We start from the raw sequence: 55,200 nt of genomic DNA, 5'->3' as shown, positions 1-55,200 counted from the left end.
ATCGCGACAGGCGAAGCGCGATCGTTTCGGGCGCGAACCCTATCTCCGTGTCTGCCGGAGACCGCAGCGGCGCGGGCAATGGGCCCTGCGCCGCGGGCCGGCACGTTCGCGCGTGCACGGCCAGCAATGGTTCGGACGGCGGCACGCCGATCGGCGCTCCAAGTTTGACGAGTGCGTGGCCGCAATGCGCCACCGCCGTCCGATTCCGAAATCGAGAACGAAAAAACCCGCGGCGGATTGCTCCGCGCGGGTGAACCAAACTCGTTTCGATGATGGCATTCTGCCAGTGTTTTGCCCGACGTGTCAAACGAACTTACGGGCCCGACGAGAGTTGGCCGATCAGGAGGATCGGCCAATGACACTTAAGACGACGTCACGAGAGACATCGCGAAACCTGCGCGGAGCCAAGCTGCGCATCGACGAGCCGCGCATCGACAAGGCGCGCAACGCGCAAAAGCCGATCGTTGAAGACGCGAGACAAAGGAGAGATCGCGCAGGCTCGTGCGCGGCGATGGCGGCACCATCAACCTTCCCACGAAACCCGGCGATTTTTTTGAAGGACGATTAGGCGCGGGCCGGCGGGCGGCTCGCATCTCGATGATGCCAACATACCGGTGTTTTGCCCGACGTGTCAACGCGACGAGCGTGGAAGAAGGATTCCTTCTCCCAGCTCTATATGTGGTTCGCAAGGGACTTGCTTCAAGTCCCCGCCCTTGCCGTAGAACCCCGACCCAAGGAACATCCAAAGCAACCAGCCGAGGGTCACAACATGCCTGTCCTGCTTCCGAAGTTGCGATCGCGCGTGCGCTTCCAGAGCGCCGCCGCGCCCCGCAGGCGCGACCATGCCGTCGTGATCGCCGGCGGCGGTCCAACCGGTTTGATGCTGGCCGCAGAGCTCGCGCTCGTGCAGGTCGACGTTGCCGTCGTCGAACGACGCCCGAACCAGGCGCTGGTCGAGACGCGCGCCGGCGGATTGCATGCGCGCAGCATCGAGATCCTCGATCAGCGCGGCGTTGCGGACCGCTTCCTGCGCGAAGGACAAATCACCCAGCTTGCAGGCTTTGCATGGACGCGGCTCGACATCAGCGACCTTCCCACCCGACACGCATACGGGCTCGCGTTACGACAGAACCACATCGAGCGCATCCTGGCCGACTGGGTCGCGGAGCTCGCGGTCCCGATCTATCGCAATAGCGCAGTGACGAGTTTCGCACAGGACGAGACCGGCGTCGACGTCATCCTGTCCGACGGTGGCACGCTGCGCGCAAGATATCTCGTCGGCTGCGATGGCGGTCGCAGCCTGGTGCGCAAGACCGCCGGCATCGAATTCGCCGGCTCCGATCCGACGCTCAGCAATCTCATGGCCGAAGTCGAGATGCGCGAGGAGCCCGCATGGGGCCTCCGTCACGATGCGCTGGGCTTTCACGGCCTCAGCAAGACGGAGAGCGGGCGCGTGCTGGTCGTCCTGACGGAAGCGACGCTCGAGCGCACCGGCGCGCCCACCTTGCGCGATCTCGGCGACGCGCTGATCGCCGTCTACGGTACCGACTTCGGACTCCAAAATCCCACCTGGATATCCCGCTTCACCGATGCGGCACGGCAGGCCGTGTCCTATCGCAACGGCCGCGTGCTGCTCGCCGGCGACGCCGCGCATATCCATCACTCCGTCGGCGGGCAAGGCCTCAACACCGGCCTGCAGGACGCCGTCAATCTCGGCTGGAAGCTGGCGCAGGTCGTCAAGGACCTTTCGCCCGACAGCCTGCTCGACAGCTATCACGCCGAGCGCCATCCCGTCGCCGCGCGCGTCCTGCGCAACACCATGGCGCAGATCGCCTTGCTCCGCCGCGGCGACGATGGCCTCAAGGCCGCGCGCGACGTCGTGTCCCAGCTTCTCGACATGGACGAGCCGCGCAAGCGTTTTGGCGCGATGATGAGCGGGCTCGATATCCGCTATGATCTCGGAGGTGGACACGCGCTGCTCGGGCGGCGCATGCCTGATCTCTATCTGACCGTCGAAGGACAGGAGCTGAGACTGTTCACGCTTCTGCACAGCGCGCGCGGCGTGCTGCTCAATTTTGGCAAGCGAGGCGGCATCGACATCACGCCATGGGCAGATCACATCGAGATGGTCGATGCCGAGTGCGACAGCGCATGGGAACTTCCGGCCATCGGACCGGTCGCCGCACCAAGCGCGGTGCTGGTGCGGCCCGATGGCCATGTGGCCTGGGTGGGAGACGAGAGCCGATATGGACTGGAGGGCACATTGACGAAGTGGTTCGGAGCAGCCGCTACATAGCGCACGAACGTCGCAGCTCTTCCAAATAAGAAACCCCCCGCATCCCGCGGGCTTGATCCAAACTCCTTGGATGATGCCATTCTGCCAGTGTTTTGCCCGACGTGTCAAACGATCGATCTCGAGCAATGAACCTGACCGCAAGTACCGACCGGAAGTCGCTCGTCGACATCAGTGTTTGAACTCATCAATACAGCAAAACACCGGCATCCCTCCAAAAACATCAGAATTCCTGTAGCGAACCGCAATCCGCTCGCTCGCACTTGCCCCGATCGTGTCGCCGTCCTTCACCACGTTTCCGTGCTCGATCAGATACACGGAAAGTCCTGCCACCTTGTCAAACAACGCCGGAAGCGCGAGCTTACCGGTCACGAACTCGATCTCTCGGCCGACGAAGGTGGACAGTCCCATCGTGATCGCACCGATCTTCGCACCTGACCGGAACGGAAGAATGTCGACCCATAGCCTGAAGGGGTAGTCGGGATATGGAGCGAACGACCAGGACGACCTACCGTCTACGTCGCCAACTCCGGATGTCGGACGTGAAGGACCTTGGCGACTGCTGACATGTCCGGCGTCACCGGCTTATTCAATAGGACCAAAGCGACAGGCGATTTACTCATCAACTACCCGCAGAAGATTCCAGCGTGAGGCTCCGGCTCTTCGCTCACTCCGGCTCTTCGCTTAAAGGTCGGTACATAGGCACTCATTAGAGAGAACATGGTCAACCGTTGCGTCTCGCGCTAGCGAGCGCACGATGGCTCTAGGTCTCGGACTGCTGCAGCAATCGAAGCGAAGACGCGTGTGCTGAGCACCAAGTGTGGGGGTGGAGGTCGAGCAGGACGCCGTACCGCGAGCGCGTTCGACAATAGCGGGCATTCGCCATGACGGGCCGAACGCCTTCAATCAATTCCCGGCTTCAATCCGGCCCCAATGTTCAAAAGTGTACTCAGGAATTGCGACGCAGCAACGTGAGTAAGTGGCTCAAACGGCTGGACTTGCGCCTGAAAATTTAATCCGCGCAACATATCAAATGATGTGACTCGCCGCCGCCAGAGGCATAAGGTCGACCGATCATCGCAAGGCCCGTGGCATTCATCGGTGATGAGAACGCCAGTTGCGCTCCCGCCCACCTCCAACGAGGAGCAACGCCATGCTGAAGCGGCGTCGTTTCAAACAGACCACGACACTGAACGAAAGACTCGCGGGCGAGGCCGCTCGCTGCCGCGAGGAGGCGCGCACGTTGGCGCCGGGGCATCGCCGCGAGATGTTGCTGCGCCAGGCGCGGCAGGACGAGACGGCCATGCAGATCGAGGCCTGGCTGCGTTCGCCCGGCCTGAGGGCGCCGACATGACGCAGCAATATCGCGCTTATCTCGTCGGCGAGAACGATGTCTTCCGCTCCGCCGAAGCGTTCGAAGCCCCGTCCGATTCCTCCGCCTTGACCTACGCGCGGCAGTTCACGCGTCACGGCAAGGTCGAGCTTTGGCAGCTCGGCCGAAAGATCGCCGTGCTGGAGTCCGAGCAGTCCCGGCCGCCACCGCCCGAGCGATCCCGACCGACACTGACGCGTCAATGATCGCGTGATCGCGATCGCGACGTGAGATCTTCGATCTCGACGTCGAACGTCACCTGCATGACGGGACCGCCGGCGTCGCGAACGTTGATCACCATCTCCTGCCGGTCACCGGTGAGCGGCGCGGAGAGCACCGCATCGCGTGCCATTTCGGCGACCGACCTGGCGGCCTCGGCCTGAACCGCGCGGGCCCGGACGATTCCAGTCCTTCCTCGTCCAGCGCAATTCCGTTGTCATCGCGAAGGTCGGAGTCATATCGGGGCATTGCGGCATCCTTTGTTGCAACAGCTCAGGGAGCGAACAAAGGTTTCCAGCCGGACGGAGGAATTCCGTCGATATAAACGGGGCCCGGGAACGCTGCACGGAGCCGCGATCCGGACGGTGTGCGCGAGCTTAGTCCTCCGCGAGCTTGCGCTCGATATAGGCGTCCACCGTCTCGGCGAACGAGCGCTGCACGCCGACCGCGACATCGTGCTGGTCGAGTGCGTCGCGCTGGAGCACGCGCAGGCCGCGGCCACGGGCGCTGAGCGGCGACGTGTTCAAAAACTGATCGATGGCGCCCTTGGCAAGCGGAATGGCCTTGGGATCGCCCCTGGCGATCAGGAGCCGCAACAGGCTCTGGCATTCGGCCAAACCGGGCATGGCCTCTCTCACCTTTGCTGCGATTTCGGCTTCGGCCGCTTGACCGGCTCGGCGTGGGTGCCGAACAGCGCCAGCAAGAACGCGACTTCTTCCTTCGAACCGATCTGGATCATGATTGTCTCTCCTGTTCGCTTCATTGGTCGAGGCCCGGAGCCGCGCAGTTCAGGGCAATCGGGTTTCAGCACTGTTTCAGGGTTTCAGGCGTGTTTCGCCAGGTCATCCGCACGGGCCCGCCTGCTTCCATCGCGGCCTTGCGTGGCCGACCGGTCGCAGCCCGAGAATACAGCGGCTCGCCTCTTCGGAATCAAAGCCCGCGACGGATTGCTCCGCGCGGGCCTTCATCGATCGATCGCCTGCGCCGAGCCCGTGACGGAAGGCGACGGAGCCCGTGGCACGCTCCACAGCGCCTTCCTTTCTCAGTGCATGTGACCGGTCAGGTGGACGCCGCTGCCGAGAACGATCACATCCCGGAGCGGCCCAAGGCAAAGAAAAGGTCTCGTTCTCTTAGTGCGAGGTGCAGACCTTGACGGTCTTTATGCCGGCCTCGGCTTCCGCCCTGGTCTTGTACACGGTATCACCACTCACCACCGTCGTTTCCGTGGTGGTGGGCTTCGACTCCGTGATGGTGCACTTCTTGGTCTTGACGTCCTGCACCACGTAGAACGATTGCGCGAACGCGGGAGCCGCAACTGACGTCAGCACGGCAGCGGCAACAATTGCTTTGATATTCATCGTGTCCTCCTCCAGGAGCCTGGTCATCCAGGCCCTCTACAAACATCACAGATTGCCGCTTGTTCCCGGTCATGCAGCCGAACCAACTCCCACGGGCTGCGTTGGTGGGCAACGCAAACAGGAGGCTTCGATGATGGACGTGCGGCTTGCGACGACTTCTCTGGCGATGCTGGTTGCACTGGTGGCCGTTGCACAGGCCGAGCCAGTCAAGGATCAAGCTGCGCCTGCCGTTCAAAGCTCCGCGGAAGCTCGCCCCATTCGCGTGATACTTCCAGCGCCTTGGGAGCCCACCAGGAGTCAGGGGGAAGCTGTGCAGCCTTCGAAGTAGCAGACGCCGGGACGAATGCCCTGCGGCCGAAGAGCGACGTGCGCAGCTCGCCCAACGCTGCCGCGACAAAAGAGCCGCAGCAAACTCGTTCAAAACGAAAGCAACCAATTCGAATCTGACTTGTTGTCGCCGGCACATTCACTTGCTGGAGGACAAAGCATGTCACGTCTAACTCTGCTGGCCGCGACCTTGTTGCTGCTGGGCTCGGTGCCTGCAGGCGCCCAATCGCAGCCGGCGCAGAGCGGGCCGGGAAACAACGCCGTCAACAGCTCCGACCAGAACAACTCCAACGCACCGGTCGCCGGCCGCAACAGCTTCACCGAGGGCCAGGCGAAATCGCGGATCGAGGACGCGGGCTATTCCAACGTCTCCGGCCTGCAGAAGGACAACGAGGGCGTCTGGCGCGGCAAGGCCGACAAGGCCGGCACCAAGACCGACGTCAGCGTCGACTTCCAGGGCAACGTCAATCCCGCCAAGTAAGGAGATCCAGACATGACGACCACCATCTCTCGCCTGTACGACAACTATGCCGACGCCGAGCGTGCCGTGACGCGGCTGGAGAGCGCCGGCGTGCCGCACTCCGACATCAGCATCGTCGCCAACAATTCGGACGATTGGTACGGTGCCTCGCGCGGCAAGGCCGGCGGCAAGGTCGACCGTGACCGCGACGGCGTCGATGACCGCGCCGAAGCTGCCGGAACGGGCGCCGGCATCGGCGCGGGGCTTGGCGGCGCGGCAGGCCTGCTCGCCGGCCTCGGCCTGCTGGCCATCCCCGGTCTCGGCCCGGTGGTCGCGGCAGGATGGCTCGCCTCGACCGCCGTCGGCGCCGCAGCCGGCGCGGCCACCGGCGGAATCGTCGGCGCCCTGACGGAGGCAGGCGTCTCCAGGGAAGACGCCTCGCGTTATGCCGAGGGTGTCCGCCGCGGCGGCACGCTGGTGTCGGCGAAGGTGCCCGACCAGGACCGCGCACGCCTCGATGCGCTTTTGCACGAGAACTCCGTGAACCTTGGGGAGCGCAGCGCCGCCTGGCAGAAATCCGGCTGGAGCGACTTCGACGCCGCAAGCCCCCCGCTGTCTCCGGAGGATATCGGCCGCGAGCGCGAGCTGTACGGCGTCGGCACACGGCGATAGGTCGCCAGGCGCCGCGACGACAAGGGCACTCCACGACAAGTTTGCCCCACGACAAAGGCCCCGCGATGCGGGGCCTTTTTGATGTCGAACGCCGGTCATCATCGCGACGCCGGCACTCACCTATGGTGTCGTCCTGCCAGTGTTTTTCCTGATGGATCAAACTTTATCTCAAATGCAGCAAAGCGGATTCGGCGAAACGAAATCTCTTCGCACCATGCTGGGACATGTCGCCTGGACGGGGCAAGCCGGGAGATCGTCAATGTACTACGTCGCCGCTGCGTTGCTGGTGCTGTCGGGACTGTTCTATTCCGCGAGCCGTCATGAGCTCGGCCAATTCGGAGCAGACGTTTGCAGCTATGGCGGCACGTTCTGCGACAATCCGGTGGTCCTCTTCACCGGCGCCGCGCTGGCCGCCGCCTGGGGCATGTTCGTCAGCGTGAAGTAGGTCGCGCGCGCAACACCTTCATCCCGGCATCCACGATCCGCCTGGGGACGCGAAGCCTCGCGGACGACGCCGAGATCGGGAATTGCGGGATGATGGCAATCTACACCTGTTTTGCCCGACGGATCAAGCAGGATTAGCATTATCAGAAACGAGTTGCTGGCTTGGCGGCGGGAACTTATGTTTCCTCGTTTGCATTGCCAAGAAGCCGCCTGCACCTTGACCGAGATCCCCTTCATGAGCGACCGAGCCCTCACCCCGTCGAGATCCGCGCCGACGCTGTTGCAGAGATTGGGACCGGGCCTCGTCACCGGAGCTGCCGACGACGATCCCTCGGGCATCGCCACCTATTCGCAGGCCGGCGCGCAATTCGGCTATGGCCTGCTGTGGACCGTGTTTCTGACCACGCCGTTCATGATCGCGATCCAGCTCGTCAGCGCGCAGATCGGCCGTGTCACCGGCAAGGGGCTCGCCGCCAACGTCATGCAGGTCGCGCCGCGCTGGGCGGTTTTGACGCTGATCGCCATGCTCGTTGCCGCAAACACGTTCAACATCGCCGCCGACATCGCCGCGATGGCTCAGGCGCTCTCGCTCGTCATCGGCGGGCTCAACCACGAACACGCGCTGATCTTCGCGGCCGGCTCGACCCTGCTCCAGGTGTTCCTGCCCTACCGTCGCTATTCGCCGGTGCTGAAATTCCTCACGCTGGCGCTGTTCGCCTATGTCGCGACCGCCTTCACCGTCAATATCCCGTGGAGCACGGCGCTGCTCGCCGCGGTGTGGCCGAAGGCGAACGTCAGCGCCCAGTATTTCATGATGGTCGTCGCCGTGCTAGGCACCACCATCAGCCCTTATCTGTTCTTCTGGCAGGCCTCGCAGGAGGTCGAGGAAATGAACCAGGGCAAGCATGACAAGCCGCTTCGCGAGCTCAAGCGCGGCGGCAATCCGGAGCTCGCGCGCATCAGGGCCGACACCATCTCCGGCATGCTGCTGTCCAACGGCATCGCCTTCTTCATCATCCTCACCACGGCCTCAGTCCTTCATGCCAACGGCGTCACCAACATCAATTCGGCAACGGAAGCGGCCGAAGCGCTGCGGCCGCTCGCTGGGGATTTCACCTTCGCCCTGTTTGCGATCGGCATCATCGGCACGGGCCTGCTCGCCATCCCGGTGCTGGCGGGCTCGGCCGCTTACGGCGTTGCGGAGATCTTCGGCTGGCGTGCCACGCTGGAGGCGAAGCCCGACGAAGCGGTCGGCTTCTACACCATCATCGCGGCGGCGACACTCATCGGCTTCGGCCTCGGCTTCACCGGCATCGACTCGATCCACATGCTGGTGTGGAGCGCGGTGCTCAACGGCATCGTCGCCGTCCCCATCATGGCAACGATGATGCTGATCGTATCGAGCCGCGCGATCATGGGCCGCTTCAGGGCCCGCTCCTGGCTGATCGCGCTGGGTTGGCTCGGCACCGCGCTGATGGCGCTGGCCGTCCTCGCTCTGCTCGGCTCGTCGGTAATTGGCTGACGAGAGCCGCGCACCATCTCCGCGCGCTCATCCGCCGAAGACGAGCGGGGGTCTTCTTAATTGCCACCGCAGCAGCTGACGAGGCTATGGCGTCACGGGATTGACGATCGGGGACGTCTTGGGCCCCGGCCGCGCCGGCTCGATCGGGGACTTCGGTTTGGTCGGGAGCACCTCGGCGCCGGCGGCCCGTGCCGCTTCTCCCGTGGTCGCATACATCGCAACATGGGCCGGCTGGGACTTGGCACGGCTCCAGGGCCCGTGGTCGACGATCAGCATCGCCGCAATCGTCACACCCGCGACGATCAGCGCGATCACGCCGGGATGGCGGAGGGCAGTGGTGATGGAGTTTGCGAAACGACCATTTGTCATCGAAGGATCCGCTATTGTCCCTATCGCAGGTTAATTCAATTGCGCCCCAGCCGGTTCCCCGCTTCGACTAAGCAAGTTCCAGGCCAACCCGGATTACGTGCTGTTGCGGCCGAATTCTGCGCCGGGAACAGGCCTACGACCGCTGCGCCTTCAGCGCACGAATGCCGTCTGCCGAATTACTCACCCGGAGCGATTGCGTTGCTCGGCGTCGGCCGGTCTGCGATCTGCTGGCCGAATAGGCTGCCGATCAGCTCGACTGCAGTACGCGCCGTCCGACCACGTTCGTCCAGGAAGGGATTCAGCTCGACGATGTCGACCGACCCCACCACGCCTGAATCGTGCAACAGCTCCATGATCAGGTGCGCCTCGCGATAGGTGGCACCACCCGGCACCGTGGTGCCGACACCGGGTGCCAAGCAGGGGTCGAGGAAATCGACGTCGAAGCTGACATGCAGGACGCCATTGCTCGCCTTGACCCGATCGATCACACGCCGGATCAAGACGGCGACGCCGAACTCGTCGATCTGGCGCATGTCGACGATCCTGATCCGACGCAAGCGCATCAACTCCTTTTCGAGCTTGTCGATCGAACGCGCGCCAAACAGATCCAGCCTGTCCGGGTCGATCGAAGCGCGCGGATCGTCGCCGAGCAGGCCGTCGAGGCCGGGCTCGCCGCACAAGAAGGCGGCTGACATGCCGTGCATGTTCGCGGTGATCGTCGTCTCCGGCGTGTTGTAGTCGGCGTGGGCATCGAGCCAGAGCACGAAGAGTTCGCGTCCACGTTCCTGCCAATGACGCGCCATCGCATTGACCGACCCCATCGACAGCGTGTGATCACCGCCCAGGAAGATCGGCAGCGCACCGGTTTTCGCCATCTCATAGCCTTTGCGGCTCAGGACGCGTGTCCAGCGCTGGATCTCGCGATAGTGATTGGCTCTTTCCGGCGGCCTGTCGGTGAGATCCCGGACTTCGCTTGCCGACAGATCGCCATAGTCGACGACCTCGAAATCCAAACTCTCGAGCAGTGTCGTTAGGCCGGCAGTGCGCAGCGCCGCGGGACCCATCAAGGTACCGCGCTGCGAAGCTCCCATGTCGATGGGTGCGCCGAGCAAGGCGATGCGCCGGGCTCGATCCGTCATGGTCCGATCGGTCACGACTGCCTCCTGACGTCAACAAGGTTGTGCCAGCCTAACAGAGATTCGCATCCGTCGTTTGCCGGGGGCTCGTCTTAGCCGGAACAAAATCCCGCGCGCCGAATTGCCCATCCAAGGCCGGCACCCGCCGTTAACTACGGCGCCTGTCGCGGATAGCCAAAGGTCATCGGACCCGCTGTTCAAAACGAGCGCTCGCGCGGATAGCCAAAGGTGCCGGTCTTCATCATCAGGCCTGGAGGTCACGCGCTTGAGCACGGAGGTACCGCAATCCACGTCCCAACCCGGCGTCGCCGAACGCGCCATCGATGCGGCGACCGACGTGTCCCGAACGATCGGTGAAGTCGCTGGAGGCCTGCAGGCAGCCGTCGACCGTCTGACCTCAGCAGTCGAGGAATCTCGGAAACCTGGCGGGACTCTCGCGACCATCGCAGCGATCACGCGCGAAGCGCCGCTTGCCAGCCTGTTCGTCGCTTTTCTCTTTGGCGTGGCGGTCGCTCGCCGGCGGTAGCGGGGAAGCCCCCCTCTTCAGGCCGCGCTGACCGCGTTGAACTCAGCCGCCAGGAACTGCTTTTCGAATGCCTCGGCCGGCATCGGACGGCCGAAGAAGGATGTCTTCCGTGACTTCGATTTCGAGAAGCGATGGCGTCAGCCCCGTCGCTTCGAGCAATTCCGCAACCGAATGCGCGAGGTCGCTGGATTGAAGCTGCGAGGGTGAGAGGTTGATCGCGACGCGCACGTTGTTGCCGGACAATTCCCAGGCCCGCGCCTGACGGCAGGCGTCCTCCATCACCCAGTTCGCGATCCGCTCCGATAGGGCCGAGGTGTTAGCCACCGGCATGAACTCTCCGGGCGAGACGTAGCCGCGCACCGGATGTCGCCAGCGGACGAGTGCTTCGGTCCCGATCAGGCTGCCGTCGATCAGACGAACCTGCGGCTGGTAGAATAGTTCGAACTCGCCGCGGTCCGCGGCGAGCGCGAGCTCGCTTTCCAGCATAAGTCGGTTCTCGAGTTCCTGCCTGATCGCACTTTCGAAGATCACATGGCTGCCGCGCCGCGTCGCCTTGCGCGGCTCAGCGCGAGATGGCCGTTGCTCAGGAGACCGTCAGCCTTTTGCCCGCCTTCCGGATAGACGGCAACGCCGACGCTGATCCTGACGCGGTGTTGCCGCGTGTTTCGAATGGGCGGCCGATGATCTCGGCCGGCATGTAGCCGAAGATGGCGCTCGCGCCGGGATTCCAAACCGTGATCCGGTGATCCTCGTCTGTGCAGACGAGCCCGTCGCCGAGCGACATCGCCATGCGATGAAAGCGGCTCTCGGCGATGCGTCCGAGCAGACTAGGGAAATCGACTTCGTCCAGCGCAGTTGCCGTCAGGTATGCGATGATAGCGATGTGGAACAGCGATGTATCGATGGCGAGGGGCCACCTTGCCTGTACGAGGGCCGCGACCAGTTCGATGCCCGCTCCGACCGCAACGAGGATAGCGACGCGAGTTCCTGGCGCGAAGCGGCGCCACGAATACATCATCAGCAGGCTTTGGCGTCCTGCCCCGCCCGCACGGCGGCCATCGAAGGCATCAAGGCATCGCCGAGCTTCTCGCCGAACGGATCTCCAGGCCAATCTCGGTGTGGCTGTCCCCTTGAGCTATCGGGCGCCGGACAACGAGCGCCGCAGCGCACGCTTCCTTTTCACACTGTCGAGCACGCTACGGACCTGCCCCGAACATGACAAGGCCGGCTGTCTCTAGGCAAGCCGCCCGCTCCTTCGGGCGATCGACCCGACTCGCGGCCCCTTTTGCGGCCTTGCTCACAGGATTGCCTAAATTTAATCCCGTAACCTGCTCACGATCGCTCGATCAGGAATTCCCAATGACCATGTTCAGCTAAAGGTGATTTGAGACAGAACCATGAAGAAGGTGTTTGCAATCCTGGCGTTTCTCTGCGTCCTCGGCGTCGGGCAGTATTTCGTCGTCAGCCATTTCGCAATTCGCCATGAGACCTTGAACCTCTTCGACGCTTCGCGCCAGCGACCGATCTCGGTCGAGGTCGCCGTGCGGCGCGACTATGAGACGAAGGCCAATCTCGGCCTCTGGAAGCTCCCGCTCGCCATCATCAGCAACGGCAACACTGTCAAGGCTACCGAATATTCCTTCCTCGCCAACGTGTTGGCCGCGCGAGGCTATCTGGTTGCCAGCATCCAGCAGGACTTGCCGAGCGATCCGCCGCTGATGACCCATGTCGGTCAGCAATATGTCGGCCGGCGTGAAGTCTACATCCGCTGCGAAGCAAACATTCTCTTCGTGCTGGGCGAACTGAAGCGGCGGCAGGAGAACGTCGAATACGACCACATCACCCTCGTCGGCCACTCCAACGGCGGCGATGTCTCTATGTATGTCGCCCACCAGCACCCGGAGTTGGTCTCGAAGGTGATCACGCTCGACAATCTGCGGGTGCCTTTCGTGCTCAGCGACCGCTTGAAGATCCTGTCGTTCCGCTCGAAGGACCCGCATTTCGTGACAGATCCCGGCGTGCTGCCGACGCCGGAAGAGGCCAAGGCGCGCGGTATCGATATCATCCACACCGGCGCGCAGCACACGGAGATGAGCGATCGCGGTCCCAACTCGGTCAAGGAGAAGATCCAGGAGACGCTCGACCGCTTCCTGCGTGACAGCGCCAGTAGCGCGCTCGCGCCGGCAGATACGAAGAGCCCGATGATCATGAACCCAGGAGACTATTAGCCGGCAGCGCTTTGCGGCAGATCAAAGGCGGCTCCGAAGCGGCAGGATATGAAGAGCGATATGGCGTCGGAGAGACACGTGTCGCACTATACCGAGAGTCTTGCCACGAAAAGCCTTGATACCAAAAGTCTTGGCCTGCCCGCGGCAGGAATGCCGGGATTCGTCCGGCATTTCTATCGCTCGACCCGCAGGTTGTTACGGTCGATCATCGCCCGCATTGATCTCTCGCAGTTTCCAGGATCATGCTGCGGATGAGCGCGACGGCCGCAAGCGAATGCAGAAAGATTATCCTTATGCCCCGGGATGTGAGACGGATTTGCCTGCTGCTTGGTGCAATCTCCAGCCTCGGCACGTCGTCCGCTCTCGCCGCTGACGCCGATCACGGTGCCGACCTCGCCAGGCGTTGGTGCGCGAGCTGCCATGTCGTGGCGAACGGACAGACCCAGGCGAGCGCCGACGTCCCCTCCTTTGCATCCGTGGCGCGCAGGCCGGACTTCAGTCCGGAAAGACTCGCCTTCTTCCTGCTCGATCCGCATCCGAAGATGCCGAATTTTCCCTTGAGCAGGACGGAAGCCAGCGATATCGCGGCCTATATCGCATCGCTGCGTTAGCCGTCGCCGGACGATCACGACCTGCTGCAAATGCAAATCCCTGCCGGGGAACCGGCAGGGATCAGCAGAAAAGACAACGGACGGCGAATGGATTCATTCGGTGGCCCGTCATGGACCTGCCCGGTCATCGAACCGCGGATCTCCACGCCACACAAGATCAATTTGTGGGCACGCTGTAGATGCGCCGAAATCAGGACTTGCCCTTGCCTGGTTGCATGAGACTGCCGGTCATCTGGCGCATGTGGTCTCCGGCGCTGGTGAACTGACTGCGCAAGAAATCGGACTGGATTCGCATCGCTTCCTGGAGGTCGGTGGCATGCACCAGCTTGCGCGCATGCTCAAAGGCCGACTTCATGTTCTGCTCGGTGAAAGCCAACGCCTGCTTGGACACATCCGTCCCCGCGCCCGGAACGGACGACATCGATTTGGTGGCGGCTTCGAAAAACATCCCGAATGCCTTTTCCGCCTGGTCAATCGTCTTCTCGGCCAAGTCGCGCAGTTCGGCCGGAACTTCGAGCTTCGGTTCGATCATGGTCGCACTCCTCCCTTTTTCCCAACTGAATACCACCTTGCCGGACCGCCTTCCAGCGGCCAGCCTCGGGGAACGACGCCGGCCTGCCGGCTGTGGCAAGGAGACGGCACTGGGCCGGCGCGCGGCCGGATTTCAGGACAAGGGATGCTCGGGGAGAACTTCTTCGGCGGCGAGATCTTCGACCAGCTTGATCACTTCGAAACGCTGTCGAGGCGCGAGCTTCAGGAACGCGCGGAGCAGACGCAGACTTTCGACAGTGCTGCTTGCAGGAACACCGAGCTTGAGATGCAACTCAGCCGCGAAATTGAGGTTTTTCATCTCGCACCTATGACAAGCATCGGCCTTCGTGATCCAGTCGAGAATCGCGCACCACAACAGAAGCTATCGCGACGAACTCTCGGCCAGTGGTGGAACCGCCAGGGCGGCATGCCGAACTGCATCCCAGTAACGGCGCCCCAATCGCACGGTTGTAACTATGGCAAGGAACAACCCTTCCGGCAAGCCCAACCGTGGGTGTAGCGATGCTCGGCCTGCATCGCACCATGGCGATTCCGGATAACAGGAATATCGACCGCCGTCACCCACCTGCGTCAAGAAGCGTCATCAATCGCGCACACTGCCCTGATTGCTATCAATCCACGCAGCGTTTCGCTTGTTTCCGATGTGAATGCACATTGGCACTCACGAATTGGCGATCCTTCAGCATGTACACGTAATTGTTGAGTTCGATCTCGCCGGTTGTATCACCAGCATGAAAGCCGCTCTTGCTGCCAGTCCTGATCCTGGCGGGCTGTTCGCAGCAGGATCATCGGTCTGATTCTGTCGTGAACCGTTGTCCGCGAGCGAGCGACCAAGCCGTTGCGGCACGGCCACGCAGATACGGGCGCCATGGCTGAAAACTCCTGGATCCGGGCGCGCGCCAGCACCAAAAGGACGACGGCATGCTTTCTCGCTGCGATCTCATCAAAGGCGCCGCGGTCGCGCTTCTCACGCTCTCGATACAAGGCTCCTGGGCGCAGGACACCAAGATGAACCTGTTCAAGATCGTCACCATCAAGGACGAAATCGTCGTCGGATTGTCGGCAGAGGAGCTTCAGGCGCTCGGCGGCAATGATGCGAGCGCCGTTGCACACGCGCTGGCGCAGAAGGGCGATCTCACTGTCTGGCAATACAACGTGCATCGTGGCCCCAACGGCGAACTACAGCAGGCGCCGACCGCCAAAATCGGTCTTCTGGCGAACGCCTCCCTTCGCGTCGAGCCCTACGCCACACCCTACCAGATTGTCCCTCATCCGTAAGCAACAGGTCGGCACGCCGGCGGCCAGAACCGCCGGCGTGCCGCAATCATCCGCGTCGGTCCGCACGCTGTGTCCCGGCCTCCGTTGCAAAGCCATAGACCAGTGCCAGCCGATCCAGGCATTCGCGAAAACGCCGTGCAAAATAATCGTTCCAGCGCTGCGTACGGACGGCACGACGCTGCCCGATCTGATCCATGGTCAGACCCAGCACCAGCACGTCGTGCACCAGCGCGGCGCCGTCTGTGCCTAGTTCGCGCTCGACGCTGTTCAGCCGCAGCACCGCCTGTCGTTGGCTCTCGGTGACCGGCTCGCGCGTGCCGGTACCATCGACATATTCGCGGGTCGTATCCACCGCCTGTGGGCCCCGCTCAGCCCGCTCCCAATCGCTCTGGAAGGCGCGCCCGCCGCGGTATTGCGCCTCGTCGATCTGGTGGTGCGCGTGCAGCCGGCCGAGCGCATCGCTGCGGATCGACCGGATAGCCAGAATCTTCTCGCCCGAATCGAGCGCGAGCGGATTGTCGACCTCCACCTCCGCCACCTCGGCATTGAACGGTACCTCCCTCGACCGTCGGTCGTAGACCTTCGCCAATCTGTAGGACTTGTTGCGTCGGGCACGTGCCACTCGGATACTCCTTGCGAGTCTGACAATTGAACGGACGGCTGCACCTTCAAGCGGCGCTGACTAGCCTCAGCGCGACGGGGCCGACGACACGGGCGGACGCCGCTCCAGAGCGACGCGTCAGGCGAGCGTGCGGCGCGCAATAGCTGGACCCCGGCTGACGCGGGTGACCGCAGAAGGCAATCTCCTCCCCGTCCTTGTCGCCGCCATAGGGATAGCGGCAGTCGGCCGGCTCGAGTTCGACGAGTTGGATCAAGCGCGGCTGGACGCCGACACAGCGCAACTTCACCCGCGCCGCAGGCTTCATTGCGGACTTCGGCGGCAGATTCAGGTTCGGCAAGGCCGCCCTCCGCGGCGAAAGCACGCTGGCCTCGCCCGGCAAGCACGGCACGATCGACGGGCTCGTCGTCCACTCCGGCACGACGAGTCCAAGCCGCTTGGCGCGGCCGACCACCGCATTGCGCGTGTAAGCCGTTCCGAATCTTGCGTTAATCTGTCTGCCGATCTCCGCGTAAGACATGCCTTTGAGAAAATAGTCGCGAAGCGCGTCGGAGTGCTCCGACGGCCAATGGCCCGGTTCCATGATGCTGCCCTGTGATGCGCCCCTCCGATCACGCGACCGGGAAGCGGGATACACATTCCGTTATTCCGAAGCTAGTGTCAAGCCCATAATTCTGATATTCATAATTGCATCAATTCCGAATTTCGGATTACAAGAGGCAAGACGGTGCGCAATCGAGGGAATCACCATGTTGGACGTTGCAATGATCGAGCGGGGCCTGGAAAAGACGGGCAAGAGCAAGGGCGGCCTGGCGGCGGCCATGGGCGTGCGGCCCGGCGCGGTCTCGGAGATCCTCGGCGGCGAGCGTCTGGTGAAGGCTTCGGAGATCATTCCGATCATGGAATATCTCGAGCTCAATCTCGCGCCGATCATGGGCCGCGTCGGCGCCGGTGCCGTGATCGAGCCGGACTACGAGCAGGTTCCGCCGGAGGGACTGGGCGACATCACGCTGCCCTTCCCGATCATGGAAGAGACCGTCGCCTTCGAGATCGTGGGTGATTCGATGCTGCCTAAATACGAAAGCGGCGACGTGATCGTGGTCTACAAGGACCAGCGCCACCCACTATCGAGCTTCTACGGCGAAGAGGCTGTGGTCCGGCTCAAGACCGGCGAGCGCTATCTGAAGACCATCGAGCGGGGAAAATCACCCTCCGTCGTCAATCTCACGAGCTTCAATGCCAAGCCGATCGTCGGCGTCAAGCTCGACTGGGTCGGGGAGATCTGCCTGTCGATGCCCAAGGGGCAGCTCGAGCGGCTGCGTGCGAAATCGGCGCGTCCCCGCAAGAAAGGCAAGTAGGAGATCGGCGAGCAATTTCCGATTTCTAGAAATATCGATTGACAACATTCCGTTTTTCGGAAATACTCTGCCGCGCTCCCGACACGAGGCGCGGCAGGATCGTTTTATGCAATACTTCGTCGTGATGATCGACTATGGGCGGCGGGGCCGCGAGGCGGTCGTCGATCCCGAAATCACGAGGCGCGAGGTCATCTCCCGCATCGCTTCGGGCGAGTACCGGAACATCTCGTTCATCCACGAAATCGTGGAGAGTGCGGTCGAGGACGTGACTGAGGCCATCCTGACCGAGGCCGCCCTGCCCCAGATCCCGCCGGAAGACGTCGACCTCCAGGCGATCGGCCTTGATCGCATCCGCGATCTGCGCAAGCACGAACGGACGTGACGCAGGCCAGCAGGTAGCTTGCGTCTCCATCCAGCCGAGCATTAGACCAGGAGAACCGTTGATCCCGTGGTCTTGCGCGCCGCAAGATCGGCATGCGCCTTGGCGGCGTCCTTCAGCGGATAGGTCTGGTGCACCTCGATCTTGACCGCGCCGGAATTTACGACGTCGAACAGTTCGTTCGCCATCGCGACCAGATTTTCGCGTTTGGCGGCATAGGTGAACAGCGTCGGACGGGTAACGTAGAGCGAGCCCTTCTGGGCCAGCAGGCCGAGATTGAGCGGCTCAACCGCGCCCGAAGACTGGCCGAACAGCGCGGCGACGCCGAGCGGCGCGAGGCAATCCAGCGATTTGAGGAACGTGTCCTTGCCGACGGAGTCGTAAACCACCGGCACCTTCCTGCCGCCGGTGATTTCGTCGACCCGCTTCACAAAATCTTCCCGTGTGTAGATGATCACATGGTCACAGCCATGCGCCTTGGCGAGCTTGGCTTTCTCGTCGTTGCTGACCGTGCCGATCACGGTTGCGCCGAGGTGTTTGGCCCACTGGCTCAGGATCAGACCGACGCCGCCGGCCGCGGCGTGGAGCAGGATGGTGTCGCCGGCCTTCACCCGATAGGTCTGACGGATCAGATATTGCGTGGTCAGACCCTTGAGCATCATCGCCGCCGCGGTCTTGTCATCGACGCCATCGGGCAACTTCAGCAGACGGTCCGCGGGGATCACCCGCGCCTCGGAATAGGCCCCGAGCGGCGAGGCGCCGTAGGCGACGCGATCGCCCGGCTTCAGATCGGCGACACCGGGCCCGACCTCCTCGACGACACCGGCCGCCTCGCTGCCGAGCCCGCTCGGCAGTTGCGCCGGATAGAGGCCCGAACGGTTATAGATGTCGACGAAGTTGAGGCCGACAGCAGTGTGGCGGATGCGCGCTTCGCCCGGTCCGGGCTTGCCGACACCGACCTCCTCCCAGACCAGAACTTCCGGGCCACCGGTCTTGTGAAAGCGAATAGCATGGGTCATGGGCGTTGCTCCCTGATCGTTGATGTGAAGTCCGAGTACCTGATCGGCCTGTGAAATAGGCATTTGGACGGCCCAGTACAGTACAGAGCCGTAGCAAGAATGTCACAGCGAACGACAAACACCCGCCGTTCCGCCTCTGTTCGAAAGAGTTGATGAGGGCTCCGGGGTAACCGGCAGTAGCCTTCGGGCGGGGTTTGGTGGTCGCCTGCGAAGGAGAGCCGAGATGCCAGCTTACGTTCAGCATCATCAGGACATCGAAATCGCGCCTGTGATTTGTCCCACCTGCTTGGGGTTCCTGCCAATGTATGTGCGCGAGGTCGAACCACATTGGAGCCTCGCCAAGATCGACTTCGTCTATGAATGCGCCGATTGCGGCGCCGAGGTCAGACAGACGATCCGCAAGCCGGAGCTGCTGCAGCACTGACCGCGCGAACGGTAGGCCTCCCAACTATTTGCGCTCAGCGGGAAAAAGGCCGTTCACGCGGATCTGATGTCTCCCAAACGAGGCTTGTTCTTTGCCCGGAACGCAGGCAGAACAAGCCTCAACCAGGACCTTTGGGAGCGCCCATTCGTGGCTGATCAGAAGGCCTCGACGTCGATCGAGGCAGTGGAGAGCGGCCTCGCCGCGCAAGGTTATATTGCGAGCCGGCAGATCGCGACCGCCGTCTATTTGTCGCAGCAGATTGAGAAGCCGATCCTGGTCGAGGGGCCCGCGGGCGTCGGCAAGACCGAGCTCGCCAAGGCGATCGCGGCCTGGCGCGGCATGAAGATGATCCGCTTGCAATGCTACGAGGGCCTCGACGAGGCCAAGGCGCTCTATGAGTGGAAATATGCCAAGCAGCTTCTTTATACGCAGATCCTGAAGGACAAACTCGGCGAGGTTCTCGGCGGCGCGCAGACATTGCATGCCGCGCTCAACCAGCTCCACGATTTCGGCGACGTGTTCTTCTCCAAGGAATTCGTCGAGCCGCGTCCCCTGCTCCAGGCGCTGGAGCAGCCGGGCGGCTGCGTGCTGCTGATCGACGAGATCGACAAATCGGATGCGGAGTTCGAATCGCTGCTGCTGGAAATCCTGTCCGACTTCCAGGTCACGATCCCCGAGCTTGGAACCGTCTCGGCCATCACGCCGCCGACCGTGATCCTCACCTCCAACAGCGAGCGCGACCTCGGCGACGCCCTGAAACGGCGCTGCCTGCACCTGCATATCGGCTTCCCCGAGCAGCGGCTCGAGGAGCGCATCGTCGAAAGCCGCGTCCCCGGCATCTCGCAGACACTGCGTCGGCAGATGGTCGGCTTCATCCACGAGATCCGCTCGCTGGATCTGAAGAAGCTGCCGTCGGTCAGCGAGACCATCGACTGGGCGCGCGTGCTGGTGCTGCTCCAGGCTTCCGAGCTCGACACCGAGATCGTCAAGGACACGCTCAATGTTCTCCTGAAATACGAAGCCGACATCGAGGCAGCAACGCCGCAAGTAACGACCTTCATTGCCAAGGCGGCGCGGTCCAACGTCTTCGGTTGACGCCGATGCGCGAGAATCTCCATCGTTTCTTTCGAGCGGCACGGGGCGTCGGCGTTCACGTCTCGCCGGCCGAGAGCATCGATGCGATGCGCGCAGTCGCGCAGGTCGGCATCTCCGACCGCGCCGTTCTGCGCGACGCGTTGCTCCTGACGCTTGCCAAGTCGAAGGACGAGAAGCTCGCGCTCGGCGACTGCTTTGACCTCTTCTTCAGTCAGCCGGAACCGCGGCAGGACCAGCCCGAGACCGACAACGACGACACTCCGCAGGACGCAGATCAGCCGCCCTCCTCCGGCGCTCCCAGCGATGGCGGCGAAAGTCAGTCTCCCGAAGGTTTAGGTGCGCTCGCGCAGATGCTGCTGTCGCAGGACCGCAATGCGATCGCAGCCGCCATCGCCAGGGCCTCCGGGGCGGCCTCCCTGTCCGACATCCGCTACTCCACTCAGCGCGGCATCTTCTCCAGCCGCATCCTCGACGCCATGGGCCTCCAGCGGCTGCGCGACGACCTCGACGAGCTGACCGCGACCAACCCGGCACTGGCCGAGCGTATGCGCGCCGCGCTCGACGCTTTACGCGAAGCCGTTCGCGATACGGTCTCGCAGGGGCTTGCACTCTATGCGCGGGAGGAGGCCGAGAATCTCCGCAACGAGATTCTGCGCAACGCGCCGCTTGCCCGTATCGAGCGGCGCCAGGTCGCCGAGATGCGCTCCCTCATCCGCCAGATCGCGCGCCGGCTGCGCGAGCGCTACTCGAAGCCGCGCAAGCGCCAGCGCCGCGGCCATCTCGACGTCCGTCGCACGCTCCGCCGCAATGCGGCCTGGGGCGGCGTGCCCTTCCTCACGGCATGGAAGCGCAAGCATCGCGACCGACCGAAGATCGTGGCGCTGTGCGACGTCTCGGGTTCCGTCGCGCAAGTGTCCGATTTCTTTCTGCTGCTGATCCACTCCCTGCACGAGGTGGTCGACGATGTCCGCTCCTTCGCCTTCTCCTCGCACCTGATCGAGGTCAGCGAGATCCTGGAATCGAACTCGCCGGAGGAGGCGATGTCCGAGATCATGTCCAAGGTCGGTTTCGGCTCGTCGGACTACGGCTCTTCGCTGGTCGATTTCGAGAAGGAGTTCATGGGTACGCTGACGCCGCAGACCACGGTGATCGTGCTCGGCGATGCCCGCAGCAACAATCTCGATCCGCGCGCCGACATTTTGCGCCGGATCTCCGACCGCTCCAAGCGACTTGTCTGGCTCAATCCCGAGGGGCGGCTCGCCTGGGGCTTCGGCGATTCCGAGATGCCGCGCTACGCGACCTTTTGCAGCGTCGTGCGCCAATGCGCCACCGCGCAGCAGCTCGAGCGCGCCGTTTCCGATATCGTGGCGACTTATCAGTAAGCAATATTAGCCACCTGCGTCAGGCGGCGTGCAGCTCGGACTGCGCGAGATTGCACTCTCGAAAGTGATACGCGATTTCGTCGAGCGCCCGCTGCTCCCATTCCTGGGCCTGCGCGAGCCAGAACACCCGACGTTCCGAATCGAGCGCTGCGCGCTCACGGCACAAAAATTCCTGATTACGAATTTCAACCAATCTCATCATGCACTCACACCCCTGTCGTGTGAAGCCAGTCCCCGTGAAATAGGCTTAGCAGAGTCCCGAACAACTCGTCTTACGATTTTCTGTGCATATCGCGACGCAAAATAGGACAGCGACGCTTCTCGTGCACCGCGGCAGTCGCACTGCAACATCAAGCGCAGATCATCAATTAGTGATCGGAGATCGGGACGATATTCGAGCGCGAACGATCTTAACTCTTGTGGCGCAACGAAGTGCGGCAATTTGTGAAGAGACGTTCTAAACATCTCACCGAATTCCGGACTCATTGTCGTCGCATGGTCTTCATGCAGCGCCGGTAACAGGGCGCGCGGATGTTACGATCGCCTGAGGCAACATGACCGACGATTTCGACTTGGATCTTTCACCGGATCAATGGGCAGCCCTGCGCACACTTCGCAACCCGCTGTCGAACGGCCGTCTCAAGGCTCATCTCGTCGAGAGCCTCGTCACATTGGCCTTGTCGTCATTGACGATGGTGTGCCGGCCATCACAACGACCGGACGAAAGGTGCTCGTGCGCGGATCGTGCCGGCTGCTGGATCTCGTGGCGTGAGTGGTACGTTACCGAGTGGATTCGTCCATCCAGCGGAGGAGCGGCGTTCCATACGCCCTCCTCCAGACGGACATGAAGCGAGGAAACCAGGAGTGGGCCACGGCGCCCTTATAGGCCCAGGTGCGATACTTCAGCCCCTGTTCTGAGATCAGCTCCTGATAGCCGCCATGAACCTCGGTCGCCGCCCGAATATCCTTCAATATTCCTTGGGCGCAGGCCCGATAGGCATCGCTGCCAGTGAATTCATCATAGTCCAGCATGCGATCCGCGAACTCGACGTTGAACGTCGGCCAGCAGGAACGTCCCTGGTAGGCGGGAGCCGCAATCCTGTGAATCATCTTGTTCCGCGGATTGTCCGCAGACACCAGGAATTGGAAGGTGCTGGGGATGCGAAACCGCGGCTCCCCAATGATCAGATCCGTCGTGGCCGAGAACAGCGCCCGCTCGCTCGCATCGCTCATATTCCAGAATCCGCGATGCACGCTGACGAAATCCAGCGCGATCGATGATGCCGGCGAGCTCGCCGGACCCTCCAGGGAATGCCTGATATGACCGTCCTTGCCGAACAGGCAGAGCAAGTCCTTCTTGTATTGCAGGAGGTCACGCCCGAGCAGCCGCTTCAGCTCGTTCTCGCCGACGATCCCGAGCCTCACGCCCCACACGAAGGTCGTGTAGACGGAAGCATTGGTCACGAAGCGCCTGCGTTCGGCACGGGTGTCTGTTGCGGCGGAGCGAGGTGCGTGGACATCGCAAAGCAAATACCTGGTACCGTCATCATTGAACGGCTCGAGCTCGCCTGCGAGCCGGAGGATCGCCCGCTTCAGGTCACCGCCATATTCGGCCAGCAGCAGGCGGCCTGCATGCGCGCATTGTGACATCGCCAGATGGGACGACGTCCTCTCCTCGGCAGAGATCATCTGCTGGAGACCGGCGAGAATCCCGAGCAGCGTATCCGAGGGCCGCGAGAAATAATTCACTCCGAGATACCGGCCGCGTCCCGCGGGCACGATGGTCGTGGTGACGACGTCGGCGCGGACCGCCTCCAGCAGCAGGCGCACGCTCTTCTCGAGCAGGCGCACCCGCCGCACCGCGTCCTGAGCATCCATGATGGTTTCGGGGGCGAGAACGTCGGGATAGAACCACGCGAAGTCCCGGGGGTAATAGGCGGATGCGTGCGGCGCGCCCGTGACGAGGAAAGCCTCGGTCATCGAGAACGCGCTGTCCATCGAATGCCGATAGAGGTCCTCGATAGCCGACGACGGATGATGCGACTTTCTCAGGAGCCGATCACCGAGAAAATTGACCGCCTGAAGGGCGTTGGCGACAAAGGTCGCAGCCCTGCCCTGGTAGAACCGGTTTCCACGATGTGATGGCAGGGGAATGTCGCTGTTCATATGCACCTGGTGTCTCGCGATCCCGGCGATGGCCGGTCACCATTCCAAGCGTGACCGATTCGTGTCTCGCCCCGATGACGAACGGCCATCCGGTTGTTCAGCTCGCTGCGGCACGGCTCTCCCGCGTCTGAAAGTTCTCGATCACACGCAGCAGTACCCGCGCGCCGGCGTCGGCATCCGCGAGCTCGACATGCTCGTCCGGGTGATGGCTGACACCGCCGCGGCAGCGGACGAAGATCATGCCGACATCTGCGATGTCGATCATGGCCATGCCGTCGTGCCCAGCCCCGCTGGGTAACTCGAACACGGACAAGCCTTCCGCGGCGATCGCCTCCGCGATCTGCACCTTCAGCCAGGGCGCGCACGGCGCGGTGCGATTTTCGTGGGTGACGTCGAGCTGGAGTGCCAATTGCCTCCGCTTTGCGATCGCCTCGATCTGGCGGACGACGTCGGCCACCGCGCGCTTGCGGTGCATGTCGGTGGGCGCGCGCATATCGATGGTGAAGGACACGTCGCCCGGAATCACATTGGTCGCGCCGGGCCTCGCCTGGATGTAGCCGACAGTGCCGACCAGGCCGCCCTCGTCGGTGCGGCAAAACTGCTCGATGGCACCGATGCATTCGGCCGCGCCGGCAAGCGCGTCGCGCCGAAGCCCCATCGGCACGGTGCCGGCGTGTCCCGCCATGCCGGTCAGCCGTGCGGCCAGGCGCGTGGCGCCGGCGATCGCGGTGACGACACCTACGGGCAGGTTCTGCGCTTCCAGCACCGGCCCCTGCTCGATGTGCAATTCGAGGTAGGCAAGTAGCTCCCGCCGCGCCCGCGCGGCCGCACCGATATCGGCGGGATCGAGGCCGAACTGCACGAGCGCATCGCGCATCGATACGCCATCGCGGTCGCAAACATTCAAGACACTCTCGTCAAAGGTGCCGGCCACTGCACGGCTGCCGAGCAAGGTCGAAGCGAAGCGCACCCCCTCCTCATCGGCAAAACCGATAACCTCGATCGCAAACGGTAGGCGCCTGCCGCGGCGGTTGAGATCGGCGACGCAGGAGATCGCCGTGATCACACCCAGCGGTCCATCCCATTTGCCGGCATCGCGCACAGTGTCGTAGTGCGAGCCGAGCATCAGGCAGGGCGCACCCGGCCGGTCGCCTTCATAGCGGCCGCAGACGTTGCCGATCGCGTCGAGGCGCGCGCTCATGCCGGCTTCGCGCATCCAGCTCAGGATGAGGTCCGCTGCCTCGCGCAGCTCCTTGGTGAGATAGACGCGGGTGAGGTTGTCTCCTCCCTCCGAGATCGCGGCCAACTCGTTGATCCGACGCACGATCATTTCGCCGAGCGACGCATTTTGAACGGCGTTGACGGACCCCATCTCGACAAATTTCCTCTTCTCTGGACTGCGGGAGTTGCTGTCCCGGCGACAAACGCTACGAGTTCGGTGCCAGCAAGATCACGCACCGGCCGGCCCGACGGGCGCGTGATTAGCATGGATGCGAGTGCGCGCGAGACTGCCTCGCGCCGGTCAGGCACGCGGGCGGCCCACGCCTGTAATTCCTTATCAGGATCTGACGGGCCGCATAATCGATATTTTTCAATCGGTTATTCGGAAAATGCCATCGACGACGACCGTCCGGGCGGGCTGGTGATGTTCCACGGCAGATTGTGTATGAAGCATGGACGAGCGAAGCCGACCACCGTGGTCGCCGGCGCATGGCAGGCACTGACCGGGGAGCAGCGATGGACGGCGCGTCCGAACGTGACGAACACTTCCTGCGCCTGTCGTTCGCGGTCGCCCGCCGCTCACTCAGTCATGGCAATCATCCCTTCGGCTGCGTCGTTGTCGGGGCCGACGGCAAGGTCCTCATCGAGAGCGAGAACGGTTACATGCCGGATCATGACGGCACCGCGCATGCCGAACGTCTGGCGGCCACCCGCGCCTGCCGCACCCTCGGACGCGAGGTGCTGGCGAAGGCCACGCTCTATTCGTCAGCCGAACCCTGCGCGATGTGTGCGGGCGCGATCTACTGGGCCGGCATCGGCCGCGTCGTCTTTGGCCTCAGCGAGCATCGCCTGCGCAGCATCACCGGCAACCATCCGGAGAACCCGACCCTCGCCCTGCCCTGCCGCGAGGTCTTCGCCAGCGGCCAGCGGCCGACAGAGGTCATCGGCCCGCTGCTGGAAAAGGAGGCTGAAGCGCTGCACGTCGGCGTTTGGACCAAGTAGCAGGACATTCAAAAGGAGATGACGCCGTTTGTCTGATCGCGCGCTATGCGACGCCGCCGAAGCGTTGAGCAAGGATTGATGCTTTTTCACATCTTACGCCGCGGTTCAAACTGGCCCACTATTGAGACACTTCACGCATGCAAGCGCATCAGCGAATGTTAGATCCGACGTCCAATGGCCAGCATTCCGGCGATTCTCCGCTCCTGAGGACGATCGGCCTCACCAAGCGTTATGGCGGTTTCCTCGCCAACGATTCCATCGACATCGACATCTGGCCGAGGGAAATCCACGCCCTGCTTGGCGAGAACGGCGCCGGCAAGTCGACGCTGGTCAAGGCCATCTACGGGCTGATCCAGCCCAGCGCCGGCGAGATCCGCTGGCAGGGCCAACGAATCGCGCTGTCCGGTCCCTCGGAAGCACGCAGCCTTGGCATCGGTATGGTATTCCAGCATTTCTCGCTGTTCGACAATCTTACCGTTGCCGAGAACGTGGCGCTCGGCCTCGATGGCAAGGAATCCTTCAAGGACATGTCGGCGCGGCTAGAGCAGGTGTCGAAGACCTATGGACTGCCGCTCGATCCTCATCGCGAGGTCTGGCAACTATCCGTCGGCGAGCGCCAGCGCATCGAGATCGTCCGCGCCTTGATGCAGGATCCGAAATTCCTGATCCTGGACGAGCCCACCGCGGTGCTGACGCCGCAGGAGGCAGATCAGCTCTTCATCGTGCTGGAGCGGCTCAAGGCCGAAGACCGCGCCATCCTCTATATCAGCCACAAACTGGAGGAGGTGAAACGGCTTTGCGACACCGCGACGATCCTCCGCAGCGGCAGGAAGGTCGAGACCTGCAACCCTCGGCTCGAGACTGCGGCCTCGCTCGCGCGGATGATGGTCGGCGGAGAGATCAAGGAAGTGAAGGCCGCATCCCGCCGCAAGACCACTGTGCCGCGGCTCGTCGTCGATGATCTCTCGCTCGCCCCCGCAGAGGCGCATGGCGTACGGCTCGAGCACATCTCGTTCGAGCTGAAGGGCGGCGAGATATTCGGCATCGCCGGCGTCGCCGGCAATGGCCAGGACGAATTGTTCGCCGCGCTTTCCGGCGAGCGCCTCTCGAAGGATCCTGGTACGGTGCTGATCGAAGGCATCGCCGCCGGCCACCTCTCGATCACCCAGCGGCGCAAGCTGGGCGCCGCTTTCGTGCCCGAGGAGCGTCTCGGCCACGGCACCGCACCGCGCATGAAGCTGTCGGAGAACGTGCTGCTCACCGGCCACGCCGCCAGCGGCATGGTCCATCACGGCTTCATCGACACTGCGGCCACGCTGAGGGCGGTCGACCGTGCGACCGAGGCGTTCGATGTCCGCAAGGCCAAACGCGATCCGGAAGCCGCGAGCCTGTCCGGCGGGAATCTGCAGAAGTTCATCGTGGGACGCGAGATCCTGCGCGCTCCCGCGGTGCTGGTGGTGAGCCAGCCGACCTGGGGCGTCGACGCCGGCGCCGCCGCCGTCATCCGTCAGGCGCTGCTCGATCTCGCAACCGCCGGCGCCGCCGTCCTCGTGACCAGCCAGGATCTCGACGAGCTCGCGGAGATCGCCGACTGCATTGCCGTGATGTTCCATGGCAGGCTTTCCGCTCCGCTCGCAGTAAGCGAAGCGAGCCGCGAAAAGCTCGGCCTCCTGATGGGCGGCAGCAGCCTGGAACCGAAGGAGATCGCGCATGCAGCTGGTGCTTGAGAAGCGCGTCGAGCGCTCCGGCACGATCGCGCTGGTGTCCCCACTGATCGCGATCGGCCTCACGATCCTGACCATGGTCATCCTGTTTGCGATACTGGGCAAGAATCCGCTGCTCGCCCTGCACGCCTATTTCATCGCGCCCTTGACCGACGGCTATTCGCTCCAGGAGATCGCGGTGAAGGCAACGCCGCTGGTGATGATCGCCATCGGGCTGTCGCTCTGCTATCTCGCCAATGCCTGGAACATCGGCGCCGAAGGACAATTCCTGATCGGCGCCGTGGCCGGAAGCTGGATCGCGGTGAAGACACAAGGCACCGACGCCGGCGCCTGGGTGCTGCCGGCCATGCTCGTCCTCGCCGCCGTAGCGGGCGCGCTCTATGCGCTGATCCCGGCGATCTGCAAGGTCAAGTTCGGCGCCAGCGAGATCCTGACCAGCCTGATGCTGGTCTATGTCGCCGACCTCTTCCTCGACTATCTCGTGCGCGGGCCATGGCGTGACCCGCAGGGATTCAATTTCCCGACCACGGCGGAGTTTGATCCGGTGGCAACAGTCCCTCTCCTGATTGAAGGGGGCCGGCTGCATCTCGGCTCCGTCATCGCCCTCCTCGTCGTCGCAGCAGCGGCGATCCTGCTCGGGCGAACCATCAGGGGATTCGGGATCCGCGTGGTTGGAGCTGCGCCCCGTGCGGCGCGGTTCGGCGGCTTCAAGGCCAATCAGCTGATCATCCTGACCTTTGCGGTATCAGGCGCACTGGCGGGCCTCGCCGGAATCGTCGAGGTTGCAGGTCCGGTTGGGCATCTCCAGCCTGGCATCTCGCCTGGTTACGGATTTACCGCGATCATCGTGGCCTTCCTCGGCCGTCTGAACCCGCTTGGAATACTGGTTGCAGGCCTCTTCCTCGCATTGACCTTTATCGGCGGTGAACAGGCGCAGATCGCGATGAAGATCCCGCTGGACGTCACCAAGGTGTTTCAGGGCATTCTGCTGTTCTACGTGCTCGCCTGCGATTCCCTCATCCTCTACCGCTTCAAGCTGGTCTTCCCGAGCCGACAGGTGGCCCGTGGAGCTGGTTGAAGCCATCATCCTGGCGGTGCTCGCCGCATCCACGCCGCTGCTGATCGCTGCGACCGGCGAGCTCGTGACCGAGCGCTCCGGCGTGCTCAATCTCGGCGTCGAGGGCATGATGATCGTCGGCGCCGCCTGCGGTTTTGCCGGCGCCTGGCTGACCGGATCGATCGTCATCGGCGCACTGTTCGGCATCGTCGCGGGCACGCTGATGTCACTGATCTTTGCATTGATGGCTCTCGGGCTTGCGGTCAACCAGGTTGCAACTGGCCTCGCACTGACCATCCTCGGCATCGGGCTCTCCGGCCTGATCGGAGCCGGCTTCGTCGGCGAGCGCATCACGCCGGCCATGCACCTCCATGTTCCCGTTCTGACGGACGTTCCGCTGATCGGCCGTGTGCTGTTCGGCGAGGACGGCTTCGTCTATTTCACAGTCGCACTGATCGTCGGCGTCTGGTGGTTCCTGTACCGCACGCGCGCGGGGCTGATCCTGCGCGCCTGCGGCGACAATCACGTCTCCGCGCATGCGCTCGGCTATCCCGTGCTGCGTATCCGTACCTTCGCCGTGATGTTCGGCGGCGCCTGCGCCGGCCTTGCCGGCGCTTATTTGCCGCTCGCCTATACGCCGTTCTTCATTCCGGGCATGACCGCCGGCCGCGGCTGGATCGCGCTGGCGCTGGTGGTGTTCTCGTCCTGGCGGCCGGGCCGGCTCGTGGTCGGCGCGTATCTATTCGGCGCGGTGACGATCCTGCAACTGCACGCGCAAGGCTGGGGCGTCGGCATTCCCTCGCAATTCATGTCGGCATTGCCTTATCTCGCAACCGTCATCGTCCTGGTCCTGCTCTCCCGCGCACGCAGCGGCGGTTCGACTGCGCCAGCCGCGCTCGGCACGGTGTTCGTGCCTGACCGCTGAACCTCACTCCACGGCGGGCGCGATGGGGCGCGTGCGTTGCGGATCGTGGCTTTCCCCTGATGTTGGAGATCGATGATGAGGAAATCACTTCTTGCGCTGACCGCCGGGCTATTGCTTGCCGGGAACGTCAGTGCAGCCTCCGCCGCCGACAAGCTGAAGATCGGCTTCATCTATGTGGGTCCGATTGGCGACCTCGGCTGGACCTATCAGCACGACCTGGGTCGTCAGGCGCTGGTGAAGGAACTTGGCGACAAGATCGAGACCACTTACCTCGAGAACGTGCCCGAAGGCCCCGACGCCGAGCGCTCGATCGAGCAACTCGTCCGCGCCGGCAACAAGCTGATCTTCACGACGTCCTTCGGCTACATGGATCCGACGCTGAAGGTCGCCAAGAAATATCCGAACGTGCATTTCGAACACGCCACCGGTTACAAGCGCAACCCGAACATGTCGACCTACTCGGCGAAGTGGTATCAGGGCCGCTATATTCAGGGCCTGATCGCGGCCAAGATGTCGAAATCGGGCGTGCTCGGCTATATCGGCTCGTTCCCGATTCCGGAGGTCGTTTCCGGCATCAACGCGACGGTGCTGGCGGCGCAGACCATCAATCCGAACATCAAGGTCAAGATCATCTGGGCCAACACCTGGTTCGATCCGGGCAGGGAAGCCGACGCCGCCAAGGCTCTGATCGACCAGGGCGCCGACGTCATCATGCAGCACACGGATTCGCCCGCCGCCATGCAGATCGCCAGCGAGCGCGGCAAGCTCGCTTTCGGCCAGGATTCCGAGATGATCAAGTTCGGGCCCAAGACCCAGCTCACCTCGATCCTGGATACCTGGGGCCCCTACTACATCGAGCGCGTCAAGGCCGAGCTCGCCGGCACCTGGAAGTCCGAGAACACCTGGGGCGGCCTCGACAGCCACATGTTCGCGATGGCGCCCTACACCAACATGCCCGACGACGTGAAAAAGATGGCCGAGGATGCCCAGGACGCGATCACCGCGGGCAAGCTGCACCCGTTCAAGTGCCCGATCATTGGGCAGGACGGCAAGCAGGTCGAGTGCAAGGGCGGCGATCACCTCGACGACGGCCAGATCCTCAGCATGAATTTCTACGTGAAAGGCATCGATGACAAGCTGCCAGGCAAGTAGCACGCTTCTTGCTTTGCCCAAATCACCTGCTCCTCCCGGAGGAGGTTCGGAGGGGGTGGCCAGAAGCACCCGGCACTTGTGGTCGCCCCCTCTTTCTATCCGGTCCTGATCATCCCCCCTGCATGCCCCGCGCCGCGGAACTGTGGCGGCGGATGAGGTCTGCCACATCGAGGCCCGGGATCGCGCCGTCGATCACTGCCCATTGTCCAGCCACCATCACCCGGTCGGCCCGATGCGCGCCGCATAGTACCAAGGCGGCCAGGGGGTCGCCGTGACCGGAGAAGCGCAGCTCGTCGAGCCTGAACAGCGCGAGATCGGCGGCCTTGCCGACGGCGATCTCGCCGAGTTCCGGCCGGCCGATACAGGCCGCCGAGCCCTTGGTCGCCCAGCGCAGCGCATCCTTGTGGCTGACCTTGGCCACGCCATAGCGCGCGCGTTGCAGCAGGAAGGCGGCACGGACCTCCTGCATCAGGTTCGAGCCGTCGTTCGAGGCCGAGCCGTCGACCCCAATGCCGATTCCGACGCCAGCCTCCTCCATCTCGCAGACCGGACAACAACCGGACGCCAGCAGCTGGTTGCTGCAGGCGCAATGACTGATGGTCGTTTTGGCGTTGCCAAGCCGCTTCATTTCGTCGGCGTTGAAAAATATGCCGTGAGCGAGCCAGGTGCGCGCATTGAGCCAGCCGCATTGCTCGAGATAGTCGAGCGGGCGGCAGCCATACATCTGCTCACAAAACTCGTTCTCGTCCTCGGTCTCGGCGAGATGGGTGTGCAGACGCACGTCGAGCTTGTCAGCGAGATCGGCGGTCGCGCGCATCAGCGACGTCGTCACCGAGAAGGGCGAGCACGGCGCCAGCGCGATCTGCACCATCGCATCCGGACCGCGCTGGTGATGCTTTGCGACAACGCGCGCGCTGTCGTCGAGAATCGTGTCCTCGTCCTGCAACACGCTGTCGGGCGGCAGGCCGCCGTCGCGCTGCGACAGGTTCATCGAGCCGCGCGTGAGCAGCACCCGCACGCCGAGACGCTTCGCCACCGCCACCTCGATATCGAGGGCGTCTTCGAGACCCGCCGGAAACACGTAATGGTGATCGGTCGTGGTGGTGCAGCCGGAGAGCAGCAACTCGGACATCGCCACGGTGACGCCGAGCTCGAGCGCGTCAGGCGTCAGCCTCGCCCACACCGGATAGAGCGCCTGAAGCCAGGGGAACAGCTCGCGGTCCATCGCGGCCGGCAGCGCCCGCGTCAGCGTCTGGTAGAAATGATGATGGGTATTGATCAGGCCCGGCAGGACGACGTGTTCGCCCGCATCGAACACCGCGACATCCGCGGTGACGGGCACACCGCCGGCCGGCACGAGCTCGACGATCCGGCCGTCCTTCACCACGATCCCGCGCTCGGCATGATCGGCGAGGATGGCCAGCGGATCCCTGATCCAAATCGGCCTTGCGTCACTCATGATCCTGCTTCTCCTCTCCCCCGCTGACGGCAGGCCTGCAAGACGGAGGACGGCTGCGTCCCTGCTCCGACTTGTTGTTGCCACTTGGCTCCCGTCTTGCGACACTTTCTCGTTGATTCAGCCGGCGGGAGCGGTGGCGCAAGCATGGACTTGAATACCATCACAGCGGTCGCCCATCCGCAAACGCGCGCGCAGTTGCCCGTTTGGACGGCAGGTGATGCCTGGCTCGCTGGCGGCACTTGGCTGTTCTCGGAGCCGCAAACGCATCTGACACGACTGATCGATCTCACCGATCTGGAATGGCCAGCGCTGACGATCACCGACAGCCACCTCAGCATCGCCGCCACTTGTACCATCGCAGAGCTCGATGGACTCGCCTGCCCGTCCGATTGGCTCGCGGTGCCGCTGATCAGCCAGTGCTGCCGCGCCTTCCTTGCTTCGTTCAAGATCTGGAAAACCGCGACCGTCGGCGGCAACCTCTGCATGTCGTTACCGGCGGGACCGATGATCTCGCTCACCACCGCGCTCGACGGCCTCTGCACCATCTGGAAGGCGAGCGGCGGTGAACAGAAGCTTCCCGTCGCCGAATTCGTCACCGGCAACCAGCGCAATCGTCTGACGCCAGGCGACCTTCTCCGGCAGATCGATATCCCAACCGCCGCATTGAAGCGCCGCACCGCCTTCCGCCAGATCTCGCTGGCGCCGGTCGGCCGTTCGGCGGCGCTCCTGATCGGGAGCCTCGAAGCCGATGATGCGCTGACACTCACGGTTACCGCAGCGACGGTACGGCCGATCCAGCTACTCTTTCGCAAAGCCCCGGACGCGAGCACGCTCCGCGCCGCGCTCATGCAGCAGATCACCGACGATCTGTACCACGCGGACATCCATGGCGCGCCAATCTGGCGCAAGCACATGACGCTGCGGCTCGCCGAGGAAATTCGCGCCGAACTCATGGGAGCAACGCGGCCATGAGCGTCGAGGTCAACGGCAAGGTGTTTTCCCAGAAGCCGCGCGCCGGGCAATGCCTGCGCACGTTCCTGCGCGAGCTTGGCCATTTCGGCGTCAAGAAGGGCTGCGATGCCGGCGATTGCGGCGCCTGCACCGTGTTGCTCGACGGCGAGCCGGTGCACAGTTGTCTGATCCCGGCGTTCCGGGCCGAGGGGCGCAATGTGACCACGATTGAAGGTCTTGGCGGAGATCACGGCACGCATCCGATGCAGCAGGCCTTCCTCGATGCGCAGGGCTTTCAATGCGGCTTCTGCACCGCCGGCATGATCCTGACCTGCGCCTCCCTGAACCAGGCGCAGCGCACCGATCTCGGCGCAGCGTTGAAGGGCAATATCTGCCGCTGTACCGGTTATCGTTCGATAGAGGACGCGATCCTCAGCAAGACCAATGTCGAGGCGAGCGTCGAGGCCGGCGCCGCATTCGGTCGCAGCCTGCCGGCCGCCGCAGGTCCCGACATCGTGCGCGGCAGGGCACGCTACACCTTCGATACCGCCATCGACGGACTGCTGCACATCAAGCTGCTCCGTTCGCCGCACGCTCACGCCAGGATCGTTGCGATTCACAAGTCGGATGCCCTTCGCGTCCCCGGCGTCCACGCCGTGCTGACGCATGAGGATGCGCCGTCTGTCCTGATTTCGACCGCGCGGCATGAGAGGGAGTGGATGGACCCAGAGGACACCCGCGTCCTCGACGAGGTCGTCCGCTTCATCGGACAGAAGGTCGCCGCCGTCGTCGCCGAGACCGAAGCCGCCGCCGAGGAGGCGTGCCGCAGGCTGAACGTCAGTTACGAGATTCTGCCCGCGCTGATCGATCCGGAGCAGGCAATGGCGCCGGGCGTGCCAATCATTCATCCCGACCGTACCACGGCGAACCGCGTCGCGGACGCCCGGCGCAATCTCGCCGCGGAAACACATGGCGAATTCGGCGATGTCGCGGCGGCGCTCGCGACGTCCGCCGTCACCTACGAGGCCACGTTCCACAGTCATCGCGTACAGCATGCGGCGCTGGAGACCCATGGCGGCCTCGCCTGGCTCGATGACGCTGGCGTGCTGAACGTCCGCACCTCGACGCAGGTGCCGTTCCTGACCCGGCGTGCGCTGTCGGACATCTTTGGGCTTCCCATGGACAAGGTCCGCGTGTTCTGCGAACGCGTCGGCGGCGGCTTTGGCGGCAAGCAGGAGATGTTCGTGGAGGATGTCCTTGCGCTCGCCGCGCTCACAACCGGGCGGCCAGTGAAGCTGGAACTCACCCGCGAGGAGCAGTTCATCGCGACCTCGACGCGGCATCCGATGCGGGTCCACATCAAGGCGGGCGCCGATAGCGATGGCAAGCTCACCGCCGTCCAGCTCGACGTGCTCTCCAACACCGGAGCTTACGGCAATCACGCCGGCCCCGTGATGTTCCACGCGCTGGCCGAGTCCATCAGCGTGTACAATTGTCCGAACAAGAGGGTGGACGGCGCCGCCGTCTACACCAACACCGTGCCGGCGGGCGCGTTTCGCGGCTACGGCCTGCCGCAGGCGCTGATCGCGGTGGAGGCCGCGATCGACGAGCTGGCCAGGCAGCTCGGCATCAGCCCCTACGAGATGCGCCGGCGCAATATCGTCAAGCCCGGCGATCCCATGCTGTCGCCGCCGCCGTCCGAATATCACGACGTGCTTTATGGCTCCTACGGGCTCGACCAATGCCTCGACCTCGTCGAGCGCGCGATGCAGGCCGATGGCCCGCAGCCGGACCTGTCGCCGGTATGGCTGATCGGTGACGGCATTGCGCTGACTATGATCGACACCGTGCCACCGGCCGGCCACATCGCCGACGCGACGATCGCGCTGCGCGACGACGGGGGCTTCGACCTCACCGTCGGCACGGCCGAGTTCGGCAACGGCACCAGCACCGTGCACCTCCAGATCGCCGCGACCGTGCTGGCGACCACGGTCGAGAGAATCCGTCTGCGCCAGTCCGACACCGCCCATGGCGGCCACGACACCGGCGCCTATGGCAGCGCCGGCACCTTCGTCGCGGGCAAGGCGACGCATGCGGCGGCCATTCAGCTTGCGACCGAGCTGAAGGCGGCGGCCGCCGGCGCGTGGCTGTGCGACGTGAAAACCTGCGTGCTCGATGGGGACGCCGTCGTCAGCGGCGTGCGGCGCATGCCCTTTGCGGAACTGGCGCAGCTCGCTCGCGAGCGCGGCCAGCCGTTCGCAGCCACCGGCAATTCCGGCGGCACGCCGCGCTCGGTCGGGTTCAACGTGCAGGGATTTCGCGTCGCGGTGAACAAAGGCACCGGTGAGCTCAGGATTCTCAGGAGCGTGCACGCCGCGGACGCGGGCGTCGTCGCCAATCCCATGCAGTGCCGCGGCCAGGTCGAAGGCGGCGTGGCGCAGGCGCTCGGCGCTGCGCTTTATGAGGAGATGGTGATCGACGCGAACGGCCGCGTCGTCAACCCGAAATTCCGCGACTACCACCTGCCCTCTTTCGCCGACGTTCCTCGCACGGAGGTGTTCTTCGCCGAGACGTCCGACACGATCGGGCCACTGGGCGCGAAGTCGATGAGCGAGAGCCCGTACAATCCCGTCGCCGCTGCACTCGGTAACGCGATTGCGGATGCCACTGGAATTCGCTTCACCGCACCGCCCTTCAAACCGGATCGGCTGTTTCCGGCGCTGCACGAGAAGTTCGGTAGCTAGCTAGAGCGGGATGGTTCGGTTCACCTCTCCCCTTCGGGGCGAGGTGAACCACGGACAGCCCGCCGAACCTACATCTCTAGCTGCCGCGATAGGTCGAATAGCTCCAGGGCGTGACCAGCAGCGGCACGTGGTAGTGGCTTTCCGGCTCGCCGATCGCAAAGCGCAGCGGGATCTCATCGAGGAACGGCGGATCGGACAGCGGCACATTGCGTTCGGCGTAGTATTTGGCAACGCGGAATCTGAGCTCATAGCGGCCGATCGGCAGCGGGCGACCGCCGATCAGCGGCTGGTCGGTGCGGCCGTCGGCATTGGTCACCGCGCGCGCGATGACTCGATTCTCGCCGAGGCTCGCGAGCTCCACCAGCTCGATCGGGATGCCCGGCGCGGGCCTGCCAATGTGATTATCCAGCACATGCGTCGAGAGCCGGCCGTGCACCTTCAGCCTGTCGTCGGCAATGACGAGCTGGTCCAGCCGCAGCGCGGAGATGCGGCCGATTTCCTCGATCGCACGCCGCGTCTCGGTCTTGGCGATATTGAGCAGTCGCGTCTCGAAATCGCGCAACACGGAATCCCTGGTGTGACGGCGCACGCAGACGATGTACGGGAAGCCGAACTTATCGCGATAGGCGTTGTTGGCACGCTCGAACGCCGCATATTCGGCGTCCGACAGCCGGTCGAGCCCGGCGCTGTTCTGCTCGTCGGTCGATTCCGCCGTGAGGCCAGCGGCGCGCTGCGTCTTGTTGGCGAGATCGGGATGCGCCCGGATCAGCGCCGACTGAGCGTCAGGCTCGGCGCTCTGAATCACCGCCATCAGCGCAGCGTGCAGCTGATTGATGCCGGCAAACGGCCGCTTTGCCGCGAGCTGCTCGGCGATCCATGGCGAATATTCGACGACATTGGCGAGCGCCGCGACGAAATCGGCCTTGCTTGCAGCGTTGAGATCGGCGAGCGAGATCTGCGACATTGCCTCTCACCCGATCTCGAATGCGTCGGCGGCAAGATGCGCGTGCTTGTCGTGCCAGTGCTGGGCGATCTGCAATCGCGTCGGCACCCAGACGCGCTCATGCTTGCCTATATAATCGAGGAAGCGCATCAGCCCTGCGGCGCGCCCGGGCCGGCCGGCGAGGCGGCAGTGCAGGCCGACCGACATCATCTTCGGCGCGGTCTCGCCCTCGGCATAGAGCACGTCGAAGGCATCCTTCAGATAGGTGAAGAACTGCTCGCCTTCGGCAAAACCCTGCGGGTTGATGAAGCGCATGTCGTTGGCGTCTAGCGTATAGGGAATGATGAGCTGCTTGCCGCCTGGTCCCTTCACCCAATAGGGCAGATCGTCAGCGTAGGAGTCGCAGAGATAGAGGAAGCCGCCCTCCTCCATCAGCAGCCGGTTGGTGTTGATCGAGGAGCGCCCGGTGTACCAGCCGAGCGGCCGCGAGCCCGTCGCCTGGAGGTGGACGCGGATCGCTTGCTCGATCTCGGCGCGCTCCTGCGCCTCGGTCATGTCCTTGTGCTCGATCCACTTCAGGCTGTGGCTGGCGATATCCCAGGCCGCCTCCTTCATCGCCGCGACGATCTCGGGATTTCGCTTCAGCGCAGTGGCGACGCCGAACACGGTGGTCGGCCAGTTGCGCGCGGTGAACAACCGCCACAGCCGCCAGAAGCCGGCGCGCGAGCCATATTCGAACATGGATTCGATGTTGGCATGGCGCTGGCCCGGCCAGGGCTGCGCGCCGAGCACGTCGGACAGGAAGGCTTCCGAGGCGCGGTCGCCGTGCAGGATGTTGTTCTCGCCGCCTTCCTCGAAATTGACGACGAATTGCACCGCGACCCGCGCATTGCCGGGCCATTGCGGATGCGGCGGGTTGCGGCCATAGCCGCGGAGATCGCGCGGGTAGCTCGTGTCAATCACTCAGACTTCCTTGAAGCGGATCGGCAGCGCGCCTTTCCACAGCACGCTCTTGCCTAGCGTTGCCAGGTTCTCCAGGCCCGAGGTCAGCGTGATGAAATGGTTGCCGGCGAGCTGCCCCATCTTGCTCGCGAAATGCACGCCGCCATAGGCCAGCAGGATCTCGGTCTCGCTGATGCCGCCGGGATAAAGGATGATCTGGCCGGGCGCGGGATAACTGGTGTGGTTCTCATAGCCGACGCCGAAATCGAGGTCGCCGAGCGGCATCCACACGCCCTCGCCGCTCCAGCGCACATGGATAATGTGGCTTTCGAACGGCAGCGCCTTGCGGAAGGCGGCCACGGTCTTCGGCGCCAGCTGTTCCTCGAAGCGGGCATCGAAGGTGAATTCGCCGGCGCTGATAACGAGTTTGCTCATCTCATCTCTCTGGATCGGGGCCGGAGGCCCCACGGATAACTCCGAAGCAAAGAGCATTCCCGACAGCTTCACGCAAGTGGCGCGGCCCCATTGAACCGGATTGCCGCGGGCAAGTCCATTGGCGTCCCGGGCGGAATCGCCGAATATTTGACCGGCGCCAGGCGTCGTTTGGCGGGTCGTCATTGCGGCGCGGCACTGCGGCTTTCTCATGTCCCGGACAGGCTGCAGCGCGCCAGAGTTGTGGCGCAGAGCCGGGACCCAGAGCAACACGGCAGCGCGCGGCGGGATGGGCTCCGGCTCTGCAGCGGATCGCTAGGCGCTACGTGCGTCCCAGGCACAAGAGCGGAGTGTGCCGCTCGCTGCTTGCACGCCATCATTGCGAGGAGCCCTTGCGGCGAAGCAATCCGGACTTTCGCCGCGGAAAGATTCTGGATTGCTTCCGCCTTCGACGAAGGCTTCGGCGGACAAGTCTCTGCACTCGCCATGACGGAGTGCGAGGCAGCAATGCCGCTCCTCCACCGCGCATTTTGAATCGCGGACATGCCAATTTCCGAATTTCGGCAAAGCCATGGGAGATTGACAAGCCAGCGAAACAGCGCGGACGACGGGCAGCCCGCAAGCAACGAAAAGGGACGGTGCAAGGCACCGCCCCTCACGAATCCGGAAAACGCGTTCCGCAGATCAGGGCGAAGACGCTCGCCCAGCTAGTAAGGCTGGTAGTAGTAGCGCGGACCATAATAGGGACCGCCGCCGTAATAGCCGGGGCCGCCGTAATAAGGACCCGGGCCATAATAATAGCGGTTCTCGTAGTAGTCGCGGCGGCGCTGCTCGGCGATCACCCCTCCGATGATCCCCGCCGCCGCGCCCATGAAGGCGAGGCCGGCCGCGCTCGGCCCGCGTCGATGGTAGTGGCGACGGCGGACTGCGCTGAAATCGGTGACGGCGGCGGTGGCCTGACCTGCAGCGGCAGCCTTTGAGGACACCGCCTGGGCCGTACCGGAGGACGCCGCAGCCGAAGATGACACCGAGGTTGCGAGCAGCGCCACGCCAGCAAACGCGGCCAGGACAGCGTTGCGGCCGGCGGCGGAAATCATCGGTCCATCACACATCTTGATCTTCCTCTGTTTTCACCGAAACATACGCAGGCAAACAGTCTGTAACGCGTAAACCACTGAAATGGTTTCCCGATCGCGGCAAACCGCCACGCTTTGAAGGATTGTAAACCGAACGATCGGATCCAGCTTGAACCATCCAACCTGAGCGGATAATGAACAGCGGCGCCGTTTTCGGTCGCCGTAAGCGTTTCACGTGAACCAACGCATCAACCGACGTGGTCGGGATCGATGCCATTTAAGGGTTCAACGTGATCGACGCGTCCATTTCCTCGAAAGAAATCAGATGATTGCGGTTCGCAAACTGCCGGCGCGCTATGCGCCGATCGTGATGCCCTTTGTGTTGTCGATCTTCATGACGGCAGTGGTCTCGGTCATTTCGACGCTGCGGAGCCTCGGCGCAACGCCGGCGTTCCTCGCGATCTGGCCGGGCGCCTGGGCGCTGCCCTGGCTGGTCGCGTTTCCGACGCTACTCGTGGTCCTGCCGCTGGTCCGCCGGATCGTGGCCTGGCTCGTTGCAGCCCCACCTGCCCGATAGCAGATGCTTACGACAGGGCCCCCAGCACGCCCCTCGTCGCCTTGTCGATCTCCTCGACATAGCGGCGGCGGGCGAAGGTCTCGGTGAGGAAGCCGACCACCTTGCGGCTGTCGGTGGAATCGACCACCGCCAGCATCTCGGCCTCCGCCTCGTCGAACACCGCCATCGCCGATTTCACGTTCATTTCCGGGATCAGCACGATGTCGATCAGGCGCGCGAGCTCGATCACCTGGATGTCGTCGGCAATGGTGTCGAGATCGCTCGAGAACAAATCGGGCAACAGGACGAGGCCGACATATTCGTCCGCGTTGTTGACGATGACTATACCGGGCCTCGAGCCCAGCGCGAATTCGCTGCGCGCCGCGGCGATCGTCGTGGTCGACGGCACCTTGCCGACATCGGAGCGCATCAGGCGTTCGACGGTGAGATTGCGCAGCCAGCCGACGTCGTTGGCGCTGCGGATGGTCTCGCCGCGCAGATGCAGGCGCCAGGTCGAGAAGGAGTGGCCGAACATGAAGCGGACGCAGATCGAGGTGACGATGCAGCCGGCCAGCACCACGGCGGTGACATCGACGTTGCGGGTCATCTCGAGCACGAGGAACGACATCGTCAGGGGCCCGCCGACGATGGCGACACCGAGCGTCGCCATCCCGGTCAGCATCGCGACCAGCGGATCGATCACGAAGTTCGGGCTGATGAGCAGCAGCACAGCCGCGAAGAACTTTCCGATCAGGCTGCCGACGAACAGCGACGCGAAGAACAGGCCGCCGCGGAAACCCGAGGCGAGCGAGATCAGGCAGGCCGTCACCTTCAGGGCGATGATCACCGCGATCAGGCCGATCGTCATGTCGTGAAAGAGATCGAGCACCATGGCGCCATGGCCGGCCGCCAGCACCTGCGGCGTGATGATGGCGAAGCCGCCGACGATGAGGCCGCCGATCACCGGACGGAGCCAGACCGGCATCCAGGCGAACAGGCGCTCGAACTTCGGCGAGGATCGCATCACGGCGATGCCGACGCCGCTGGTGACGAGGGCAAGCCCGATCAGTGCCAGATATTGCTCGACGCCGACCGCGCTGACCTTGGGTATCTCCAGCGAGTACGGGGCGCCGCCAAGCCATTGCGCAGTCAGGGCGCCTGCGAGCGAGGCCGCCAGGATCGGAGCAGCGCTGCCGACCGAATAGACGCCGACGATCAGCTCGCAGGCGTAGAAGGCGCCGGTGATCGGCGCACCAAACGCCGCCGCGATCGCCGCGGCGGAGCCGCAACCGACCATCAGGCGCAGATCGTTGCGGCGCAGGTTGAAGAACTTGCCGAACAGTGAGGCGATCCCCGAGCCGATCTGGGTATAACCTGCCTCGAGGCCGACCGAGGCGCCGCAGCCGTTGGAGATCAGCGTCTGGCTCGACACCACCACGCTGTCACGCATCGACAGATTGCCGCCGCGCAGCGCATTGGCCTCGATCGGGTCGACCGCGCTCGAGATCTTCATGCGCCGCCGCGACCATTCCATGATGCCGAGCGCCAGCCCGCCGAGCGCGGGCGCGATCAGCGCCGCCCACGGACTCACATAGGCGTTGGCCGAGAGGCGCACGTCGATCGGGATGCCGTAGATCACCACATGCGCTATCTGCGCGATCTCGGCCATCAGCGTCACGATCGCACCCGCGAGCGTGCCGATCACGAGGGCGAGGGGGATCAGGTAGAACTCGTTGCTGCGCAACAACGCGCGGAGCCGAACCATGGTGCGGTTCGTCCCCTTGCGATCGACGAGATGTCTGATCCGCACGAACACCTTCTGCCCGCCCTACCCTTCCGACAGGCCGTAACCGGCCATGCGCCGGCGGACCCGTTCGATCTCGTCGCTCGGAAGCAGCGGCGGTTGTCCGATCTGGAGGCAGCCGTGATATTGTCGCGCCAGTGTCTCGACCTCGACGGCCAGCCACATCGCCTTGTCCAGCGTCCTGCCGATCGCGATCATGCCGTGGTGGTCGAGCAGGCAGGCAAGCCGGCCTTCGAGCGCCCGCACCGCATGTTCGGACAGCTCCACCGTTCCGAACGTCGCATAGGGCGCGCAGCGGATGCTATCGCCACCGGCTGCCGCGATCATGTAGTGCACAGGCGGAATCTCCATGCCCATGATTGCGAGGATGGTGCAATAGGTCGGATGGGCGTGCACGACGGCATTGACGTCGGGCCGAGACGTCAGGATGTCGCGATGGAAGCGCCACTCGCTGGACGGTTTCTGGTCGGGCGCGTGTGCGCCGTCCATGGCCATGAAGACGATCTGGTCCGGGGACATGGTCTCGTAGGGCACGCTGGTCGGCGTGACCAGGAGCCCGTCCACATGCCGGACGCTGATATTGCCCGAGGTGCCCTGGTTGATGCCGAGCGCGTTCATGCGGCGGCAGGCGTCGATGATGGCTTGCCTCTTGTCGAGTTCGTCCGCAGTCATCGACATCTCGGTTTCTTCTCGGCTTCTTGGCGATGGACGTTTGTTAGAGGGGAAGTACGTCAAAGCAATGCGGCAGCGCAAGCGAAAGCGACCGGATCGCGCCCCGTCTCGTCGCCGAATTCCCCGCTCCCCGAAACAGACCGCAAAATCAACAGATTAGCAGACTGTCGCACCTCTACGACAGGCTCGCCCGGACGGCCGCAATCCCGTTGATGGCGAACTGCACGGAATAGGCGGCGAGCAGCATGCCGAGCACGCGCGAGAGCACGGCATTTCAGGTACGCCCGAGGGTGCGCACGATCGGGTCCGCAGAGACGAAGTACAGCATGCAAAGCAGACAACCCGCGAGCACCACCGCGATGATGATCGCGAGCTTCGCGCCATGGCCGGCATCGCCCGACAGCAGCGCCAGGAAGACCCCTGCAGGCGCCCGACCTGAGCTACCGCCGCGAACGCCGGCTGCAGTTTGGAACTTTCGTTCTCCGAAGGTTTTGATCGCCCGAGGATTGAGGAAGGCGACGCCTTCCGGTGTCACCTCATGAGGAGGACGTATGGCTAAACGAGCGAAGAAACGCACGACCAGGAAGACCGCGGCGCATCGACCGCGTCAGGCGCCGAAGATGCTCAGCGACCTGTTTCTGGAAACGCTGAAGGACATCTATTTCGCCGAGAGCAAGATCATCAAGACCTTGCCAAAAATGGCGAAGGCGGCGCAGTCGAAAGAGCTGGCAGCCGCCTTCAACAAGCATCTGCGCGAGACCCAGGGCCAGGTCAAGCGGCTGGACCGGATCTTCAAGATGCTGGGCAAGCCTGCGCGCGGCAAGCCCTGCGAGGCCATCAACGGCATTACCGACGAGGGCGCCGGGATCATGAAGGAGTTCAAGGGAGCGCCGGCGCTCGATGCGGGACTGCTCGCGGCCGCCCAGGCGGTCGAGCACTACGAGATCTCTCGCTACGGCACGCTCCGCACCTGGGCCGAGGAGCTCGGCATGCAGGACGCAGCAAGGCTGCTTCAGGAGACGCTGGACGAGGAAGAGGCGACCGATCACACCCTGACGGAGCTCGCCACATCCGTGATCAACCTCGAAGCGGAAGAAGAGTACCGCACCGCGGCCTGACCCACGCCCCCACCATGACGGAACGTCGCGGCCCATGCCGCGGCGTTCGTTTGTTTGGTCGCACGACGGCGCATGGCACCTCGGCGCCACCGCTCTGGATTTCCCCGGAACCCGCCCCATATGCAGGCTTTCCCATCCCCGAGCTCGCATCATGCAACCCAAAAATTCCCTCGACTGGATGCTATCCGAAGCCCTGGACTCGCTGACCCGCGCCGATCGGCTGCGTCAGCAGTTCGGCCGCCAGGAAGCCTGCTGGGAGCCGCCGATCGACGTGCTCGAAACCGAGCGTGAGCTGTTGATCCTGGTCGCGCTTCCCGGCGTCAATCCGGACAATGTCGAGACGGTCATCCGTGACGGCGTTCTCATTATCTCCGGCCAGCGGACCCTCCCGCCGGAGCTGCGCAACGCGCGCATCCACCGGCTCGAGCTGCCGCAGGGCCGCTTCGAGCGGCGCATCGCACTCCCCCTTGGCCGCTACGCCATCAGCCGCTTCGTGATGGACGGCTGCGTCGCATTGCGCCTCGCCAAATCCTGAGGTCGATCATGGCCACCGAACAGATGAACAACGAACAGACCAACAACGACGTGAAGATCCCCGACGACGCGCTGATCATCATTCCCGTGCGCGAGATGGTGCTGTTTCCCGGCGCCATCGCCCCGATCACGATCGGCCGGGCGAAGTCCATCGCCGCCGCGCAGCAGGCGTTGCGCGAGCAGCGGCCGGTCGGCATCGTCCTGCAACGCAGCCCCGAGACCGAGGAGCCCGGGCCGGACGACCTCTACAGGGTCGCCACCATCGCCAACATCGTGCGCTACATCACCGCGCCCGACGGCACCCACCACATCGTCTGCCAGGGCGTGCAGCGCGCGCGCATCCTCGACTTCCTGCCGGGGACGCCGTTCCCGGCTGCGCGCATCCAGCAGATCCCCGAGCCGACCACGACCTCGCCCGAAATCGAGGCGCGGGCGCTGAACCTGCAGCGCCAGGCGATCGAGGCGATCGAGCTGCTGCCGCAGGCGCCGCCCGAGTTGGCCGCGATGTTCCAGGGCACCACCGCGCCCGGCGCGCTGGCGGATCTGGCGACCTCGTTCATGGACATCAAGCCGCAGGACAAGCAGGAGGTGCTGGAGACCATCGACCTCGCCCTGCGCGTCGAGAAGGTGTCGAAGCATCTGGCCGAGCGGCTGGAGGTGCTGCGCATCTCCAACGAGATCGGCCAGAAGACAAAGGCCTCTTTCGACGAGCGGCAGCGCGAGGCGATCCTGCGCGAGCAGATGGCGACCATCCAGCGCCAGCTCGGCGAAGGCGACGGCAAGGCGGCCGAGGTCGCCGAACTGACGGCAGCCATCGCCAAGGCCAACATGCCGCCGGAGGCGGACGCGCACGCCAAGAAGGAGCTACGCCGCTACGAGCGCATGCCGGAAGCCGCCGGCGAAGCCGGCATGGTTCGCACCTATCTCGACTGGCTGATCGAGCTGCCCTGGGCGCTGCCCGCGGAGAAGCCGATCGACATCAAGGCGGCGCGAGCCGTCCTGGACGCCGATCATTTCGGCCTGGAGAAGATCAAGAGCCGGATCATCGAATATCTGGCGGTCCGCAAGCTCGCTCCGCAGGGCAAGGCGCCGATCCTGTGCTTCGTCGGCCCGCCCGGCGTCGGCAAGACCTCGCTCGGCCAATCCATCGCGCGCGCGATGGACCGCCCCTTCGTGCGCGTCAGCCTGGGCGGCGTGCATGACGAGGCCGAAATCCGCGGCCACCGGCGCACCTATATCGGTGCGCTGCCGGGCAACATCATCCAGGGCATCAAGAAGGCAGGCAGCCGGAACTGCGTCATGATGCTGGACGAGATCGACAAGATGGGCCGCGGCGTTCAGGGCGATCCCTCCGCTGCCATGCTGGAGGTGCTCGACCCCGAGCAGAACGGGACGTTCCGGGACAATTACCTGGGCGTGCCCTTCGACCTGTCGCGCGTGGTGTTCATCGCGACCGCCAACATGCTGGACCAGATCCCGGGTCCGCTGCTGGACCGCATGGAGCTCATCAGCCTCGCCGGCTACACCGAGGATGAAAAGCTGGAGATCGCGCAGCGCTATCTGGTGCGGCGGCAGCTCGAGGCCAATGGCCTGACGGCCGAGCAGGCCGAGATCGAGCCGGAGGCGCTGAAGCTCATCGTCAAGGGCTACACCCGCGAGGCCGGCGTGCGCAATCTCGAGCGCGAGATCGGCAAGCTGTTCCGCCATGCCGCGGTGCAGGTCGCCGAAGGCATGGCTACGAAGGTCGTGGTGACGCCGAAGGACATCGCCACGGTGCTCGGCCAGCCGCGCTTCGAAGGCGAGATCGCACTGCGCACCAGCGTTCCCGGCGTGGCCACCGGACTCGCCTGGACGCCGGTAGGCGGCGACATCCTGTTCATCGAGGCAACGCGCGTGCCCGGCAAGGGCAGTCTGATCCTGACCGGCCAGCTCGGCGACGTCATGCGCGAGAGCGTGCAGGCTGCGATGACGCTGGTGAAGAGCAGAGCCTCGCAGCTCGGCATCGATCCGCAGCTGTTCGAGAAGAGCGACATCCACGTTCACGTCCCGGCGGGCGCGACCCCGAAGGACGGGCCGAGCGCGGGCGTCGCCATGTTCACGGCGCTGACGTCCCTGCTCACCAACCGTACGGTGCGCAGCGACACCGCGATGACCGGCGAGATCTCGCTGCGCGGCCTGGTGCTGCCGGTCGGCGGCATCAAGGAGAAGGTGGTGGCTGCGGCTGCCGCCGGGTTGAAGCGAGTGATGCTGCCGGCACGCAACAAGCGGGACTATGACGACATCCCGAAGAGCGCGCGGGACAACCTCGAATTCATCTGGCTGGAGCGCGTCGACGAGGCGATCGCCGCGGCGCTCGAGCCGACTGATGCCAAGGTCGAAGCTGCGGAGTGAATGCGATGAAGAAACTGCTGGACAGGGCGAAGAGATCGCGGAAAGCGCAGCGGCTGCGCCAGTTGCTCGATCGCGCGATCGACCGGGTTCGCGATACGCTTGCAGCGCCCGAGCCGCGGCTTCAGCCGGTCCCGATCCGGGTGAAGCGCCGCAAGGGTTGAGCCCTCCGTCTCGAGCCCTCGCGGCTGCCCCAACAAGAGGCCCCCTCGTTCAAGGGGGCCTTTGCGTTCTTAGGACACGGCGTCCTTCGCGGCCTTGACCGGACGGGCGCGGACGATCTTCCGGGCCGGCTTGGCCTTGAACATCATCTCTTCACCCGTGAACGGGTTGGTGCCCTTGCGCGCCTTGGTCGCGGGCTTCTTGATGACCACGAACTTGGCGAAGCCCGGCACCAGGAACAGGCCGTTCTTCTTGAGCTCCTTGTGGCCGACATCGGTCAGCGTCTCCATGACGCTCTTGACGTCGCGCTTGGAAAGCTCGGTGGCGGTCGCAATCTTTTCGATCAACTGCGATTTGGACATCTGGGTTGGCATCGTGTCTCCTCTGATTCGTTGCCGGTTGCATATTAGACCAACCGTTGAAGGCCTATAGCCTTCTGCACAGTTTTGTCGCGATTTTACGGGCTTTTCTGGCCCCCTGTGGCAAAAAACCCTGCTTTTTAGCGACTTCCGGAGCGGGAGAAGCCTCGGGCAGCGGTTTTTTGCCTTGTTTCAAAGGCCCGCACGCCATCTTGCTAAAGCTGATTCGCTGCTTTCGACAAGCGACGACCGGCCTCTTTGTCGGAGGCCGGTCGCGATTCACCCTGAAAAATAAGGACTAGACGCGCTCGATGATGATGGCCGGCGCCATGCCGCCGGCGGCGCACATGGTGACGAGTCCGCGCTTGAGGTCGCGCCGCTCGAGCTCGTCGAGCACGGTGCCGATCAGGATCGAGCCGGTGGCGCCGATGGGATGGCCGAGCGCGATCGAGCCGCCATTGACGTTGACCTTGGCGCGGTCGAGCTTGAGGTCGCGGATATATTTTTCCGCCACCACTGCAAAGGCCTCGTTGATCTCGAACAGGTCGATGTCGTCGATGGTGAGGCCCGCCTTCGCCAGCACCTTGCGCGTGGCCGGCACCGGCGCGTTCAGCATCAGGGTCGGCGAGTCCCCCATGTTGGCCATCGCGACCACGCGTGCGCGGGCTTTAAGGCCATGCGCCTTGGCGTAAGCAGGCGAGGCCAGAAGGATCGCGGCGGCGCCGTCGACGACTCCGGAGGAGTTGCCGGCGTGATGCACGAAGTCGATCTTCAGATCGGGATATTTTTGCAGGATGAGGCCGCGATAGGTCGTGCCCTTGTCGTCGAGCGCGTAGTCGGCGATCGCGGGAAACGCCGGCTTCAGGCTGCTGAGCCCTTCCATCGTGGTCTGCGGCCGCGGATACTCCTCGTGGTCGAGCGCGAGGCTGCCGTCTTCGTGGTGGACGGGTATGAGGCTCTTCCTGAAGTGGCCGTTCGCGATCGCATGCGCGGCGCGCTTCTGGCTCTCCAGCCCGAGCGCGTCGACATCCCTGCGCGTGATGCCTTCCATGGTCGCGATCGCGTCGGCGCAGACGCCCTGGTGCGACTGCGGATGCCGCGCACGAAGGCGCAGATTTCCGGAGTCCATCATCATCGGACCGCCGCCGCGGCGTCCCTCCATCGACATCATCTCGCAGCCGCCGGCGATGACGAGGTCCTCAGTGCCGGCCATGATCGAGCTCGCGGCCATGTTGACGCTGGTGATGCCGCTTCCACAGAAGCGGTCGAGCGTCACCGCGCTGGCGCGCTCGTCGTAGCCGGCATCGAGCGCTGACATGCGGCCGAGATCGCCGCTTTGCGTTGCGACCTGCGCGCTGCAGCCCCAGACGATGTCGTCGACGTCGGCCGTATTGATGCCGGTGCGATCCGCGAGCGCGCGCAGCACGGTTGCCCCGAGCTGCTGCGGATGAATGCCCGAGAGCGCTCCCTTGCCGGCCTTGCCGACGCCTCGTGGGGTCCGGCAGGCATCGATGATCAGCGCGTCAGCCATTGGCGTTGTCCTCCTGTTATGAGCGTTGAGGACGGTTCTGAATAAGGGGGCGAGGAGAGTCAATGCGCGGCGTTTAAGCCCCTCAGCTGGATTTTCCGTTACACGAAAGCCTCGGCGACGTCATGGCCGGGCTTGTCCCGGTCATCCACGCTTTGCCACGGGCACGAAGAACGTGGATGCCCGAGCACGACGACCTCGACACGAGGGAAGAGTTCACGCTCCCGCCGCGTTCTTTGCGATCACGTTGCGATAGAAACTGGCGCTGAGCTTTGGCGTACGCACCTGGGTGTCGAAATTGACGTGGTACAGCCCGAAACGCTTGTTCAGACCGTAGACCCACTCGAAATTGTCCATCAGGCTCCACAGGAAATAACCGCGCACCGGCACGCCCTCGCTGGTGGCGCGCTGGAGCTGGGCGAGATAGTTCCGCAAATACATGATGCGGTCGGTATCGTAGATCTTGCCGTCCGGCGTCACCGCATCGTCGCCGGATGCGCCGTTCTCGCTGATATAGATCGCATCCGTCTTCCAGACCTTTGCCGCCAGCTTCGGCACCCAGTAGATCGTCTCGGGCCCGACGCGCAGCCAGTCCGAATTCATGTGCGGAAACGATTTCGGGATCGGCAGCGGCATGAAGCCCGCGCCCTGGTCGGAGGCCACGACGTAATTGTTCGGCGCGTAGATGTTGAGGCCGAGGAAGTCGACCGGCGAGGAGATGATCTTTAGCTCCGCATCGGTGAACTTCGGCGCGTTGGGCCCGGCGAATTTCAGGAAGGCGTCGGTATAGCGCCCCGTCATGATGACGTTGAGATAACCGGCATTCATCTCCCGCAGCGCGATCTCCGCGGCGCGAACGTTCTCAGGCGTGTCGATCGCGGGCGCGCAGGCATCGACGTTCTCGGCCGGCCCCACCCTGGTGCCGCGGCGGCCATGGGCGCGCACCGCCTGCACCGCGAGCCCGTGCGCCAGCGCGCTGTTGTGCCTGATCTGGTTGACATCGGCCTGCGGCAGCGTCAGCCCCGGCGCGTCGATGCCGATGCCGTAACCGAAATAGACGAAGCGGCCGCTCTCATTCAGCGTGAACACGTTCCTGACCCGGTCGGTCAGACGCTCGGCGACATAGGCCGCGTAATCGCCGAAGATCTTGCAGGTTTCCGTCGAGCGCCAGCCGCCAAAACGGTCCTGGAGCGATTGGGGCAGGTCCCAATGATAGAGCGTCAGCCACGGCTCGATGCCGTTCTTCAGGAGCTCATCGACGAGACGATTGTAGAAGTCGAGCCCCTTCGGGTTGGGCTTGCCGTCGCCGTCCGGAAACAGCCGCGGCCAGGCCACCGAGAAGCGATAAGCCTTGCAGCCGAGTTCCTTGATGAGCGCGATGTCCTCCTTGTAGCGGTGATAGTGTTCATTGGCGCGGTCACCCGTGGTGCCGTCCTCGATCTTGCCGGGGATGCGCACGAACTTGTCCCAGATCGAGGGTCCTCGCCCGTCCTCGTTCACCGCGCCTTCCACCTGATAGGACGAGGTCGCCGTGCCCCAGACAAAGCCGGCTGGAAAGCCGCTCCCGCCGCGCGGCGGCCGTCCCGGCTTGGCTTCGACTTGGTCGAGCGCGCCAGTCATCCCGGCTGCGGACAGCCCCGCGATCTTCGCAAGCTGGCGACGCGAGACCTTGTCCGTCATTGATGCTTCCCCACTCTTGCGTTGTTGCCGGCGCACAATGGCGAGTCGCGGGCCGTTTGAGAAGCCGGCGGGCGCGGGATAAGGATGCAGAATTGCGGCCCACGACATGCCCATCAGAGCCCCCAAAACGAGAGGATCGCACTTGGCTTCCTGGGGCGGCAGCCTGAAAAGGGAGATCAGCGCGAGCGCTTCGGCAATTTTGGCAACTTGTCGGGATTGAACGCCTGCGCCTGCTTGGCACATGCCGGCGGCTGCTGTTCCGTCAGAATGAGCGTGCCATGGAGGATCATTCCCGGCACCTGCTGGGCCGTCGCGGTGTATCTCGCAATCTTGCCGAGGGAGTATCCCTCGATGTCCAGCGTGAGCTCATCTTCAACGCCGAAGACCGTTGCCCGCCCATCGGTATGCCGCTTCGTCGACACGGTCGCGGTGAAACGGTCGCCGTCAACTCTGCAGGAGCCGTGATACGTCATCAGGCTGTCACGCCCCCAAATCCGGCCGTCTGCGACATGGACGATCCCGGTACCCTGGTCGAGCGGCGTGCTGTACCACGCCGCGTAGGTGCCGTCCTTCAGCATGGGAGCAGTCTCCCCTGGTATTGCCATGCGGATCATTGGCATCATCAGTGCGAACAAACGGTTAACCCGGCCCGAGCCAATCCGGTCTTTCCTTGCGCAGCTCTGCTTCAAGCTCCTCGATGATGCTGTGAAGCAGATGCACGGCAAGCGGGTCGGTCACTTCGCGCTCCAAATGCCGGTAACGCGCGATCAGGAATTCCTGCTCTCTCAACTGGCGTTCTGTCATCAGACGGCCCTCCGCCACATCGACGCGGAGAGGACCGAGCAGTTTCAGTAAAACTTTCAGATCATTTTCCATGGTTTCTGATCGGTTAACGGCTAGGCGGCGCCAGGCCTCGTCCGTCGGGCCGCGCGACAGCTCATCGTCGCTCATCGTGCGTTTGTGAAACCGCAACGATTGCCTGGAGCGGGATCGGGCAAAACAGAACCGTTTCAGGCAAGACCCGAAGCCCCCGCGCCGCATAGAACCCGCGCCGACCCGTACAAATACGGCCCCTGATCCGAGGCAGCCAGCGATCAGAAGGAGCTATGCAATGACCGGGAGCACCGCACTCATGCTCAATCCCTCGTCCAGGGGCCAGCCGCCCGTCCCCAGCGCGCAACCCGCCGATAGCGCAATGTCCGAGCGGCGCGCCGCCGACGTGGAGATGGCGCGGGTGCTCGGGACCGAACCGACCCGCATGGCCCTGGACTCCTCCGGTGCCGGAATCGCGCATTGGAACCATGATCCATTGCATGACGTCGTCGAGCCCATGAGCCACCACGTGATCATGGCGTATAACGGCGTGATCCAACGCATGGAGCGCCGGTCGGGAAGATCGGTTTCGATCGGCACGTTTCGCCCCGGCGTCGTGATCATCATTCCGGAAGGATCGAGCTCCCGATGGGACATTCCGAAGCCCGTCGATGTCGTTCAACTCTACCTTCCGAATGCGACACTGAAGCGCGTTGCCGGCGAGGCCGGGATCGCAGGAGCGGCCGACCTGCTGGAGCGGACGGCGCACCCTGATCCCATCACGTCCAGACTGCTCTTGAGTGCAGCGGATGCGCTCGAAGGCAACGGGGTCCTGGATACGCTGTTCCGGCATCAGGTGACGGATCTTCTTGCCACCCGCGTCCTGGCTGCGCACACTGGTTCGCCGGCCACGTTCCATCCGGCCACGGGCGGGCTGTCGCCGAAGGTCCTGCTCCGCGCGATCGAACGCTTGCGCTCGGACAGCGATACGGACGTCTCGCTCGCCGCGCTCGCGTCGGACGCCGGCCTGTCGCGCTTCCACTTCTGCCGCGCATTCAAGGAAAGCACCGGGCTTTCGCCGCATGCCTGGCTGCGCCAGCACCGCCTGGAGCAGGCCATGAGGATGCTGCACGACACCGACGAGTCGGTCGTCTCGATCGCTGCCGCGCTCGGCTATTCCTCCCAGACCGCTTTCGCCGCAGCATTTAGGAAGCTGACCGGCGAAGCGCCGAGCGATTGGCGCAGGCGCATGCGTTAGCAGCAATCGCTCTATAGCGACAGCAATCGCTCTGGGGCAGCGGCACCCCTGATCGGTTAGATCATCATCATGTCCAATCCCACGACGGAGAGAGATGATGATCGGGAAAGATTTCGTCCACCGGCTGGCAATCACCTCATCCCGCAAGGGTCTCGCGACCGCGGTCGTGTACGGACTCACGCTGACCGTTCGCTTCACTTCAACCGCAGGTGACGACATTCCGCCGCCATCCGTACAACGCGCTCACCCGGTGATTTCAGTCATCACCGGAGACGACTCCCGCCTTCCCTATCAGGACTGGAGCCGCAAGTCCGCGCCGTCGATCGTCTTTCGTCAGGGCTGGCCGCTCGGCTGCCCCGTCCATTGAGCGCCTGCGAATTCGCTTCAACCTTCGCGTCGTTGCCGCCCGCAACAGGGCTTGCCGCAAACCGGTAGCGGCGGCGGCAACGCGCCTGTGCCCAGGAAGATCAACCAAGGGAGACCGTCAATGCGACTAGTCATCATCGGCGCCGGCTTCGCCGGCATGTATGCCGCTCTTTCCGCTGCCCGCCTGCGCGAGATTCGGGGCGTCTCGCCCGACGAGTTCGAGATCGCGCTGGTCGCACCCGAGCCGACGCTGATCGTCCGCCCGCGCCTCTACGAGAAGAATCCGGAGACCTTGACGGCGCCGCTCCTCGATGTGCTCAAGGCGATCGACGTCACCTATGTTCAGGGCAGCGTCGAGACGGTTGAGACCCAATCCCGCATGGTGAAGATCGCCACGACGAAGGGCACCAAGAAGACGCTTGCCTACGATCGCGTCGTGGTCGCCGCCGGGAGCCGGCTGTTCCGCCCGAACATTCCGGGTCTTGCCGAGCACGGCTTCAGCGTCGATTCGCTGGACGATGCGATTGCGCTCGACAGGCACCTGCATGGCCTCGCCAAGCGGCCGGCCGTGAACGGACGCGACACGATCGTCGTCGCCGGCGGCGGCTTCACCGGCATCGAAGCGGCCACCGAAATGCCGGCGCGGCTCCGCGCAATCCTCGGCCCGGATGCCAAGACTCGCGTCATCATCGTCGAGCGCAGCAGCGTGATCGCACCCGACATGGGCGCAGGTCCTCGACCGACCATCGAGAGCGCCCTCCGCAAGCTCGGCGTAGAGACCCGCCTCGGGGCCGGGGTCGCCTCGCTCGACGAGTCCGGCGTCACCTTGTCGAACGGCGAGCACATCGAAACCGAGACCGTGATCTGGGCGGCGGGTATTCGTGCGGCCCCTCTGACGGCTCAAATTCCCGCCGAGCGCGACAATTTCGGCCGGTTGCTGGTCGATCGCTGTTTGCGGGTGCCGGGCGTCGAGGGCGTCTTCGCGACCGGCGACGCGGCCCGTGCCGCCTGCGACGACGAGGGCAATTACGCACTGATGTCGTGCCAGCACGCCACGCGCATGGGCGCCTTTGCGGGCAACAATGCCGCCGCCGAGCTGCTCGGCGTTCCCACCAGGCCCTATCACCAGAAGGCCTACGTCACCTGTCTCGATCTCGGCGAAGCCGGCGCACTGTTCACCCGCGGCTGGGATCGCAAGGTCGAGATGGTCGGCGATGTCGCCAAGAAGACGAAGCAAGAGATCAACACCGTCTGGATCTATCCGCCGAAGGCCGAACGTGCCGCTGCGCTCGCATCGGCCGATCCGGAACGCGTGACCAGCCTCTAACGCACGACGCCATGGCAGGCGGCAGCCCCCTGGCGGCGCGGCCTGCTCAAACGAAGATCAGCCAGAACAAGAACCGCAACAGGAGACCAACATGAACCTGCACAACACCTCCTACCCCGCGACATCGAAGCCCGAAGAGCTTGTCCCGTCGCGCTACGCCCTGAAGGTCGGCGACATCGACGTGCTGGTGGTGAGCGACGGCGTGCTGCCGCTACCCGCCGAGATGTTGGCGCACAATGCCGACCCCGCGGTCCGCGCGGCCTGGCTGGACGACATGTTCCTGCCGCCGGACGCGTTCGACTGGGCGTTGAACGTGGTCGTGGTGCGCAGTGGAGAGCAGACCATTCTGATCGACGCCGGGCTCGGACTGGACCCGGACCTGCACCTTCCGCGAGCCGGGCAGTTGGTCAAGCGACTGGAGGCCGCCGGCATCGATCTGGCATCCGTGACCGACGTGGTGCTGACCCACATGCACATGGACCATGTCGGCGGGTTGCTCGTGGAAGGCGTGAAAGCCCGGCTGCGTCCGGACCTGCGGATCCATGTGGCAGCCGCCGAAGTCAAGTTTTGGGAGTCGCCCGATTTCTCCCGCGTCTCCATGCCGCCGGGATTCCCCGACGCGCTTCGACAGACGGCCAAACGGTTCGCGCACGAATATCACAACCAGCTCCGGACGTTTGAAGCCGAATTCGAGGTCGCGCCGGGGGTGGTGGTCTGCCGCACCGGCGGTCACACCCCCGGGCACAGCGTGGTCCGCCTGACCTCCGGCGGCGAGCGACTGACATTCGCCGGCGACCTCGTGTTCACCGTCGGATTCGAACACCCTGACTGGCACAACGGATTCGAACACGATCCCGAGGAAGCCGCCCGCGTCAGAGTGAACCTTTTGCGGGAGCTTGCGGCGAACCGCGAGCTGCTGGTGGCCACGCATATGCCGTTCCCGTCGGTCGGTCATGTCGCGGTCGCCGGCGACGCTTTCCGCTGGGTGCCCGTGTCCTGGGACTATTGAGCGGCTTGCCGGACCGAATCCAAACCGGGGCGCGCGCTCATCGCGATGAGTCTGCGCCCTGGACTCCACATGCACTGAGCTGGTGACGCCGAAGCGTTGGTCTACGGGCGCTCCGGCGATTTCGAACGGCACAACCAGGCGAACGAACATGCAGGAAAACAAAGTCATCATCATCACGGGCGGCAGTTC

The 55,200-nt window shown here is 64.0% G+C and carries 60 protein-coding genes and 2 pseudogenes (2 of these 62 only partly in view); 34 read left to right on the top strand and 28 right to left on the bottom strand.

Annotation, left to right across the window (positions count from 1 at the left end):
* Nucleotides 1-568: the 3' portion of a hypothetical protein gene (locus XH87_RS03690; RefSeq protein WP_271586197.1), read on the top strand. The gene continues 11 nt to the left of window position 1, outside the view; only the last 568 of its 579 coding nucleotides appear in the window; the start codon falls outside the window, past its left edge; its stop codon occupies nt 566-568.
* Between the two features lie 201 nt (nt 569-769).
* Nucleotides 770-2,296, top strand: a complete 1,527-nt coding sequence (locus XH87_RS03685; protein ID WP_271586196.1) for an FAD-dependent monooxygenase — start codon at nt 770-772, stop codon at nt 2,294-2,296.
* Between the two features lie 168 nt (nt 2,297-2,464).
* Here XH87_RS03685 and XH87_RS03680 read toward each other — a convergent pair whose 3' ends face one another.
* A complete protein-coding gene (locus XH87_RS03680; RefSeq protein ID WP_271586195.1) occupies nt 2,465-2,704 on the bottom strand; it encodes a DUF4261 domain-containing protein in 240 nt (79 codons plus the stop codon).
* Nucleotides 2,705-3,446: 742 nt separating this feature from the next.
* On the opposite strand from XH87_RS03680, the gene XH87_RS03675 reads away from it, so the two are divergent.
* Nucleotides 3,447-3,647, top strand: coding sequence for a hypothetical protein (locus XH87_RS03675; RefSeq protein ID WP_271586194.1), 201 nt, complete (start codon nt 3,447-3,449; stop codon nt 3,645-3,647).
* Nucleotides 3,644-3,871: a hypothetical protein gene (locus XH87_RS03670; protein WP_271586193.1), complete on the top strand. Its 228-nt coding sequence runs from the start codon at nt 3,644-3,646 to the stop codon at nt 3,869-3,871. Before XH87_RS03675 ends, XH87_RS03670 begins: the two co-directional genes overlap by 4 nt.
* On the opposite strand, the gene XH87_RS36590 is transcribed toward XH87_RS03670, so the two are convergent.
* From XH87_RS36590 to XH87_RS03655, 3 genes are all read right to left on the bottom strand, one after another.
* Nucleotides 3,865-4,017, bottom strand: a complete 153-nt coding sequence (locus tag XH87_RS36590; RefSeq protein ID WP_333909167.1) for a hypothetical protein — start codon at nt 4,015-4,017, stop codon at nt 3,865-3,867. The two genes, XH87_RS03670 and XH87_RS36590, sit on opposite strands and share 7 nt — an antisense overlap.
* A gap of 244 nt (nt 4,018-4,261) precedes the next feature.
* Nucleotides 4,262-4,510 carry a hypothetical protein gene (locus tag XH87_RS03660; protein WP_271586192.1) on the bottom strand — a complete coding sequence of 83 codons (249 nt, stop codon included), beginning with the start codon at nt 4,508-4,510 and terminating at the stop codon, nt 4,262-4,264.
* A gap of 504 nt (nt 4,511-5,014) precedes the next feature.
* Nucleotides 5,015-5,242 (bottom strand): hypothetical protein, encoded by a 228-nt coding sequence (locus tag XH87_RS03655; protein ID WP_035705142.1) that lies wholly within the window; start codon nt 5,240-5,242, stop codon nt 5,015-5,017.
* A gap of 487 nt (nt 5,243-5,729) precedes the next feature.
* Here XH87_RS03655 and XH87_RS03650 point away from each other — a divergent pair, with 487 nt between their 5' ends.
* The 4 genes from XH87_RS03650 (at nt 5,730) to XH87_RS03635 (ending at nt 8,667) form a co-directional block, all read left to right on the top strand.
* Nucleotides 5,730-6,050, top strand: a complete 321-nt coding sequence (locus XH87_RS03650; protein WP_035705065.1) for a hypothetical protein — start codon at nt 5,730-5,732, stop codon at nt 6,048-6,050.
* Nucleotides 6,051-6,062: 12 nt separating this feature from the next.
* The gene (locus tag XH87_RS03645; protein WP_271586191.1) at nt 6,063-6,701 is read left to right on the top strand and encodes a hypothetical protein; all 639 of its coding nucleotides are present in this window, start codon (nt 6,063-6,065) and stop codon (nt 6,699-6,701) included.
* Between the two features lie 259 nt (nt 6,702-6,960).
* Nucleotides 6,961-7,146, top strand: a complete 186-nt coding sequence (locus tag XH87_RS03640; RefSeq protein ID WP_035676373.1) for a hypothetical protein — start codon at nt 6,961-6,963, stop codon at nt 7,144-7,146.
* 234 nt (nt 7,147-7,380) lie between these two features.
* A complete protein-coding gene (locus tag XH87_RS03635; RefSeq protein WP_271586190.1) occupies nt 7,381-8,667 on the top strand; it encodes an NRAMP family divalent metal transporter in 1,287 nt (428 codons plus the stop codon).
* Nucleotides 8,668-8,751: 84 nt separating this feature from the next.
* Here XH87_RS03635 and XH87_RS03630 read toward each other — a convergent pair whose 3' ends face one another.
* Nucleotides 8,752-9,036, bottom strand: a complete 285-nt coding sequence (locus XH87_RS03630; protein ID WP_035705068.1) for a hypothetical protein — start codon at nt 9,034-9,036, stop codon at nt 8,752-8,754.
* Between the two features lie 176 nt (nt 9,037-9,212).
* Nucleotides 9,213-10,190 carry an arginase gene (gene rocF / locus XH87_RS03625; RefSeq protein ID WP_271586189.1) on the bottom strand — a complete coding sequence of 326 codons (978 nt, stop codon included), beginning with the start codon at nt 10,188-10,190 and terminating at the stop codon, nt 9,213-9,215.
* Between the two features lie 247 nt (nt 10,191-10,437).
* Between rocF and XH87_RS03620 the strand changes: the two genes are divergently transcribed.
* Complete coding sequence (locus tag XH87_RS03620) at nt 10,438-10,698, top strand: hypothetical protein (RefSeq protein ID WP_035705072.1); 261 nt, start codon at nt 10,438-10,440, stop codon at nt 10,696-10,698.
* Between the two features lie 93 nt (nt 10,699-10,791).
* Here XH87_RS03620 and XH87_RS03615 read toward each other — a convergent pair.
* Nucleotides 10,792-11,722 (bottom strand): annotated as a pseudogene (locus tag XH87_RS03615) (EAL domain-containing protein); the annotation flags it as partial.
* Nucleotides 11,723-12,095: 373 nt separating this feature from the next.
* Between XH87_RS03615 and XH87_RS03610 the strand changes: the two are divergent.
* Nucleotides 12,096-12,926, top strand: coding sequence for an alpha/beta fold hydrolase (locus XH87_RS03610; protein ID WP_035705078.1), 831 nt, complete (start codon nt 12,096-12,098; stop codon nt 12,924-12,926).
* A gap of 293 nt (nt 12,927-13,219) precedes the next feature.
* The gene (locus XH87_RS03605; RefSeq protein ID WP_035705147.1) at nt 13,220-13,537 is read left to right on the top strand and encodes a c-type cytochrome; all 318 of its coding nucleotides are present in this window, start codon (nt 13,220-13,222) and stop codon (nt 13,535-13,537) included.
* Between the two features lie 190 nt (nt 13,538-13,727).
* Here XH87_RS03605 and XH87_RS03600 read toward each other — a convergent pair whose 3' ends face one another.
* On the bottom strand, nt 13,728-14,069 hold the full coding sequence (locus XH87_RS03600) for a phasin (protein ID WP_035705080.1): 342 nt from the start codon (nt 14,067-14,069) through the stop codon (nt 13,728-13,730).
* 132 nt (nt 14,070-14,201) lie between these two features.
* The gene (locus tag XH87_RS03595) at nt 14,202-14,387 is read right to left on the bottom strand and encodes a hypothetical protein (RefSeq protein WP_081492433.1); all 186 of its coding nucleotides are present in this window, start codon (nt 14,385-14,387) and stop codon (nt 14,202-14,204) included.
* 623 nt (nt 14,388-15,010) lie between these two features.
* Between XH87_RS03595 and XH87_RS03590 the strand changes: the two genes are divergently transcribed.
* Nucleotides 15,011-15,367, top strand: coding sequence for a hypothetical protein (locus tag XH87_RS03590; RefSeq protein WP_271586188.1), 357 nt, complete (start codon nt 15,011-15,013; stop codon nt 15,365-15,367).
* 46 nt (nt 15,368-15,413) lie between these two features.
* Here the strand turns inward: XH87_RS03590 and XH87_RS03585 are convergent, their stop codons facing one another.
* On the bottom strand, nt 15,414-15,989 hold the full coding sequence (locus XH87_RS03585) for a hypothetical protein (protein WP_271586187.1): 576 nt from the start codon (nt 15,987-15,989) through the stop codon (nt 15,414-15,416).
* A gap of 46 nt (nt 15,990-16,035) precedes the next feature.
* A complete protein-coding gene (locus XH87_RS03580; RefSeq protein ID WP_035705091.1) occupies nt 16,036-16,569 on the bottom strand; it encodes a GcrA family cell cycle regulator in 534 nt (177 codons plus the stop codon).
* A 166-nt stretch (nt 16,570-16,735) separates the two neighbouring features.
* Here XH87_RS03580 and XH87_RS03575 point away from each other — a divergent pair, with 166 nt between their 5' ends.
* Together XH87_RS03575 and XH87_RS03570 are read left to right on the top strand one after the other, a co-directional pair.
* Entirely contained in the window at nt 16,736-17,344 is a 609-nt protein-coding gene (locus XH87_RS03575) for a S24 family peptidase (protein WP_035705094.1), read from the top strand.
* 106 nt (nt 17,345-17,450) lie between these two features.
* Nucleotides 17,451-17,726: a hypothetical protein gene (locus tag XH87_RS03570; RefSeq protein ID WP_158670258.1), complete on the top strand. Its 276-nt coding sequence runs from the start codon at nt 17,451-17,453 to the stop codon at nt 17,724-17,726.
* A gap of 41 nt (nt 17,727-17,767) precedes the next feature.
* Here the strand turns inward: XH87_RS03570 and XH87_RS03565 are convergent, their stop codons facing one another.
* Entirely contained in the window at nt 17,768-18,742 is a 975-nt protein-coding gene (locus XH87_RS03565; protein ID WP_271586186.1) for a quinone oxidoreductase family protein, read from the bottom strand.
* Nucleotides 18,743-18,965: 223 nt separating this feature from the next.
* On the opposite strand from XH87_RS03565, the gene XH87_RS03560 reads away from it, so the two are divergent.
* The 3 genes from XH87_RS03560 (at nt 18,966) to XH87_RS03550 (ending at nt 21,643) form a co-directional block, all read left to right on the top strand.
* Nucleotides 18,966-19,166 carry a hypothetical protein gene (locus XH87_RS03560; protein ID WP_035705099.1) on the top strand — a complete coding sequence of 67 codons (201 nt, stop codon included), beginning with the start codon at nt 18,966-18,968 and terminating at the stop codon, nt 19,164-19,166.
* Between the two features lie 147 nt (nt 19,167-19,313).
* Nucleotides 19,314-20,261 (top strand): AAA family ATPase, encoded by a 948-nt coding sequence (locus XH87_RS03555; RefSeq protein WP_271586185.1) that lies wholly within the window; start codon nt 19,314-19,316, stop codon nt 20,259-20,261.
* A 5-nt stretch (nt 20,262-20,266) separates the two neighbouring features.
* The gene (locus XH87_RS03550; protein WP_271586184.1) at nt 20,267-21,643 is read left to right on the top strand and encodes a vWA domain-containing protein; all 1,377 of its coding nucleotides are present in this window, start codon (nt 20,267-20,269) and stop codon (nt 21,641-21,643) included.
* Between the two features lie 19 nt (nt 21,644-21,662).
* Here the strand turns inward: XH87_RS03550 and XH87_RS03545 are convergent, their stop codons facing one another.
* The 3 genes from XH87_RS03545 to XH87_RS03530 form a co-directional block, all read right to left on the bottom strand.
* Nucleotides 21,663-21,845 carry a hypothetical protein gene (locus XH87_RS03545; protein WP_035705100.1) on the bottom strand — a complete coding sequence of 61 codons (183 nt, stop codon included), beginning with the start codon at nt 21,843-21,845 and terminating at the stop codon, nt 21,663-21,665.
* A 578-nt stretch (nt 21,846-22,423) separates the two neighbouring features.
* A complete protein-coding gene (locus XH87_RS03535) occupies nt 22,424-23,809 on the bottom strand; it encodes a hypothetical protein (protein WP_271586581.1) in 1,386 nt (461 codons plus the stop codon).
* A 97-nt stretch (nt 23,810-23,906) separates the two neighbouring features.
* Nucleotides 23,907-25,181, bottom strand: a complete 1,275-nt coding sequence (locus tag XH87_RS03530; protein ID WP_271586183.1) for an allantoate amidohydrolase — start codon at nt 25,179-25,181, stop codon at nt 23,907-23,909.
* 365 nt (nt 25,182-25,546) lie between these two features.
* On the opposite strand from XH87_RS03530, the gene XH87_RS03525 reads away from it, so the two are divergent.
* The 5 genes from XH87_RS03525 to XH87_RS03505 all read left to right on the top strand — a co-directional run bounded on the left by XH87_RS03525 (nt 25,547) and on the right by XH87_RS03505 (nt 30,890).
* Complete coding sequence (locus XH87_RS03525; protein ID WP_271586182.1) at nt 25,547-26,032, top strand: nucleoside deaminase; 486 nt, start codon at nt 25,547-25,549, stop codon at nt 26,030-26,032.
* A 155-nt stretch (nt 26,033-26,187) separates the two neighbouring features.
* Nucleotides 26,188-27,759, top strand: a complete 1,572-nt coding sequence (locus tag XH87_RS03520) for an ABC transporter ATP-binding protein (RefSeq protein ID WP_271586181.1) — start codon at nt 26,188-26,190, stop codon at nt 27,757-27,759.
* A complete protein-coding gene (locus tag XH87_RS03515) occupies nt 27,743-28,834 on the top strand; it encodes an ABC transporter permease (protein WP_271586180.1) in 1,092 nt (363 codons plus the stop codon). Before XH87_RS03520 ends, XH87_RS03515 begins: the two co-directional genes overlap by 17 nt.
* On the top strand, nt 28,821-29,738 hold the full coding sequence (locus tag XH87_RS03510) for an ABC transporter permease (RefSeq protein WP_271586179.1): 918 nt from the start codon (nt 28,821-28,823) through the stop codon (nt 29,736-29,738). Before XH87_RS03515 ends, XH87_RS03510 begins: the two co-directional genes overlap by 14 nt.
* A 75-nt stretch (nt 29,739-29,813) precedes the next feature.
* The gene (locus tag XH87_RS03505; protein ID WP_271586178.1) at nt 29,814-30,890 is read left to right on the top strand and encodes a BMP family ABC transporter substrate-binding protein; all 1,077 of its coding nucleotides are present in this window, start codon (nt 29,814-29,816) and stop codon (nt 30,888-30,890) included.
* Nucleotides 30,891-30,999: 109 nt separating this feature from the next.
* Here the strand turns inward: XH87_RS03505 and XH87_RS03500 are convergent, their stop codons facing one another.
* A complete protein-coding gene (locus XH87_RS03500) occupies nt 31,000-32,349 on the bottom strand; it encodes an 8-oxoguanine deaminase (protein WP_271586177.1) in 1,350 nt (449 codons plus the stop codon).
* 144 nt (nt 32,350-32,493) lie between these two features.
* Between XH87_RS03500 and XH87_RS03495 the strand changes: the two genes are divergently transcribed.
* Entirely contained in the window at nt 32,494-33,321 is an 828-nt protein-coding gene (locus XH87_RS03495; protein ID WP_271586176.1) for an FAD binding domain-containing protein, read from the top strand.
* The gene (locus XH87_RS03490) at nt 33,318-36,044 is read left to right on the top strand and encodes a molybdopterin-dependent oxidoreductase (RefSeq protein WP_271586175.1); all 2,727 of its coding nucleotides are present in this window, start codon (nt 33,318-33,320) and stop codon (nt 36,042-36,044) included. Before XH87_RS03495 ends, XH87_RS03490 begins: the two co-directional genes overlap by 4 nt.
* 76 nt (nt 36,045-36,120) lie before the next feature.
* Here XH87_RS03490 and uraD read toward each other — a convergent pair whose 3' ends face one another.
* From uraD to XH87_RS03470, 4 genes are all read right to left on the bottom strand, one after another.
* Nucleotides 36,121-37,008, bottom strand: a complete 888-nt coding sequence (uraD, locus tag XH87_RS03485) for a 2-oxo-4-hydroxy-4-carboxy-5-ureidoimidazoline decarboxylase (protein WP_271586174.1) — start codon at nt 37,006-37,008, stop codon at nt 36,121-36,123.
* A gap of 6 nt (nt 37,009-37,014) precedes the next feature.
* The gene (gene puuE, locus XH87_RS03480) at nt 37,015-37,950 is read right to left on the bottom strand and encodes an allantoinase PuuE (RefSeq protein ID WP_271586173.1); all 936 of its coding nucleotides are present in this window, start codon (nt 37,948-37,950) and stop codon (nt 37,015-37,017) included.
* Nucleotides 37,951-38,364, bottom strand: a complete 414-nt coding sequence (locus XH87_RS03475) for a DUF3830 family protein (RefSeq protein WP_035705181.1) — start codon at nt 38,362-38,364, stop codon at nt 37,951-37,953.
* A 704-nt stretch (nt 38,365-39,068) separates the two neighbouring features.
* Nucleotides 39,069-39,473: a hypothetical protein gene (locus XH87_RS03470; RefSeq protein WP_271586172.1), complete on the bottom strand. Its 405-nt coding sequence runs from the start codon at nt 39,471-39,473 to the stop codon at nt 39,069-39,071.
* Between the two features lie 289 nt (nt 39,474-39,762).
* On the opposite strand from XH87_RS03470, the gene XH87_RS03465 reads away from it, so the two are divergent.
* Nucleotides 39,763-40,014 (top strand): DUF2798 domain-containing protein, encoded by a 252-nt coding sequence (locus XH87_RS03465; RefSeq protein WP_271586171.1) that lies wholly within the window; start codon nt 39,763-39,765, stop codon nt 40,012-40,014.
* 7 nt (nt 40,015-40,021) lie between these two features.
* Here the strand turns inward: XH87_RS03465 and XH87_RS03460 are convergent, their stop codons facing one another.
* From XH87_RS03460 to XH87_RS03450, 3 genes and pseudogenes are all read right to left on the bottom strand, one after another.
* Nucleotides 40,022-41,809, bottom strand: coding sequence for a chloride channel protein (locus XH87_RS03460; RefSeq protein ID WP_271586170.1), 1,788 nt, complete (start codon nt 41,807-41,809; stop codon nt 40,022-40,024).
* Nucleotides 41,810-41,821: 12 nt separating this feature from the next.
* A complete protein-coding gene (locus tag XH87_RS03455; protein ID WP_193374118.1) occupies nt 41,822-42,475 on the bottom strand; it encodes a class II aldolase/adducin family protein in 654 nt (217 codons plus the stop codon).
* Between the two features lie 169 nt (nt 42,476-42,644).
* A pseudogene (locus XH87_RS03450) lies at nt 42,645-42,875 on the bottom strand (MarC family protein); the annotation flags it as partial.
* 145 nt (nt 42,876-43,020) lie between these two features.
* On the opposite strand from XH87_RS03450, the gene XH87_RS03445 reads away from it, so the two are divergent.
* The 4 genes from XH87_RS03445 to XH87_RS03430 all read left to right on the top strand — a co-directional run bounded on the left by XH87_RS03445 (nt 43,021) and on the right by XH87_RS03430 (nt 46,673).
* Nucleotides 43,021-43,587 (top strand): YciE/YciF ferroxidase family protein, encoded by a 567-nt coding sequence (locus XH87_RS03445; RefSeq protein WP_035705193.1) that lies wholly within the window; start codon nt 43,021-43,023, stop codon nt 43,585-43,587.
* 151 nt (nt 43,588-43,738) lie between these two features.
* On the top strand, nt 43,739-44,122 hold the full coding sequence (locus tag XH87_RS03440) for an Hsp20/alpha crystallin family protein (protein WP_271525754.1): 384 nt from the start codon (nt 43,739-43,741) through the stop codon (nt 44,120-44,122).
* A gap of 8 nt (nt 44,123-44,130) precedes the next feature.
* Nucleotides 44,131-46,512, top strand: a complete 2,382-nt coding sequence (gene lon / locus XH87_RS03435) for an endopeptidase La (RefSeq protein WP_271586169.1) — start codon at nt 44,131-44,133, stop codon at nt 46,510-46,512.
* 5 nt (nt 46,513-46,517) lie between these two features.
* Nucleotides 46,518-46,673 (top strand): hypothetical protein, encoded by a 156-nt coding sequence (locus XH87_RS03430; protein ID WP_193374119.1) that lies wholly within the window; start codon nt 46,518-46,520, stop codon nt 46,671-46,673.
* 69 nt (nt 46,674-46,742) lie between these two features.
* Here XH87_RS03430 and XH87_RS03425 read toward each other — a convergent pair whose 3' ends face one another.
* The 5 genes from XH87_RS03425 to XH87_RS03405 form a co-directional block, all read right to left on the bottom strand.
* Nucleotides 46,743-47,045 (bottom strand): HU family DNA-binding protein, encoded by a 303-nt coding sequence (locus XH87_RS03425; RefSeq protein WP_148738628.1) that lies wholly within the window; start codon nt 47,043-47,045, stop codon nt 46,743-46,745.
* A gap of 283 nt (nt 47,046-47,328) precedes the next feature.
* On the bottom strand, nt 47,329-48,561 hold the full coding sequence (locus XH87_RS03420; RefSeq protein WP_271586168.1) for an acetyl-CoA C-acetyltransferase: 1,233 nt from the start codon (nt 48,559-48,561) through the stop codon (nt 47,329-47,331).
* A gap of 213 nt (nt 48,562-48,774) precedes the next feature.
* Nucleotides 48,775-50,238 carry a GH1 family beta-glucosidase gene (locus XH87_RS03415; protein ID WP_271586167.1) on the bottom strand — a complete coding sequence of 488 codons (1,464 nt, stop codon included), beginning with the start codon at nt 50,236-50,238 and terminating at the stop codon, nt 48,775-48,777.
* 176 nt (nt 50,239-50,414) lie between these two features.
* Nucleotides 50,415-50,816: a hypothetical protein gene (locus tag XH87_RS03410; RefSeq protein WP_271586166.1), complete on the bottom strand. Its 402-nt coding sequence runs from the start codon at nt 50,814-50,816 to the stop codon at nt 50,415-50,417.
* 61 nt (nt 50,817-50,877) lie between these two features.
* Nucleotides 50,878-51,189, bottom strand: coding sequence for a hypothetical protein (locus tag XH87_RS03405; protein ID WP_271586165.1), 312 nt, complete (start codon nt 51,187-51,189; stop codon nt 50,878-50,880).
* Nucleotides 51,190-51,349: 160 nt separating this feature from the next.
* Between XH87_RS03405 and XH87_RS03400 the strand changes: the two genes are divergently transcribed.
* The 5 genes from XH87_RS03400 to XH87_RS03380 all read left to right on the top strand — a co-directional run.
* Entirely contained in the window at nt 51,350-52,309 is a 960-nt protein-coding gene (locus XH87_RS03400; protein ID WP_271586164.1) for a helix-turn-helix domain-containing protein, read from the top strand.
* A gap of 97 nt (nt 52,310-52,406) precedes the next feature.
* Nucleotides 52,407-52,676, top strand: a complete 270-nt coding sequence (locus tag XH87_RS03395; RefSeq protein WP_271586163.1) for a hypothetical protein — start codon at nt 52,407-52,409, stop codon at nt 52,674-52,676.
* Between the two features lie 120 nt (nt 52,677-52,796).
* Nucleotides 52,797-54,002: an NAD(P)/FAD-dependent oxidoreductase gene (locus tag XH87_RS03390; protein ID WP_271586162.1), complete on the top strand. Its 1,206-nt coding sequence runs from the start codon at nt 52,797-52,799 to the stop codon at nt 54,000-54,002.
* 91 nt (nt 54,003-54,093) lie between these two features.
* A complete protein-coding gene (locus tag XH87_RS03385) occupies nt 54,094-55,011 on the top strand; it encodes an MBL fold metallo-hydrolase (protein WP_271586161.1) in 918 nt (305 codons plus the stop codon).
* Nucleotides 55,012-55,159: 148 nt separating this feature from the next.
* Nucleotides 55,160-55,200 carry the 5' end (the start) of an SDR family NAD(P)-dependent oxidoreductase gene (locus XH87_RS03380; RefSeq protein ID WP_271586160.1) on the top strand. The gene runs 706 nt beyond the window's last position, so only the first 41 of its 747 coding nucleotides appear in the window; the start codon lies at nt 55,160-55,162; its stop codon lies off the right edge, out of view.

The sequence above is a fragment of the Bradyrhizobium sp. CCBAU 53415 genome, assembly GCF_028128735.1.
Classification (GTDB): domain Bacteria; phylum Pseudomonadota; class Alphaproteobacteria; order Rhizobiales; family Xanthobacteraceae; genus Bradyrhizobium.
This window is presented reverse-complemented; position numbering and strand designations above follow the sequence as displayed.

Bases quoted from the DNA above. Each gene is read 5' to 3' on its own strand.
- XH87_RS03685 (WP_271586196.1), top strand. From the start codon at position 770: ATGCCTGTCCTGCTTCCGAAGTTGCGATCGCGCGTGCGCTTCCAGAGC.
- XH87_RS03680 (WP_271586195.1), bottom strand. From the start codon at position 2,704: ATGGGACTGTCCACCTTCGTCGGCCGAGAGATCGAGTTCGTGACCGGT.
- XH87_RS03675 (WP_271586194.1), top strand. From the start codon at position 3,447: ATGCTGAAGCGGCGTCGTTTCAAACAGACCACGACACTGAACGAAAGA.
- XH87_RS03670 (WP_271586193.1), top strand. From the start codon at position 3,644: ATGACGCAGCAATATCGCGCTTATCTCGTCGGCGAGAACGATGTCTTC.
- XH87_RS36590 (WP_333909167.1), bottom strand. From the start codon at position 4,017: ATGGCACGCGATGCGGTGCTCTCCGCGCCGCTCACCGGTGACCGGCAG.
- XH87_RS03660 (WP_271586192.1), bottom strand. From the start codon at position 4,510: ATGCCCGGTTTGGCCGAATGCCAGAGCCTGTTGCGGCTCCTGATCGCC.
- XH87_RS03655 (WP_035705142.1), bottom strand. From the start codon at position 5,242: ATGAATATCAAAGCAATTGTTGCCGCTGCCGTGCTGACGTCAGTTGCG.
- XH87_RS03650 (WP_035705065.1), top strand. From the start codon at position 5,730: ATGTCACGTCTAACTCTGCTGGCCGCGACCTTGTTGCTGCTGGGCTCG.
- XH87_RS03645 (WP_271586191.1), top strand. From the start codon at position 6,063: ATGACGACCACCATCTCTCGCCTGTACGACAACTATGCCGACGCCGAG.
- XH87_RS03640 (WP_035676373.1), top strand. From the start codon at position 6,961: ATGTACTACGTCGCCGCTGCGTTGCTGGTGCTGTCGGGACTGTTCTAT.
- XH87_RS03635 (WP_271586190.1), top strand. From the start codon at position 7,381: ATGAGCGACCGAGCCCTCACCCCGTCGAGATCCGCGCCGACGCTGTTG.
- XH87_RS03630 (WP_035705068.1), bottom strand. From the start codon at position 9,036: ATGACAAATGGTCGTTTCGCAAACTCCATCACCACTGCCCTCCGCCAT.
- XH87_RS03610 (WP_035705078.1), top strand. From the start codon at position 12,096: ATGAAGAAGGTGTTTGCAATCCTGGCGTTTCTCTGCGTCCTCGGCGTC.
- XH87_RS03605 (WP_035705147.1), top strand. From the start codon at position 13,220: ATGCCCCGGGATGTGAGACGGATTTGCCTGCTGCTTGGTGCAATCTCC.
- XH87_RS03600 (WP_035705080.1), bottom strand. From the start codon at position 14,069: ATGATCGAACCGAAGCTCGAAGTTCCGGCCGAACTGCGCGACTTGGCC.
- XH87_RS03595 (WP_081492433.1), bottom strand. From the start codon at position 14,387: ATGAAAAACCTCAATTTCGCGGCTGAGTTGCATCTCAAGCTCGGTGTT.
- XH87_RS03590 (WP_271586188.1), top strand. From the start codon at position 15,011: ATGCTTTCTCGCTGCGATCTCATCAAAGGCGCCGCGGTCGCGCTTCTC.
- XH87_RS03580 (WP_035705091.1), bottom strand. From the start codon at position 16,569: ATGGAACCGGGCCATTGGCCGTCGGAGCACTCCGACGCGCTTCGCGAC.
- XH87_RS03575 (WP_035705094.1), top strand. From the start codon at position 16,736: ATGTTGGACGTTGCAATGATCGAGCGGGGCCTGGAAAAGACGGGCAAG.
- XH87_RS03570 (WP_158670258.1), top strand. From the start codon at position 17,451: ATGCAATACTTCGTCGTGATGATCGACTATGGGCGGCGGGGCCGCGAG.
- XH87_RS03565 (WP_271586186.1), bottom strand. From the start codon at position 18,742: ATGACCCATGCTATTCGCTTTCACAAGACCGGTGGCCCGGAAGTTCTG.
- XH87_RS03560 (WP_035705099.1), top strand. From the start codon at position 18,966: ATGCCAGCTTACGTTCAGCATCATCAGGACATCGAAATCGCGCCTGTG.
- XH87_RS03550 (WP_271586184.1), top strand. From the start codon at position 20,267: ATGCGCGAGAATCTCCATCGTTTCTTTCGAGCGGCACGGGGCGTCGGC.
- XH87_RS03545 (WP_035705100.1), bottom strand. From the start codon at position 21,845: ATGATGAGATTGGTTGAAATTCGTAATCAGGAATTTTTGTGCCGTGAG.
- XH87_RS03535 (WP_271586581.1), bottom strand. From the start codon at position 23,809: ATGAACAGCGACATTCCCCTGCCATCACATCGTGGAAACCGGTTCTAC.
- XH87_RS03530 (WP_271586183.1), bottom strand. From the start codon at position 25,181: ATGGGGTCCGTCAACGCCGTTCAAAATGCGTCGCTCGGCGAAATGATC.
- XH87_RS03525 (WP_271586182.1), top strand. From the start codon at position 25,547: ATGGACGGCGCGTCCGAACGTGACGAACACTTCCTGCGCCTGTCGTTC.
- XH87_RS03520 (WP_271586181.1), top strand. From the start codon at position 26,188: ATGTTAGATCCGACGTCCAATGGCCAGCATTCCGGCGATTCTCCGCTC.
- XH87_RS03515 (WP_271586180.1), top strand. From the start codon at position 27,743: ATGCAGCTGGTGCTTGAGAAGCGCGTCGAGCGCTCCGGCACGATCGCG.
- XH87_RS03505 (WP_271586178.1), top strand. From the start codon at position 29,814: ATGAGGAAATCACTTCTTGCGCTGACCGCCGGGCTATTGCTTGCCGGG.
- XH87_RS03500 (WP_271586177.1), bottom strand. From the start codon at position 32,349: ATGAGTGACGCAAGGCCGATTTGGATCAGGGATCCGCTGGCCATCCTC.
- XH87_RS03495 (WP_271586176.1), top strand. From the start codon at position 32,494: ATGGACTTGAATACCATCACAGCGGTCGCCCATCCGCAAACGCGCGCG.
- XH87_RS03490 (WP_271586175.1), top strand. From the start codon at position 33,318: ATGAGCGTCGAGGTCAACGGCAAGGTGTTTTCCCAGAAGCCGCGCGCC.
- uraD (WP_271586174.1), bottom strand. From the start codon at position 37,008: ATGTCGCAGATCTCGCTCGCCGATCTCAACGCTGCAAGCAAGGCCGAT.
- XH87_RS03475 (WP_035705181.1), bottom strand. From the start codon at position 38,364: ATGAGCAAACTCGTTATCAGCGCCGGCGAATTCACCTTCGATGCCCGC.
- XH87_RS03470 (WP_271586172.1), bottom strand. From the start codon at position 39,473: ATGTGTGATGGACCGATGATTTCCGCCGCCGGCCGCAACGCTGTCCTG.
- XH87_RS03465 (WP_271586171.1), top strand. From the start codon at position 39,763: ATGATTGCGGTTCGCAAACTGCCGGCGCGCTATGCGCCGATCGTGATG.
- XH87_RS03455 (WP_193374118.1), bottom strand. From the start codon at position 42,475: ATGTCGATGACTGCGGACGAACTCGACAAGAGGCAAGCCATCATCGAC.
- XH87_RS03445 (WP_035705193.1), top strand. From the start codon at position 43,021: ATGGCTAAACGAGCGAAGAAACGCACGACCAGGAAGACCGCGGCGCAT.
- XH87_RS03440 (WP_271525754.1), top strand. From the start codon at position 43,739: ATGCAACCCAAAAATTCCCTCGACTGGATGCTATCCGAAGCCCTGGAC.
- lon (WP_271586169.1), top strand. From the start codon at position 44,131: ATGGCCACCGAACAGATGAACAACGAACAGACCAACAACGACGTGAAG.
- XH87_RS03430 (WP_193374119.1), top strand. From the start codon at position 46,518: ATGAAGAAACTGCTGGACAGGGCGAAGAGATCGCGGAAAGCGCAGCGG.
- XH87_RS03425 (WP_148738628.1), bottom strand. From the start codon at position 47,045: ATGCCAACCCAGATGTCCAAATCGCAGTTGATCGAAAAGATTGCGACC.
- XH87_RS03420 (WP_271586168.1), bottom strand. From the start codon at position 48,561: ATGGCTGACGCGCTGATCATCGATGCCTGCCGGACCCCACGAGGCGTC.
- XH87_RS03415 (WP_271586167.1), bottom strand. From the start codon at position 50,238: ATGACGGACAAGGTCTCGCGTCGCCAGCTTGCGAAGATCGCGGGGCTG.
- XH87_RS03410 (WP_271586166.1), bottom strand. From the start codon at position 50,816: ATGCTGAAGGACGGCACCTACGCGGCGTGGTACAGCACGCCGCTCGAC.
- XH87_RS03405 (WP_271586165.1), bottom strand. From the start codon at position 51,189: ATGAGCGACGATGAGCTGTCGCGCGGCCCGACGGACGAGGCCTGGCGC.
- XH87_RS03400 (WP_271586164.1), top strand. From the start codon at position 51,350: ATGACCGGGAGCACCGCACTCATGCTCAATCCCTCGTCCAGGGGCCAG.
- XH87_RS03395 (WP_271586163.1), top strand. From the start codon at position 52,407: ATGATCGGGAAAGATTTCGTCCACCGGCTGGCAATCACCTCATCCCGC.
- XH87_RS03390 (WP_271586162.1), top strand. From the start codon at position 52,797: ATGCGACTAGTCATCATCGGCGCCGGCTTCGCCGGCATGTATGCCGCT.
- XH87_RS03385 (WP_271586161.1), top strand. From the start codon at position 54,094: ATGAACCTGCACAACACCTCCTACCCCGCGACATCGAAGCCCGAAGAG.